This window comes from Mesorhizobium sp. M8A.F.Ca.ET.202.01.1.1 (genome assembly GCF_004791595.1).
Lineage (GTDB): Bacteria > Pseudomonadota > Alphaproteobacteria > Rhizobiales > Rhizobiaceae > Mesorhizobium.
The window spans coordinates 222,912-278,878 of sequence record NZ_SRUN01000011.1; the positions used below are offsets into that span (position 1 = coordinate 222,912).

General features: G+C 64.0%; 40 protein-coding genes, 1 tRNA gene and 1 pseudogene (1 of these 42 only partly in view). 16 read left to right on the plus strand and 26 right to left on the minus strand.

Annotated elements, in window-relative coordinates; translation table 11 throughout:
• Window positions 1-1,873: the 3' portion of an error-prone DNA polymerase gene (locus EN845_RS23640; RefSeq protein WP_127872756.1), read on the plus strand. It extends 1,478 nt beyond the left edge of the window; the window shows 1,873 of its 3,351 coding nt (coding positions 1,479-3,351); the start codon falls outside the window, past its left edge; its stop codon occupies window positions 1,871-1,873.
• 235 nt (window positions 1,874-2,108) lie between these two features.
• Here EN845_RS23640 and EN845_RS23645 read toward each other — a convergent pair whose 3' ends face one another.
• The 4 genes from EN845_RS23645 to EN845_RS23660 all read right to left on the minus strand — a co-directional run bounded on the left by EN845_RS23645 (window position 2,109) and on the right by EN845_RS23660 (window position 4,886).
• Window positions 2,109-2,351 carry a Trm112 family protein gene (locus EN845_RS23645; protein WP_127872755.1) on the minus strand — a complete coding sequence of 81 codons (243 nt, stop codon included), beginning with the start codon at window positions 2,349-2,351 and terminating at the stop codon, window positions 2,109-2,111.
• A 168-nt stretch (window positions 2,352-2,519) separates the two neighbouring features.
• Window positions 2,520-3,191: an LON peptidase substrate-binding domain-containing protein gene (locus EN845_RS23650; RefSeq protein WP_127281055.1), complete on the minus strand. Its 672-nt coding sequence runs from the start codon at window positions 3,189-3,191 to the stop codon at window positions 2,520-2,522.
• Window positions 3,192-3,298: 107 nt separating this feature from the next.
• Window positions 3,299-4,306 carry a thioredoxin gene (trxA, locus tag EN845_RS23655; protein WP_127872905.1) on the minus strand — a complete coding sequence of 336 codons (1,008 nt, stop codon included), beginning with the start codon at window positions 4,304-4,306 and terminating at the stop codon, window positions 3,299-3,301.
• An 82-nt stretch (window positions 4,307-4,388) separates the two neighbouring features.
• The gene (locus EN845_RS23660) at window positions 4,389-4,886 is read right to left on the minus strand and encodes a prolyl-tRNA synthetase associated domain-containing protein (RefSeq protein WP_127872754.1); all 498 of its coding nucleotides are present in this window, start codon (window positions 4,884-4,886) and stop codon (window positions 4,389-4,391) included.
• A 317-nt stretch (window positions 4,887-5,203) separates the two neighbouring features.
• Here EN845_RS23660 and EN845_RS23665 point away from each other — a divergent pair.
• Window positions 5,204-5,278, plus strand: a tRNA-Gly gene (locus tag EN845_RS23665).
• Between the two features lie 482 nt (window positions 5,279-5,760).
• On the opposite strand, the gene EN845_RS23670 is transcribed toward EN845_RS23665, so the two are convergent.
• Complete coding sequence (locus EN845_RS23670; RefSeq protein WP_245511788.1) at window positions 5,761-7,173, minus strand: lytic transglycosylase F; 1,413 nt, start codon at window positions 7,171-7,173, stop codon at window positions 5,761-5,763.
• A 1,018-nt stretch (window positions 7,174-8,191) separates the two neighbouring features.
• Between EN845_RS23670 and EN845_RS23680 the strand changes: the two genes are divergently transcribed.
• From EN845_RS23680 to EN845_RS23695, 4 genes are all read left to right on the plus strand, one after another.
• Window positions 8,192-10,069: an adenylate/guanylate cyclase domain-containing protein gene (locus EN845_RS23680; protein WP_127872904.1), complete on the plus strand. Its 1,878-nt coding sequence runs from the start codon at window positions 8,192-8,194 to the stop codon at window positions 10,067-10,069.
• Between the two features lie 138 nt (window positions 10,070-10,207).
• On the plus strand, window positions 10,208-11,539 hold the full coding sequence (locus EN845_RS23685) for a hypothetical protein (RefSeq protein ID WP_127872903.1): 1,332 nt from the start codon (window positions 10,208-10,210) through the stop codon (window positions 11,537-11,539).
• Window positions 11,540-11,565: 26 nt separating this feature from the next.
• Window positions 11,566-12,162, plus strand: coding sequence for a hypothetical protein (locus tag EN845_RS23690; protein WP_127872751.1), 597 nt, complete (start codon window positions 11,566-11,568; stop codon window positions 12,160-12,162).
• 42 nt (window positions 12,163-12,204) lie between these two features.
• Entirely contained in the window at window positions 12,205-12,540 is a 336-nt protein-coding gene (locus EN845_RS23695) for a hypothetical protein (protein ID WP_127872750.1), read from the plus strand.
• A gap of 261 nt (window positions 12,541-12,801) precedes the next feature.
• Here the strand turns inward: EN845_RS23695 and EN845_RS23700 are convergent, their stop codons facing one another.
• Window positions 12,802-13,608 carry a SapC family protein gene (locus tag EN845_RS23700; protein WP_127872749.1) on the minus strand — a complete coding sequence of 269 codons (807 nt, stop codon included), beginning with the start codon at window positions 13,606-13,608 and terminating at the stop codon, window positions 12,802-12,804.
• Window positions 13,609-13,928: 320 nt separating this feature from the next.
• Between EN845_RS23700 and EN845_RS23705 the strand changes: the two genes are divergently transcribed.
• On the plus strand, window positions 13,929-14,204 hold the full coding sequence (locus tag EN845_RS23705; protein ID WP_127872748.1) for a hypothetical protein: 276 nt from the start codon (window positions 13,929-13,931) through the stop codon (window positions 14,202-14,204).
• A 225-nt stretch (window positions 14,205-14,429) separates the two neighbouring features.
• Here EN845_RS23705 and EN845_RS23715 read toward each other — a convergent pair whose 3' ends face one another.
• From EN845_RS23715 to EN845_RS23740, 6 genes are all read right to left on the minus strand, one after another.
• A complete protein-coding gene (locus tag EN845_RS23715; protein WP_245511789.1) occupies window positions 14,430-14,948 on the minus strand; it encodes a GNAT family N-acetyltransferase in 519 nt (172 codons plus the stop codon).
• A gap of 17 nt (window positions 14,949-14,965) precedes the next feature.
• Entirely contained in the window at window positions 14,966-16,204 is a 1,239-nt protein-coding gene (locus EN845_RS23720) for a hypothetical protein (protein WP_167531443.1), read from the minus strand.
• 30 nt (window positions 16,205-16,234) lie between these two features.
• Window positions 16,235-16,768: a tail fiber protein gene (locus EN845_RS23725; protein WP_127872745.1), complete on the minus strand. Its 534-nt coding sequence runs from the start codon at window positions 16,766-16,768 to the stop codon at window positions 16,235-16,237.
• Between the two features lie 10 nt (window positions 16,769-16,778).
• Window positions 16,779-17,288 carry a tail fiber protein gene (locus EN845_RS23730; RefSeq protein WP_127872744.1) on the minus strand — a complete coding sequence of 170 codons (510 nt, stop codon included), beginning with the start codon at window positions 17,286-17,288 and terminating at the stop codon, window positions 16,779-16,781.
• 12 nt (window positions 17,289-17,300) lie between these two features.
• Window positions 17,301-17,798 carry a tail fiber protein gene (locus EN845_RS23735; protein WP_127872743.1) on the minus strand — a complete coding sequence of 166 codons (498 nt, stop codon included), beginning with the start codon at window positions 17,796-17,798 and terminating at the stop codon, window positions 17,301-17,303.
• Between the two features lie 200 nt (window positions 17,799-17,998).
• Complete coding sequence (locus EN845_RS23740) at window positions 17,999-30,232, minus strand: hypothetical protein (protein ID WP_189522897.1); 12,234 nt, start codon at window positions 30,230-30,232, stop codon at window positions 17,999-18,001.
• 334 nt (window positions 30,233-30,566) lie between these two features.
• On the opposite strand from EN845_RS23740, the gene EN845_RS23745 reads away from it, so the two are divergent.
• Window positions 30,567-31,097: an invasion associated locus B family protein gene (locus EN845_RS23745; protein WP_245511790.1), complete on the plus strand. Its 531-nt coding sequence runs from the start codon at window positions 30,567-30,569 to the stop codon at window positions 31,095-31,097.
• Between the two features lie 70 nt (window positions 31,098-31,167).
• Window positions 31,168-32,412: a Xaa-Pro peptidase family protein gene (locus tag EN845_RS23750; RefSeq protein WP_135907122.1), complete on the plus strand. Its 1,245-nt coding sequence runs from the start codon at window positions 31,168-31,170 to the stop codon at window positions 32,410-32,412.
• Between the two features lie 226 nt (window positions 32,413-32,638).
• On the opposite strand, the gene EN845_RS23760 is transcribed toward EN845_RS23750, so the two are convergent.
• The 5 genes from EN845_RS23760 to EN845_RS23790 all read right to left on the minus strand — a co-directional run bounded on the left by EN845_RS23760 (window position 32,639) and on the right by EN845_RS23790 (window position 38,632).
• A complete protein-coding gene (locus EN845_RS23760) occupies window positions 32,639-34,075 on the minus strand; it encodes an amidase (RefSeq protein ID WP_127872739.1) in 1,437 nt (478 codons plus the stop codon).
• 312 nt (window positions 34,076-34,387) lie between these two features.
• Window positions 34,388-35,476 (minus strand): Gfo/Idh/MocA family oxidoreductase, encoded by a 1,089-nt coding sequence (locus tag EN845_RS23770; protein WP_127872738.1) that lies wholly within the window; start codon window positions 35,474-35,476, stop codon window positions 34,388-34,390.
• A 259-nt stretch (window positions 35,477-35,735) separates the two neighbouring features.
• The gene (locus EN845_RS23780) at window positions 35,736-36,899 is read right to left on the minus strand and encodes an ABC transporter substrate-binding protein (protein ID WP_127872737.1); all 1,164 of its coding nucleotides are present in this window, start codon (window positions 36,897-36,899) and stop codon (window positions 35,736-35,738) included.
• A gap of 66 nt (window positions 36,900-36,965) precedes the next feature.
• Window positions 36,966-37,808 carry an ABC transporter permease gene (locus tag EN845_RS23785; protein ID WP_127872736.1) on the minus strand — a complete coding sequence of 281 codons (843 nt, stop codon included), beginning with the start codon at window positions 37,806-37,808 and terminating at the stop codon, window positions 36,966-36,968.
• Window positions 37,805-38,632, minus strand: coding sequence for an ABC transporter ATP-binding protein (locus tag EN845_RS23790; protein WP_127872735.1), 828 nt, complete (start codon window positions 38,630-38,632; stop codon window positions 37,805-37,807). Before EN845_RS23790 ends, EN845_RS23785 begins: the two co-directional genes overlap by 4 nt.
• Window positions 38,633-38,946: 314 nt before the next feature.
• Here EN845_RS23790 and EN845_RS23795 point away from each other — a divergent pair, with 314 nt between their 5' ends.
• The gene (locus EN845_RS23795; RefSeq protein ID WP_127872734.1) at window positions 38,947-39,885 is read left to right on the plus strand and encodes a MurR/RpiR family transcriptional regulator; all 939 of its coding nucleotides are present in this window, start codon (window positions 38,947-38,949) and stop codon (window positions 39,883-39,885) included.
• Between the two features lie 173 nt (window positions 39,886-40,058).
• Complete coding sequence (locus tag EN845_RS23800) at window positions 40,059-41,849, plus strand: NAD(P)/FAD-dependent oxidoreductase (protein ID WP_127873601.1); 1,791 nt, start codon at window positions 40,059-40,061, stop codon at window positions 41,847-41,849.
• A gap of 194 nt (window positions 41,850-42,043) precedes the next feature.
• Here EN845_RS23800 and EN845_RS23805 read toward each other — a convergent pair whose 3' ends face one another.
• Both EN845_RS23805 and EN845_RS23810 read right to left on the minus strand, forming a co-directional pair.
• On the minus strand, window positions 42,044-43,279 hold the full coding sequence (locus EN845_RS23805) for an amidohydrolase/deacetylase family metallohydrolase (RefSeq protein ID WP_127873602.1): 1,236 nt from the start codon (window positions 43,277-43,279) through the stop codon (window positions 42,044-42,046).
• Window positions 43,280-43,309: 30 nt separating this feature from the next.
• Window positions 43,310-43,675, minus strand: a complete 366-nt coding sequence (locus EN845_RS23810) for a RidA family protein (RefSeq protein ID WP_127873603.1) — start codon at window positions 43,673-43,675, stop codon at window positions 43,310-43,312.
• 218 nt (window positions 43,676-43,893) lie between these two features.
• Here EN845_RS23810 and EN845_RS23815 point away from each other — a divergent pair, with 218 nt between their 5' ends.
• Window positions 43,894-44,379 (plus strand): hypothetical protein, encoded by a 486-nt coding sequence (locus EN845_RS23815; protein WP_127873604.1) that lies wholly within the window; start codon window positions 43,894-43,896, stop codon window positions 44,377-44,379.
• Window positions 44,380-44,383: 4 nt separating this feature from the next.
• Here EN845_RS23815 and EN845_RS23820 read toward each other — a convergent pair whose 3' ends face one another.
• Window positions 44,384-45,019 carry an isoprenylcysteine carboxylmethyltransferase family protein gene (locus EN845_RS23820; RefSeq protein ID WP_127278164.1) on the minus strand — a complete coding sequence of 212 codons (636 nt, stop codon included), beginning with the start codon at window positions 45,017-45,019 and terminating at the stop codon, window positions 44,384-44,386.
• A 233-nt stretch (window positions 45,020-45,252) separates the two neighbouring features.
• On the opposite strand from EN845_RS23820, the gene EN845_RS23825 reads away from it, so the two are divergent.
• The 3 genes from EN845_RS23825 to EN845_RS23835 all read left to right on the plus strand — a co-directional run bounded on the left by EN845_RS23825 (window position 45,253) and on the right by EN845_RS23835 (window position 48,196).
• On the plus strand, window positions 45,253-46,038 hold the full coding sequence (locus tag EN845_RS23825; protein ID WP_127873605.1) for a hypothetical protein: 786 nt from the start codon (window positions 45,253-45,255) through the stop codon (window positions 46,036-46,038).
• 107 nt (window positions 46,039-46,145) lie between these two features.
• Window positions 46,146-46,829, plus strand: coding sequence for a winged helix-turn-helix domain-containing protein (locus tag EN845_RS23830; RefSeq protein ID WP_127873606.1), 684 nt, complete (start codon window positions 46,146-46,148; stop codon window positions 46,827-46,829).
• Window positions 46,826-48,196, plus strand: a complete 1,371-nt coding sequence (locus EN845_RS23835) for an ATP-binding protein (RefSeq protein ID WP_127873607.1) — start codon at window positions 46,826-46,828, stop codon at window positions 48,194-48,196. The genes EN845_RS23830 and EN845_RS23835 overlap by 4 nt, the downstream gene beginning before the upstream one ends.
• Before the next feature lie 411 nt (window positions 48,197-48,607).
• On the opposite strand, the gene EN845_RS23840 is transcribed toward EN845_RS23835, so the two are convergent.
• Window positions 48,608-49,036, minus strand: coding sequence for an Lrp/AsnC family transcriptional regulator (locus EN845_RS23840; protein ID WP_127278168.1), 429 nt, complete (start codon window positions 49,034-49,036; stop codon window positions 48,608-48,610).
• 121 nt (window positions 49,037-49,157) lie between these two features.
• Between EN845_RS23840 and EN845_RS23845 the strand changes: the two genes are divergently transcribed.
• A complete protein-coding gene (locus EN845_RS23845; protein WP_127873608.1) occupies window positions 49,158-50,261 on the plus strand; it encodes a saccharopine dehydrogenase family protein in 1,104 nt (367 codons plus the stop codon).
• A 58-nt stretch (window positions 50,262-50,319) separates the two neighbouring features.
• Here the strand turns inward: EN845_RS23845 and lpdA are convergent, their stop codons facing one another.
• The 5 genes and pseudogenes from lpdA to EN845_RS36145 all read right to left on the minus strand — a co-directional run.
• Entirely contained in the window at window positions 50,320-51,714 is a 1,395-nt protein-coding gene (gene lpdA / locus EN845_RS23850) for a dihydrolipoyl dehydrogenase (RefSeq protein ID WP_127873609.1), read from the minus strand.
• Window positions 51,715-51,953: 239 nt separating this feature from the next.
• Window positions 51,954-53,276 (minus strand): dihydrolipoamide acetyltransferase family protein, encoded by a 1,323-nt coding sequence (locus tag EN845_RS23860; RefSeq protein ID WP_127873610.1) that lies wholly within the window; start codon window positions 53,274-53,276, stop codon window positions 51,954-51,956.
• A gap of 11 nt (window positions 53,277-53,287) precedes the next feature.
• Complete coding sequence (locus tag EN845_RS23865) at window positions 53,288-54,301, minus strand: alpha-ketoacid dehydrogenase subunit beta (protein ID WP_127873611.1); 1,014 nt, start codon at window positions 54,299-54,301, stop codon at window positions 53,288-53,290.
• A gap of 3 nt (window positions 54,302-54,304) precedes the next feature.
• A complete protein-coding gene (locus tag EN845_RS23870) occupies window positions 54,305-55,537 on the minus strand; it encodes a 3-methyl-2-oxobutanoate dehydrogenase (2-methylpropanoyl-transferring) subunit alpha (protein WP_127873612.1) in 1,233 nt (410 codons plus the stop codon).
• 322 nt (window positions 55,538-55,859) lie between these two features.
• A pseudogene (locus EN845_RS36145) lies at window positions 55,860-55,967 on the minus strand (IS110 family transposase); the annotation flags it as partial.

The following is a 55,967-nucleotide window of genomic DNA, read 5'->3' on the forward strand; positions in this document are numbered from 1 at the left end:
CTTCGTCATCACCAGGGACCGGCTCGACGAAATCGTCCCCATCGTCAAGACGGCGATGGACGAGCGCAAGATGGTCGAATGGGACAAGGACGATCTCGACGCGGTGAAGATCCTCAAGGTGGATATACTGGCGCTCGGCATGCTGACCTGCCTCCAGCGCGCTTTCACCTTGCTCGAAACCCAATACGGCGTCAGAGACGACTATGGCAGGCCATTGACCCTGGATACGATCGCCAAGGAGGATCCCCGCGTCTACGACATGATCTGCCGCGCCGATACGCTCGGCGTCTTCCAGATCGAATCGCGCGCCCAGATGTCGATGCTGCCACGGCTGAAGCCGCGCGAATTCTACGATCTTGTCATCGAGGTGGCGATCGTGCGGCCAGGCCCGATCCAGGGCGATATGGTGCATCCCTATCTGCGCCGCCGCCAAGGCAAGGAAAAAGCCGAATATCCCAAGCCGGAGCTGGAAAAAATACTCGGCAAGACGCTGGGCGTGCCGCTGTTCCAGGAGCAGGCGATGAAGATCGCCATCGTCGCCGGCGGCTTCAGGCCGGGCGAGGCCGATGAACTGCGCCGCGCCATGGCCACCTTCAAGCGCACCGGCACCATCGGCAATTACCGCCAGCGCATGATCGACGGCATGACAGGCCGAGGCTACGAAAAGGACTTCGCCGAGCGCTGCTTCAAGCAGATCGAGGGTTTTGGCGAATATGGCTTTCCCGAGAGCCACGCCGCCTCCTTCGCGCTGCTCGTCTATGCCTCCTGCTGGTTCAAGACCTTCTATCCCGACGTGTTCTGCGCCGCGATCCTGAACTCGCAGCCGATGGGCTTCTACCAGCCGGCGCAGCTGGTGCGCGACGCCCGCGACCATGGCGTCGACATCCGCGAGGTCGACGCCAATTTCTCCGTCTGGGACTGCACTTTGGAAAAGGCGCCTTTCGACCCGGCCCGCATCCTGCCGCGTCACGCCGGGATGCGCGGCGTCATCGAGACAAGCCATGCGCTGCGGCTCGGCTTCAGGCAAATCAAGGGACTTTCCAAGGAACGCATGGAGGCTTTCGTCGCCCGGCGCGGCGCCGGCTACTCGACCGTCCGGGATGTCTGGCTGCGCTCCGGCCTCAATGTCGACGAGATCGAGAAGCTGGCGCAGGCCGACGCCTTTCGGTCCATCGGCCTCGACCGCCGCGCGGCACTGTGGGAGGTCCGCGCGCTCGACGGCAAGAGCGCCGCCGAGAAGCTGCCGCTGTTCGACCAGCCGGCGCTCAGCCTGCGCGAGCTGGAGCCCGAGACGAGACTGCCGAAAATGCCGCTCGGCGAGCATGTCATCCACGATTACCGCTCGCTCGGCCTGTCGCTGAAGGCGCATCCGGTCGCCTTCCTGCGCGAGCGGCTCGACCGCGCCGGCGTCACCCCCAATGCCAACCTGCCTTCCGTGCGCGACGGCAGGCGGGTCTCCGTTGCCGGCCTGGTGCTGGTGCGCCAGCGCCCCGGCAAGGGCAACGCGATCTTTCTCACGCTGGAAGACGACAAGGCCGTCGCCAATGTCATCTTCTGGGAAAGGACCTTCACCCGCTTCCGGCCCATCGTCATGGGCGCCCGGTTTGTGAAGGTCACCGGGAAGCTGCAGTCGGAATCAGGTGTCGTCCATATCGTCGCCGAGAAGATCGAGGATCTGACGCCCTGGCTGACCGTGCTGCTGGAGAAAGTGAGCGGGGCCGGGGCGCCGGGTGCCTCCTCTGCGGCCGCGAAGGCAGAGGCTCCTGATCGAGATAGCAGACCCGCGCCACGCAATGCGCCGGCCGGACAGGATCTCGCAACGCTGTCGGAAGAGGCGGAACGCGTCATGCCCAAGGGACGGAATTTTCAGTAAGCACGTGGGAACAAGCCGCGTGGACGCTCTACGGCGCCCCCCTCTGCCCTGCCGGGCATCTCCCCCACATGGGGGGAGATTAGCAGCGTCGCCGCCCCGCCTCCTCTGACAAAGTTGAAGGTTGGCGAAAGCCGAGGTAACAGCCAATCTCCCTCCTTGTGGGGGAGATGCCCGGCAGGGCAGAGGGGGGCGCTGGCCCGCCAGCCTCTCGCAACTCTACTATCAGCTAAGAACTCTAACTCGGCCCACCCAGCCTCGGCGGCGCCAGCACATCCTCGGCCGAGATGGTTCGCGCCTCGGAGGGCAGCATGATCGGTATGCCGTCGCGTACCGGATAGGCAAGCTTGGCGACCCGCGAGATCAGTTCGCCCCGCTCCGGATCCCAGGCTAGCGGCCCCTTGGTCAGCGGGCAGGCCAGGAGTTCCAGCAACTTGGGGTCGACATTGAAATTCTTTCCGTCACGCCCATCCGCCGCCATCGTGTCGCCTCCTGACCAACTATCGGAAGATGTGTTGAGATTCAGGTCAGGCCAAGTCGAAAATGGCGGCTTCCGAGAACCGGAGCGGAGCGTACTTTTCGCACGTGAGCCCCGGAAGCGCAGAAAGCCGCCATTTGCAGGCCCGCATCACCTGAATATCGGCACATCCTACTGCAGGCTCGAGCCAAAATCCTCATTCTCGCGCGCCAGCGTCATCTCGGTGATGGCGATCAGCGTCTCGGCACGCGTCTTCAGGTCCGCGGCTTCCAGCAACGCCTGCTTCTCGGCCGGTCCATAGGGCGCCATCATCGACAGCGCGTTGACCAGCATGGCGTTTTCGGCCCGGCTGACGCTTTCCCAGTCGGCTTCCAGATCGTTGGCCTGCAGATAGGCGCGAAAGGCCCGCAGCAACGCCGGCCGGTCGATTTCATCAGCCGCCTGCTCCTCGTCGAGATCGGCCAGGAAGGGTGCCGGTTTGCACTGGCGGAACGGCGTCTTGACCGTCAGCTCGTGGGCGATGCGGAACCGGCACACGCCCTGCAGCGAAATCAGGTAGCGGCCGTCGCCGGTCTCTGAAAAGGCGATGATGCGACCTATGCAGCCGACATTGCAAAGCTCCGGCTCGCCATCCTCGCGCAATGCGCCATTGAGACCGGGCTGGATGATGCCGATGAGACGCGAGCCGGCGACCGCCTCGTCCACCATCTGCAGGTAGCGCGGCTCGAAGATGTTGAGCGGCATGCGGCCGCCCGGCAAAAGGAGCGCGCCCTCGAGCGGAAAGATCGGGATCGTCAACGGCAAATCCTTGGCGAGCCGGTAATGCGCGTTTCCCGCTTGCACCTCATTCCTCCGATCGCTTCGATGGCGAAGCGTCAACCCTGCCCTGTCCTATCTGGCGCTCAGGCCCGACGCCGCAAGCCTGTGCGACAAAACAACCGATAACCGGCTCAGGAAAACAGCAACGCCGACAATTTGCGGCGCGCGGCAAGCGTCGCCTCGTCGGTCATGCCCCAAGCCTCGAACAGTTGCAGCAACTGGGTCCTGGCGCCGTCCTCGTTCCAGGCGCGGTCGGCCTTGATGATGGCCAGCAGATTGTCGGCCGCCGCGGTGCGATCGCCCCTGGCGTTCTGGATCATGGCCAGATCGAAACGAGCCTGATGGTCCTTGGGATTTTCTGCAAGCCGGCGTTCGAATTCGGCCGGGTTGCCGAGTTCGGCCGCCTGCGCGGCAAGCGCCATCTTGGCGCGCAGGGCGGCGAGCGCCGGCGCGTCCTTCTTGGCCTCGGGCGCCGTTGCCAGCAACGCCTCGGCGCCTTCCGTGTCGCCGGCTTCGAACAGCAGCTCGCCCAGCCCGCCAATCGCCTCGACCGTCTCCGGCGCCTGCGCCAGGATGGCGTCATAAATGTCGGCGGCGGCCTGCATGTCGCCGGCGTCGCGCGCTTCCACGGCCGCCGCCAGGGCCTCGGCCACCGGCGGCGCGCCATTGCCCTTGCCGCCGACCTTGGTGATGAATTCGTTGATCTGGCTATCGGGAATGGCGCCCATGAAGCCGTCGACCGGTTGGCCGTCCTTGAAGGCGATGACCGCCGGAATCGACTGGATGCCGAGCTGGCCGGCGATCGAGGGATGGTCGTCTATGTTCATCTTGACCAGCTTGACCTTGCCGCCGGCGGCCTTGACCGCCTTTTCCAGCTGCGGCGTGAGCTGCTTGCAAGGGCCGCACCACGGCGCCCAGAAATCGACCAGCACCGGCTGGCGGCGCGATTCCTGGATGACGTCGGCGGCGAAGGCGGCGGTCGTCGTGTCCTTGATGACATCGCCGGCGGGGGCGCCCGCGGGCGCATCGCCAACCGCTGCCTTCGCCGGCGCCGTGGCCGTTCCGCCATACTGCACCGTGGTGGCATACTGGCCGCCATTGTTTCCGAATGATCCGCCAAACGGATTGTTGTCGCTCATCTCGTCACCCTTTCGGTCGCTGCCGGCCCGCGGCTCGGCGCCATGTCTCAATTGGAAATCGGCTTCGCCATCCATGTGGCGATCATGCCGAGACTTTCAAGATAGCAGCATCGTGCCCGGTTGCCTCGACGAATCTGATGAGATCGGCCGCCGCGATCGACGTCGTCGCTTCGTTGGTCAGCGGATGCGCGTTGATGACGGCATGCGCCATCAAATCCTTGTCGAGCACCAGCTTGACCCTGTTTTCCCTGTCATTGATGACGCCGAAGACGGTGACGGCGCCCGGCGTGACGCCCAAAAGCTCCATCAGCATTTCCGGCTTGCCGAAGGAAACCCGGCTGGCGGCGCCGATCGACTGATGGATCTGCTTGAGATCGACGACCGCGTCCTCGCCGACGGTGACCAGGAAGAAATTGTCCTTCTTGTCCTTCAGGAACAGGTTCTTGGTGTGTCCGCCGGCGATTTCGCCGCGCAGCGCCTGCGAATCGGCCACAGTATAGAGCGGCGGGTGGCGTTTCGTCGAAACGGCGATGCCCAGTTCGGCGAGAAAGGCGAAAAGCTCGGCTTCGATCTTCGGCATTGGATTTCTTCTTCGGCTGGTTTGCGGCCATGCCGTTTATCGCATCGGCCACGGAATCGGAATCATTTTTGCGCAAGCCTGGTGCGCGCCGCCGCGAAAGCCGGTTATTCCCATGCACGCGGCGATGGTGCGCGCCCCGACGAGGCGGCAATGGTCGGACCGCCGCCCAACACGGCCCCCAGATCCGGCGAGAAGCCTTGTCACGGGCGGCTTGCCTGCATCATGGCGCCGGGCAGCAAAAAGCCTGTTATTTCCCTGTTGCAATCGCCGCGCTCTTCAGCCATATAGGCCCGGCTTGCGGCCAAGACGCCGTGTGAGCGGGTGTAGCTCAGGGGTAGAGCACAACCTTGCCAAGGTTGGGGTCGAGCGTTCGAATCGCTTCACCCGCTCCAATTTCCTTCAGGGGATCAAGCATCGAAAAGCCGCGGTTCGCCGCGGCTTTTTCGTTTTCTGTGGCGGTTGAAGCCCAGCCACCTCAAGCCTGCGAAGGGCGGTGGCGCCGGCAAATCGGATGGGCCTGGGCTTCCGCCGGCATGAGCCGATGCAGCGGCAGCGCGTCCATGTCACGGAGGCCCATCCAGCATCAGGAGCCTGCCGTCCCGGGAGGCCGGGTCATGGTCGAGCTGATCAACGTGGCGGCCAGACGAGCTCACGCGGCAATGGATCGCGTTGGTATTGGCTATCGCTGCCGTGAGCGTCGCTCTCTTCAAAAATGACCGACCGGTGACAGGCCGTCAAACTATTCATCGGTGGCGGCGCAAGTCGCGGCCTCGTCGCCCCAGTCAGTTCATGGCCTGCAGATGTCGGTAGGAACGGTCGGTCAGCTCTTGCATATCCATATCATTGAGCCAGCCATGCCGAAATACGAGCTGATTTACTCTGACTGCGCCTTGTTCACGCCACGCCGCGCTTTCTGCTCCTCGAGCAGCGTATAAGCCACAAAATATTTGTAGATATTTCCGACATACTGAACCGTTTCGCGCCCAACCACCTTCGCGGCGCCGTTCTCCACATTGCCGAACCATAGATCGGGGTTGAGGCCCATCGTCTTCGCGGCACTGCGAAATTTGCGCAAGTTGCCGGGCCCGGCATTGTAGGCGGCAAGCGTCAACAGCGCCCTGTTGACTGGGTCGAGTTCGGCATCGTTCACATAGGTTGCCGACAAATAACGCATGTATTTTGCGCCCGCTTCTATATTGCGATCCGAGCTTTCCGCTATGCCGCTGATGCCTATCGCCTTATCGGCAGCAGTCGACGGCAACATTTGCATGATGCCGACGGCGCCCCGAGAGCTGCGTTCGCTCTGGTCGAGACGCGATTCCTGGTATCCCTGCGCGGCCAGCAGCAACGCATTGAGTTTGTAGGCAGCGCTATATTTCTCGAAGGCGTCGCGCAGAGCCTGGAATTTATCGACCTCGGACTGCTCGTAGGCGGAACGCACCATCTTGTCATCCTGGTAGTAGCGCTTCTTCAAAATGTTGCCGAAGGTCGTCCCGACCTTGTATTGCTTGACGAAAGCGTTGAGCCTTTTCATCAGTTCCGGGCTGTTCTTGCGGACCGCCCAGGCGATTTCCCCGTCCTGCGCTATCGCAATGTCATCGTGCAGTTCGATGTTATCGAAGACCCTGGACCAGATCCGCGCCTTGTGGCCGTCGACCACGCACCAGGGCAGCAGGCCGGCATTGACCATCTCCAGAAGATCCTCATCCTCGAGATTTTCGTCGATCGGCGCGATGCCGATCTCGGCTTGGCCCGCCGCGCGCCGGTCGCTGTTGAGCTTTTGCAGATGCTCGAAATAGCTGCTGCTCGCGCGAACGCGGATTTCCTTGCCGCCGAGATCGTCGATGGCGGCGATTTTCGGCGCGGCCGGGCCGGTGACCAGGATTTCTTTCACGCCGCTCGCCAGGGGATCCGTGAAGTCGACGATCTGCTGCCGTGATGGGGTAATCGTCAGATTTGCCGCGACAATGTCTCCGCGCCCTTCGATGAGCGCGGGAAGCAGCCGGTCCCGGGCCACCGGCACGAAGGCCACACGAATTTTTTCGACTTCCTTTTTCTTGTTCTTGTTGATCTGCCGCTCAAGCGCCTGGCCAAACTCGACCGCCGTGCCAAGTTGCTCACCACGGTCGATGAAGTAGATCGTCTTGCTGTAAGGGACCAGGATTCGGATAAGACGTCTCTTTTCCATTCCGCCGTAGTCGCCGGTCCAGGCGTCAAATCCGGGGCGCAAAGCGGCCTCTTTGGACTGTGAGAGATTGGGGAAAAGCAGCGAGGCCAGGGCAAGCACGATGAGGGCCGGCACGATGCGCGCTACGGCCCTCCGGAAGATCAAAGCCGCGCCACGGCTGTTTCGCCTTGTCACCAGAAGGAAGAACTGAAAAGTATCGAGTATCAAGTCGGCCATTATCATCCCGGTTCACCCCTCTGCTTCGCCGAGCCATCAGATCATGGATCGAACGTCATCCTGAGCCAACTGTTGCTGGAGTATGGTATTCGAGTTTTCTTGTGCACGACAAAAGCCCGCATCTTGGCCAAGTCGAGCCAGGTGGCGGAAACTCGGCCAGGAGCATGTGTTCTCCATTGAGGCATGCTCATTGGAAGCGATCGGCCATTTGCCACGGAACAAAGAAACGCCAGCGCGCCAACCGGCGCGATCCACGCGCAATGAAGTTGACATTGCCCCCAGCCTCCACGACCCTTGCACCGGCGTACCCACCGATGCCACCCGCTCCTTCATTGCGATCCGCATGGCGGTGCCTGGTCGCCAGCTTGCGGTTCGCTGCCCTAAATAGCAGTTTTGGCGTTGCAGCGCCACGCCCAAGGGCGGCCCGCAAGACCGTCGCGGCGATGGAACTGCTTTCGGACAAGATCATGCTGCAGCAAGAACTGGATCACGACGACGTTTCGACAGTCACACTGACCTGAAGGCATGAAAGCCGCCGCATGTAGGGGGAATTGCGACGAGAACAACCAGTTGATGCATGTCGCCCGGAAGTGTCCTCGTTCCGGAACCACGACATGGACAAATCAGAACCTTGAGGCAAGATGGCGATGGAGCAGGCCGAGCGCGCCGGTTTTGCGCAGGTCGAGGAACGATGTTCTGGGTCACCCCCGTTCGTTGCTATTCCCGTGAACGACGTCGACCGTACGGCCGGACCGCTTGGATTGCGACTGGCGCCGCGCCACCCGGTCGGCAACCGTATTGGGACCGGCGCGAGCGACCGTTCGGCGACGTTGGCGCCGAGGAGGTAAATCAGTTAAAACTAATTCAGACGGAACTATTGTCTGCGATTTCAGGAGACGACATGTCCGAGGAGCATGTTGAGCGTCGGCTGGCGGCGATCCTGGCGGCTGATGTGGTCGGCTATAGCCGTCTTATGGAGGCCGACGAGGAGCACACGCTCAATCTCCTTCGGCAGCATCGACGGGAGTTCTTCGATCCGACCGTCACCAAGCACGGTGGACGCATCTTTAAAGTGATGGGCGACGGCTTCCTGGTGGAGTTCGGCAGCGTAATCAATGCGGCGCGCTGCGCGGTCGAGATCCAACGCGGCATGTCCGAGCGGAATGCCGGCATCCCCGAGGCCCGGCATTTCAAGTTCCGCATTGGCATCAACCTTGGCGACATCATCGTCGACGGTGATGATTTCCATGGCGACGGCGTCAATCTTGCGGTGCGGCTGCAGGGGCTCGCAATACCCGGCGGCATCGCCTGCTCGGAAGTGGTGCGCCATGAGGTCGGCAACAAGCTGGGCGTCGACTTCGCCGATCAGGGCGCCAGGACCGTCAAGAACATTGCTCAGCCGGTGCACGTCTATTTCGCCAACTGGGACCAGGGCGTCTCGCAAGTCGAGACGCATATTGCGGCCGAGAGCGTCCAGACACTGGTGCGGTCCGACAAGCCGTCGGTGGCGATCCTTCCCTTCGCCAATCTGAGCAACGATCCCGACCAGCAGTATTTCAGCGACGGCATCACTGAAGATATCATAACCGACCTCTCGAACGTCTCCGGCCTGTTCGTGCTCAGCCGCAATACCGTGTTCGCCTTCAAGGGCAGGACCGACAAGATGGAACGCATCGTCAGGGAACTTGGCGTCGGCTACATTGTCGAGGGCAGCGTCCGCAAGGCGGGAAACCGGGTCAGGATCAATGCCGAGCTGATCGAGGGCGCCACGGACGGACACGTCTGGGCTGCCCGCTTCGACCGCGACCTCACCGACATCTTCGCCGTGCAGGACGAAATCGCCAAGGCGGTCGTGGCGCAGCTCAGGGTCAGGCTCCTGCCCGAGGAGAAGAAGGCTATCGAGCTGGCGCCGACGGACAGTGTCGAAGCCTATACGCATTATCTTCGAGGCCGCGATTACAGCCACATCGCGACCAGAGCGAACCACCTGATGGCCAGACAAAGCTACATCAGGGCCATCGAGCTTGATCCGGGATATGCCCGCGCTTATGCAGGCTTGGCGGTCTGCGACGTACGCCTTCAGTCGATCTACGGCTCTTCGATCCAGGTGGACGACATTCTCGCGACCGCCGACAAGACCCTGGCTCTGGACCCGAATCTGGCCGAGGCGCATTCAGCCAGGGGCTTTGCCCTGTCCCTCGCCGACCGCCGCTCCGAGGCCGCGGCGGCGTTCGAACAGGCCCTCACGCTCGACCCCAACTGCCACGAGGCCAACCGCTACTATGCCGAGTTCTGCGTGACCGGCGGCCAGTTCGAGCTCGCCGCGACGTACTTCCTGCGCGCGATGGAGATTAAACCGACCGACTACGGCGCACCGGTCATGCTGGTGAACGTCTTCCGCACTCTCGGCCAACAGAACGACGCGGAGCTTTATGCGCGGATCGCATTGGAGAGAGCGGAAGAGGAACTCCGCCTGCATCCGGAGAACGCCAATTGTGCCTGCCTGGGAGCGATCGTGCTGGCCTTCCTCGGTGAACGCGACAGGGCCGCGAAGTGGCTTGGCCGGTCTCTGGAAATCGACCCTAGCGATATCAACGTCCAATACAACGCCGCTTGTACCTATGCGTTGCTGGGGGAATTCGAACGCTCGATCGACCTTTTGGAAGTCTGGCTACCGCAGGCTGGCGCCGAGATGAGACTCTGGTTCAAGAACGATTCCGATTTCGCCTCTGTTCGCAGTCATCCCCGCTACCAGAAGTTGCTCGAGCTCCTGCAGTAGCGATGCGCATTGTTCTTGAGGCAATTTTGTTGCCGACAATCAAGAACCGTCCTTCACGAAGAATTAACCCGACAAACCAACGCCCTCGCCACCTCACGGTTATTATGGTACGTTACTAATATAACCGAGAGGTGGGGAATGGGTACCCGGTTCAGGCTGTTTGTTCAGCCTCCGTTCGAAGACCCTACGTCAAGCCCTGAGATCATTGCGGTTTCTTCCCCGCGAGGCAGCGTCGGACCTGGCCCGTCCGACGATCGTATGTATGTCGTCGAGCCGGTCGGCAAGACGCGGCCCTATGGCGTCAACCACGGCCCGTTGGGCACGCCCGTTATCTCCCTGCCGCCCTGGACGCGAGCGATCCTCGATCCGGCCGTTCCCGATGAGGAAGGCAATTTCGATCATTATCAGCCCTCGACGCCCGGCTTCGAAGCAGCCCACGCGTTCGGGTGCGCGCGCTTCACCCTCGACGTTTGGGAGCGTTACATCGGCCAGCCGATCACCTGGCATTTCCACGATCACTACGACCGTCTGGAAATTTCGATCCTGCCGGGTTGGGACAACGCCCAATACGGCTATGGCTTCCTTGAGCTCGGCAGCCAATTCGTGAAGGACGGACGCACGCTCCCGTTCAGCCTCGACTTCGATATTATCGCGCACGAGGTTGGCCATGCATTCGTCTACAGCGTCCTTGGCATACCGGACCCGGGCGCTGAGTTCCCCGAATATCTAGGCTTTCAGGAGGCCTTTTCGGACTGCGTTTCGTTGATCGCGGCCATGCATTTTCCCTCCGTGATCGATAATGTCCTGACGGTGACGCATGGGAACCTCTACATCGCCAACCAACTCTCTCGATTCTCGGAATTCTCGCCGCACCGCCAGATACGCGAGGCCAACAACAAGCGGACGATGGCCGACTTTGCCAACGGCTGGACCGACGAGCATGCACTGTCACAACCTCTCACGGGCGCCGTCTTCGACATTCTGGTCGATGTCTTTCACGAGAGCTTGGTGGCTCGAGGACTGATCTCGCCGGAGGCCGAAAATCTTGCCGACCTCGCCGAGATCGATCCGGCCGCCGAGTTGCCATTGCAGGAAGTCTTTGACCGCGATTTCGCTCGCAACCCGGAAGGTTTCGTCGAAGCCCTGCTCGACGCGCGGGATATCGTGGGTACCTATCTCGCCGAGACGCTTTGGGCTCTCGCCCCGGATTTCCTGGACTACGGTGACGTGGCGAGAACGATGCTCGCGGTCGACGACAGCATGACCGGAGGAGAGCTATCGAGGATCATCTTCCGGGATTTCGACCGAAGAGGGATTTTTCGCTGCCGTGCCGGGCCTCGCCTGACGAAGCCAAACCGAAAAAGCCATGTTCATGAGGGCCGAATCGCCCGTCCACTAGACCAGGCGCGCCTGCCGGACATGAGCTATTTCGAGAAATATTGGATGTCCAGAAGTGGCGCCGATCTTTGATCGACATGCAGATGATGGGGTGATCCATGACGAGTGAAACCATTCTAAGTACCTCAACCATACATTTGTTCGGTAGAGTTCTTGAAGATTTGAGGCTCAAGAAGAGGGTCGATGGGGGACGGCCTCCAAGGCTTGGCAACAACAGATTCCTGCAGAACCAGATCGACGCTTCCGGTAGCCTGCTGGCAAGGATCTATGCGTTCACCTTTGAGGCGCAGTTCTACGAGCTGGCCCGACCGACCATACTTCTTGTCCACGGGCCTGGCACTGTCGTTGATTATCCGGCCCCAGAGGACACCGATCTCAAGGTCATGAGCCGCGGTCCAAGCGACCCTGCCTATACCGGACTGTCATCGCAGATAGGCTCGTTTGCGCGCGGAATGCAGGTCTGGGTCTACGACAAGAGTGACCTGACAATGCGGCTGGAACTCGACACCGGAACGCTCGAGGATGTCCTGTTGAGCGCAGAGCTGGACCCGGGTTCGTTTGGTCGATCGGGTGGAGCAATGGGCAGATCCGGCGGCGCGATGGGGCGATCTGGCGGCGCCATGGGCAGGTCTGGCGGCGCGATGGGACGGTCCGGTGGCGCCATGAACCGCGGCGGGCGCGGCGATTTGGACTAGCGTTTCCGATCTTTAATTGAGAAGGCCGAAGGGAGATGGGCCATGGCGAGAGTAGATATAGTATGTGTCGAGACACGTGAAGGGAATGCTGTAAGAGGCAAAGATCCGGTTACAGTCGATGTGACGGTAGCTCCAGAGTGGTTTAAGAAAGCTGAAGACTTGAAAATTAGATTTATTTACGCTGACACCTTGGAAAGCAGCGATTACGTATCAGTATACGATGATGGCTATATATCTGTCGGAAGCCCAACTGAAATACATTTCAAGGTTAAAGCAGAGTATGGTGCTTCTCCAGGAGAATACTATGTTCAGATCAAGAAAAAATCAGGTGAAACGATTGCAAGTGGCCCTGAGGATGGAACTATCACTGTATCGTAAAGTTGATCACTACCAAAAACATATGCTGTAACGAACCGTAACGTCACAAGTCGCATCGGCATCAGCGGCTCTGCCCTCACGCCGGCAAAATCTTGCCGGGGTTCATGATGTCTGCGGGCCAAGCATCTGCTTGATCATGCGGCTTCCGCGGCGGCCTCCTCCAAGTCTTTCAGCTCGCTCCTTGTTACGAACGAACCTCGGCTCTCGGAAGGCCGTTCGACTTTGGGCGTTCTTGAGAGCCCCAACCATGAGCGCCAGAAATCAGCCCTTCGCCCCCTCCGCCTTGCGGACCGACGCCTGGTGCACCAGCGAGGTCCAGCTGTTGGTCGAGGCGAGGTGGCAATAGAGCAGGCCGAGCGCACCTGACTTTCTGAGGTCGAGGAAAGCCTCGTCGCTCAATTTGTTGAAGGCTGCTTCGTCGATCACCTGGAAATCGGTGAGGTTGAGCACTTCGCCGCCTTCCAGCGTCACCTTGCTCTGGCGCGGCGAAAACAGGCCATGCGCGTCGATCTTGTCGACCATCTCGCGGGTGGCCCTGAAGTCGATCTGGAACTGGTTGCAGAAGGCGAGCGCCTGCTTGGTCGCCTCGGTCGGTTCGTTGCCGCTGAAGAACGGCAGCACCTTGTCGTCACGGAACGGTGCCACGAGCTGGTCGACGACGCGCTCGCTCGCGCAGTCGACGCACAGCGTCAGCCGGCCGGCCGACGTCGGGTCCTCGGCCAGGATGAAGGGATAGCGGCGGACATAGGCCGGGATGTAATGCGGCGCGTTCCACATGCCGTCGGCATCGACGAACAGGTTTTCGTCCTGGCGCACGCCGGTGATGATAACAGGCGCCTTGCCGGCGCCGATGAACACGATCGGATAGGAGCGCATCGCCGCCGGCATCTCCGACGCCACCACCGGAATGGCGTGCGCCGAGCGCGCGAAGGAAAAATCGCTGCGCGCGGTCAGCCCCAGCGAGCCGTGCCGGATCGGGTTGAGCGCCTCTGGCCTCGTATAGAACAACGGCATGGCGTCGCCCCCCTTTGCCGGCGCCGTCCCTGTTTTCGCACCACTCTCAGCCATCGTCCGTCCTTTTCTCCCGCAAGCCGGTCAAGCCGGCCAATCAGCGTCCGGCGTTGCTGCCGAAGCCCTGTCTTGTCGCGCCAGGCGCGTATCGAAACAAAGTACTACAGTGTCGCCGGCACGCGTAAAAGGACATGGGCTGCCGTAATTTGCGGTTTGCGGCGATGAATTGTCTTGGGTGCCGAGCGCTCCGCGCGATGGCGCACAATCCCAGGAAAGTGTTCGACGGTCTTCCGTCCTGGACTCCGGAAATAATGAGTTCTGGACAGCTCGAGGCGAAGCGGCGACAGTGCCGCGCAAACGGCTTTGAGGCGAGCGCAATGGCGGCGGCGGCGGATTTCGAACAGGCGATTGGGCAGGCGTTCATCATCGAGACCACAGGCGGGCGTATCTCGCTCGAACTGAGCGCCGTCAACCGTATCGCGGCCAGCCCGCGCCCGGGCGGCGGTTTTTCCCTGCTGTTCCGGGGACCGCGCGGGATCTCGCTGCCGCAGGCGACCTACAGCCTTGCCGGCACCAGCGGGGTCCACGACATCTTCATCGTGCCGGTTGCAGCCGACGCGACGGGGCGGCTCTACGAAGCGGTGTTCAATTAACGCCGGTTTTGAGCTGCAGGGCCGAAAAGCGACAATCTTAGCCGTCGCCGCCGCCGCTCACTGTCGCACATCTCTCCCCGTAAACGGGGCGAGAGTAGCTGGCGGCAATGCCCTCGCCCTTCTTGCGGCGGGCGACTGGCGAAATCATCAACGAGGCGTCCCTCTCCCCGTCCCTATACGGGGAGAGGATGCCGGCAGGCAGGTGAGGGGCAGCGCCAACCACGATCATGGATCCGCCGGCGAACACGCCATTAGATCATAGACGCCCTTATCCTCGACGACGACAAAGCCGAGATCGACATAGAGCCGCCTTGCTGGGTTGTTCTTCTCGACATGGATCGATATTAGTTTGCCGGCTAAGCATGCCTCGTCTATCAGGTCGCGCAACAAGGCGCCACCATAGCCCTTGCGGCGATGCACAGGCAAAAAAGCGATGTCGATGATGCGGTGTTGGCTTGGCCAGCGCTCGACATAGAGCCGGCCGATGTCTTGCCCGGCATGGCTCACCACGAGCCAGTCGGCCTGCGGATAGTGCTTGTGGTAGTGCGCGTGCTGCGCCTGGAACTGCATGTCGAGAAAGGCGGCCTTCTGCGCCTCGCTCCAGTCCGTCACGGCGAGCTCTTCCATGCGGGTCGAGGCATAGAGCCGCGACAGGAAGGCAATGTCCGCCTCCGCGGCGGCACGGAAAGCGAGTCCGGCCTGCCGTGACCGGGACCACGCCGGAGCGGGATAGACCAAAGCCACGCCGCTTGGGGTCAACGTCAGACCGGCGGCGTCAGGTCGCGCACCACCGCGATCTGCTTGAGGTTGCCGGTGGCCAGCGCCGTCCAGCTCCACTCCCATTCGGAACTGTCCATGGCCATCTGGTTGATCGTCCACAGACCATTGGTCCCATCGTTCGTGATCATCATGCTGAACAAGGCAAGCCGACCATCGGCATTGTAGTCGAGCGACAGCCGTGTGTTGGCGCCGGAGGCGCTGAAATCACGCCATCCAGACCAGTTTTGGGTGGCCGCGTCGTATTGGGCGTTGAACGAGTGGACATGCTGCTGGTCGGAGGCGACCAGCATGATGTCACCGTCCCCCTGGATGCCGGCGCAGAGCGTGTATCTGGGAACCCTGCTGTAACCGGGCGTCGCCCAGTTCGTCCACGTGTCGGAGCCGGCAGGCAGTTGCTTGGTGTGCAGGACCTGGCCCGGCTGCGTCATGGCAAAAAGATTGGTGGCGCCCAGCGGGCCGACGATCGGCGCCATTTCCGTGAAAGGATAGCCGGCGTCGATCTGCACCCATGGCGTCCAGTCGGCCACCGTCAGCGCTTGGGCCTTGGCCTGCTGGCAGCGATAGAGATGAAGGGCTGAGTTGATGCCGAAGAGCGCAATGCGGCCGTCCGCCTGGCGCAGCGCCGTGACCGCCACGAGCTGGCCGGTCAGTTGTATCCAGGCGCTCCAGGGCTGTGCGGGCGGCCTGAGCTCGTCGACGGTGACGACGATCGGGGTGGATGTGCCGGGCGGCGTGATGGTTTTCTGCACCTGAACGATCACGTCCGGGTTCTGGTAGATCCACCAGATGCGGCCCTGATTGTCGGTGAGGAAGATTTCGACGCGGCCGTCAGCGTCGCGCGCCATCGAGAGTTTCTGGTAGCTTGTTGCGCCGGGCGGGGCGCCAATGCCAACCGGCGGATTCCATTTTTCGACCGGGCCGACCTGGTTGGCGTCCTCCGTGATGAAAGACAGGTTGGTGGTGCCGGTCGGTTGGGCCACCACGGCGACGCGCCCGTCCTTGGTGAGACCCGCGGTCATGATCACCCAGGCGCCGGCGGCGATGGGAGACCATGCGGCAGGCCACGCCCCGTTGGGCGCGACTTGAGCCTTCTGGATCAGCCGTCCCGCCGCGGAATCGATGCCGACGACCATCAGCCGCGACAGTTCGAAGAACGACACGCCTGGCACGTGCCCGGTTGGCGCCGCATGGGAGGGTAAGTGAGCGTCTTCGTTAGCCATGGTAACGGCCCCGCCTTGTTGGCTCGAAAATCAGGTTCTCGGTGGGAACACGCCCTGCAGGGCGATGCAGAAATTGCAGGTGAGATAAGGCTGCAGATTGTTGTGCGGCTGGTCACCGCCGGCAGGCGCGAGCATGTTGTCGTTCATTGGCGTCAGCGCGGGTATCGGCGTCCCTGGAACATAGGCGAAAGCGCCACCGGACTTGCCGAGAATTCTCGACGGGCTGGGTACCTGGACGTCGGCGACGTCCTGGGTTCCGACCATAACGCTGTGCGCATGGATCGGTATTTCGGTTTGGAGCAGCGTCACCGTCTCCGAGCCGCTACTCTCTCCGAGATCGTGCAGTGACAGGCCAGGTCCCTGACCGGGGTGCATTGGCGCGCTGCCCTGGAGATTGGGCAGCGCGAAGTTCGACTTGCCGTCGCCGCCATAAGTCGTGCCGAGCAACGAGAACAACGCCGTGTTCTGCGACAGCGGCAAAATCTGCCCGTCGCACAGCGCCCAGCCCTTGGGCGCGAAATTGAACGGGAAAATGCGGATTTCCGCAACGAACGGATCGGCCATGACGGTCCTCTCAGGTCTGCGACGGGAAAATGCCGAACAGCGAGATGATGAAGTTGATGCATAGATACGGCTGGAAATTGCTATGCGGCTGGCTGCCGCCGACGGGTGACACCATGGTCGCGGCCATCGGGCCATCGGGCGCCTGGCCATCGATGTACATGAAGATCGTCCCCGTCGTCTGGTCGAGGACATTCCCGCCCGGATTGGCCCCGGTGCCGGTTTGGCCCGATGCCAGCATGGGATGCGAGTGAGCCGGGATCTGCTGGATCGACAGCGTGATTTCCTCCGCGCCGCCGGTCTCGGCCAGGGTGAAGCCGTTGCCCTGGTGGAGCGGTAGCCGGCCACGCAGGTCGGGCAGCGCGAAAGTGCTTTCGCCGTCGCCGCCATAGGTGGTGCCGATCAGTTGGAACAGCGTCTCGTTTTCCGAGATAGGCAGCAGTTGTCCTTCGCAGAACATCCACCCGGCCGGCGCGAAATTGCCGGCAAACATGCGAACTTCGCCAACATAGGGTTGTGCCATGATCGCGTTTCCTCAGGTCTGCGACGGGAAAATGCCCTGCAGGGCGATGCAGAAGTTCAATGTCAGGAAAGGCTGCATATTGAGGTGCGCCTGCGAACCGCCAACATTGGCGATGCTGGCGGGGTGCAACGAGGTCAGGTTCGTAGCCTGCGCATAGCCATTGTTGAAAGCCCCCAGGAAATTCCCGGAGTTCAGGGGCACCGTGCCGTTGGCGTTCGTCGCTCTCGCCTGGTGAACATGGGTCGGCAATTCCGCAATCGACAGCGTGTGGGATTGCTCGCCGCCCCGCCCGCCGAGGTCATGCCCGTTGCCGACATGGATCGGGACCCTGCCCCGGAAATCCGGCAAGCCGAAATTTACCCGGCCGTCGCCGCCAAAGGTCGTGCCGAGCAGTGAAAACAGAGCCTGGTTCTGATTTATGGGAAGCAGTTGGCCGTCGCAGAACGCCCACCCCTTGGGCGGGAAACCGAAGGACATGATGCGGATTTCGGACAGAAACGGCTCTGACATGCGATACCCTCCCACTGCCGCTTCGGACTATACACGTCACGAATTATAAGTCTACTGGTAATACTTATTCCGGATAAATTTTCATAAATATCCACCGGATCGCTTACTGGCAACTTCAAGTATATTGTTAACTATATACTTTACAAGCCTCGATTGAGGCGTATGTAAGAATCGCCTGGCGAGTTCGTCGCCCGTTCAGACTATGGCGTCGAATAGAAGCCCGCCGTACCACCGGTGCCGATCGTGACACTGACAGTGCCGCTGTTGATGGCTTGCACATAGCTCATGACAGCCGCGGCATCGGTTGCCGCGCCCGCGTAAGCCGCGGCGCCGCCATGCAAGCCAACATGGACATCGAACCGCGTGCGGAGACGGATGTCTGTGCCACCATTGGCACCCGAACCTGTGAAATTGTTGGCCAGGCCGCCAGCACCGCCGAGGGTCAGCGAGACCGTCTGGGCGTCTCCAGCAACCGTGCCGGCGTTCAGTTCGAAACCGTGGTTGCCGAATGTGCCTGGATTGCTGGCGGTGTTGCCTTGTACCACGGCCGTCAGCTTGTGGTTGCCGCCGTCGACCGCATCACCCGTCTGCAGCAGAATGCCATCATTGTTGTACTGATAGAGCAGGTTGTTGGTGATCGTCACGCTGGAATCGGCGCCGCCCAACGTGACGAAGCCGATATCGCTGCCCTGGGCCGATCCGCTGTTCGCCACGCCGGCGACGCCGATCGTGTTCGAATCGATCGTGCCGTTGAACGAGCTGGCGCCGGAGCCGGTGCTGATGCCCAGAGCCGTGCCCAGCGCATCGCGCATCGTATTGTGGGCGATGTTGAAGGTCAGGTTCGCCACGTCGCCGGCGCCGCCCGAACTGATCGTGATGCCGCCGCCGCCCGAGACGATGTTCTGGTTGTTGTTCGACAGCGTGTTGCCGAGCGCTCCAGTGGCGCCGCCGAACACCAGATCCGACTGGACGTTGCCGTGCAGATCAAGCTGGAACAGGTCGCCGCGCGCGGAGGTGAATGTCGAGCTCTGGACGGTCGCGTTGAAGACGCCGTTCGTCGCCTGGAACACCAGCGCGTCGCCTGACGAGTTTCCTGCGGCGGCGTTGGTCGCGAAGGTCGAACCGGTGATGGTGATCCGGTTGAGAGTCTCGCCATTGTTGTTAAAGACGTGGAATGCGTCCAGCGCCGCGCCGGTGAAGGTGGAATTCGAAACCGTAGCGGTGCCCTTGAGGCCGGTGAAATAGGCATTGCCTTCGCCGACGCCGGCAACGCTGGTGCCATTGCTGCCGTTGATGATCGTATGGTCCAGCGTGAAGCCGGTGACGTTGTTGCCCAGAATGCCGTAATTCTGGAAGTCGTTCATCTGCAGGCCGTTGAGCTGCACATCCGTCGTGCCGTTCAGGTAGATGCCGACGCCTTGCGCGGTGCTGCCATCCGCGCCTGTCTTGCTGGAGATGACGCCGCCGCCCGAGGCGCCGACCGTTGCACCATTGCCGGTCACATGCAGGCCACCCAGGGCACCCGTGGTGTCGAGGATAATGCCGGTGGCACTGCCGCCGCTGGAACTGATGCGCTGGAACGTCAGATCGCTCGCACCGATCGTCGTGTTGGCGACGTTGAGTGCTGTGGCCGTGCCCGAGCTGATCACGCTGCCAGTGCCGGTCGCACTCACGGTGCCGCCGCCCGTCGCGCTGAAGCCGGCGACGTTCGAGCCGGTCAGCGTCAGCGTGTTGGTGAAATTGATCGTCGATCCGCCGTTGCTGGAAAGCGCTATACCGGCGCTGGAGCCGGTTGCCGACACCGTGCCGCTGAAGGTGGCCGTGCCGCCGGTGCGGCCTGCGATGCTGATGACGTTGCCGACGGCGCTCGTCTTGGCGATCGACCCGCCATAGGTGATGGCCGCGGTGCCGCCGCTGACGTCGAACGCGGTGCCCGAGGCGCCGCTCAGCGCACCGGTGCCCAGGTTCACCGTGCCCGTGACGTTGGTCAGGGCGACATTGTTGACGCCGCCGCCCGAAGTGGTCGAGGTGAAATTGATGCCGGCCGCGATGCCGTTGAGGTTGATCGCTTGGGCGGCACTCGCGCTGATCGAGCCGGTGGTGACATTGACCGTCCCGCCATTGGTCGCGGTGAAGGCCGTGTTGGAGCCGCCCGTTGTGACCACGAGGTTGGCGAAGCTGACGGTCGAGGCCTGGCCGCCATTGTTGATCGAGACGGCGGCGCCGGTGGCATTATTGTGGGTGACGGCGCCGGTGAAGCTGACTGTGTTGGCTGCCGTCGCGCCGGAGATGACGACGCCGCTGGCGCCGATGTTCGACGTCACCGCGCCGGCAAAGCCGAAGCTGCCGCCGGTGCGGTTGGTGATGCTGACCGCGGTGCCGATAACGCTGGTGACCGAGCTCGTGCTGTCGAAGCCGAACGCCGCATTGCCGCCGATCACGGACAGGCCGCTGCCGCCCGTGGTATCGACATTGGTGGCGGTGACCGTTCCGGAGGCCGCGCCGAATTTGATGCCGGTCGCGGCCGAGGCCGCGATGAGGGAGACATTGGTCAGCGTCGTCGTGCCGGTTGCGCCGGCGCCGAAGTCGATGTCGGCGGCCGTGACGTTCCTGATCGTCATGTTGCTGATCGTGGCATTCGCCGTCGCGCCGCTGATGCCGATCGCGGCATTCACGCCCGCGCCGTCGTCGCCGTTGATGGTAAAGCCGTCGATGATGTTGCCGCTGGCCGAAAGCGTGATGACGCTGCTGCCATCGGCGCTTGTCAGCGTGGTGGTGCCGCCCGGCGTCTGATCGGCGATGGAGATGGTGTTGCTGGCCAGCTGGATCGTCGACGGCACCGTCAGCGCCAGGTTGATGTTGCCATTGTCGAAGCCGCGCACCTGCTGGCCGGTCAGCAGGTTCAGCGTGTCGTTGCCATTGGTGCCCTGTGCGGTGATGGTGCCGCCATCGTTGACGAGGACGATGATGTCCGTTGCGGCCGCGTTGAATTCGGCGTCGGCCAGCGTCGCCAGATTATTCTGGTCGCGGCCGCTGCCGTCGCCGGTCGACGCCGCGCCGACGAAATAAACCTTGCCGACACCGAAGCCGAGGCCAGGCGTGGCCTGGAAGTTCACATCCTTGAAATTGTAGGTGCCCGCGGCCGGCGCGACGGAAGCGTCGATGCCGACACTGGCACTGATGGTCGACAACTGGTCGGCGGTATCGCCGTCGCCAAAGGTGAAGGCGACGTTCGTCGTGCCGTTCAGGAACACGCCGGTGTTGACGCCCGCGATGCTCGAACTGTTGCCGGCGAGGTTCGCATCGCCGAGCCGCACCGTCTGGCCGCCGGTGGCGCCTCGCAGGTCGACGCCGATCGAGGTGCCGGCGGCGGCGGCATTGGTGACGTCGAAATCGTTGGCCGTGATCGCCGCGTTGATCGTCGAACCGTTGAGGTCGAAAGCCACGGCCGCGTTATCGTTCAGGCCGATGTCGAGACCGTTGAAGGAAAGCGCCGCACCCTGCGTGCCGGTGACGTCGACGCCGCGAGAGGTGATGCCCTGCAGACTGACCGTGCCGAGCGCTATGGCGCCGCCGCCCGAGGAGGCGACATTGGCCAGCGAAATGCCGGTCGTGGCGCTGGTGGTGGATACCGAGGAGAAGTTGAGCCCCGCCGCGCCGATCGTGATGCCGCTGAGGTTCAGTGCGGTGCCGCCGCTGGTGGTGGCGATCGTGTTGCCGCTTCCGCCGGCGGTAACAGTGCCGGCGCCCGTGGCGCTGAACCCCGTGCCCGCCGCCGTGGTGATCGCCAGCCCACCGCCGCCGAAATTGATCGCCACAGGGGCGCTGTTGCCGCTGATCGCGACGCCCGCGCCGGTCGAGCTCATAGCGATGGTATAGCTTGCGCCGTTGATGTTGAAGGTGCCGCCGGTGTTGTTGACTATCGTAACGCCGGAACCCGCACCGGTGAAATTGTTGGATGCCCCCGAGGCGGTCACTGTACCCCCGGTATTGTTGTTCAGGTAGATACCGTTGCCATTGGACGTCAGGTTGCCGCTCAGCGAGACGAGCCCGGCCCCGGCCAATCGGTTCTGGACTTCAAGGGCTGTGCCGGCGGCGGCCGACATGGTGGCGCTGCCCGAATAGCTGACTGCCGCCGTGCCGCCGCTCACGATGAACGAGACAGCCGCGGCGCCGGTCAGCGCGCCCGAACCAAGGTTAACCGTGCCGCTGGTGTTGACAAGGTTCACATTGGTGCTGCCGCCGGCGGACGAGGTCGAATCCAGGGCGATGGTTGCAGAGACGTTGGACAAGGCGATCGCCGTGCCGCTGGTTGAATTCACGCTTTCGGTGCCGCCAGTGGCGGTGATGCCCATCGTGGCGCCACCCCCTCCGGAAATGCCGACGCCGGTCGTGGTATCGATCGTTACGCCGCCGGTGAAGCTGGTCGTGCCGCCGGTCTGCGTAAGGCCCGCGCCGCTCGTCGTGTCGATGTCGGCGAGGCCGGTGACGTTGAGCGTACCACTGGCCCAACCGATGCCGCCGCCGGTCGACAGTACGTTGTTCACCGTCACCGTGTTGAAGTTGAAGGTGCCGGCATTGGTGTTTATCGCGCTGATGCCGGCGTCCGCCATGCCGGAGATGTTGGTGGCGCCGGTGACGGTGAAGGTCCCGGCGACGCCGTCGAAGATGATGCCGCTCGCGCCGCCGGTCGCGGTGACGCTGCCGATCGTCATGCCAACCGTCAAGGGGTCGAGATCGATGGCCGTGCCGGCCGTGGTGTCGACCGAGCCGCCGCTGCTGTTGAGCGTGAAAGTGGTGGCTGGCGGACCCTTGGCATCGACCAGCAGGCCGGTGCCGTTGTTGTTGAAGACGGTGAACGTGCCGAGATCAAGCGTGCCGCTGGTGCCGGTCAGGCTGAGGCCGTTGCCCTGCACCCTCGCGGCTGTCGTGCCGATGTCGAGCGTACCCACCGAGACGGTGCCGCCGGCGCCGGTCGAATCGAAGGTGACATTGCTGAAGGCGAGGCCGCCGCCGGTACCGCCGGTGACCGTGTTGCCGGCAAAAGATCTGACAGCGATCGAATTCTGCGTCGCGTTGATGTTCTGGCCGACGAACGACGCTGCCAGCGCCGATCCCGTCGATTTCAGCGTGTTGCCGTCGATCGACAGCAGCAGCTTGTCGGCCGTTGCGCCGCCGCTGGTGATGAAATCGAGCGCCCTGCCGCCGGCGGCGATGTCGTTGTTCCTCAGGAAGAAACTGGAGGCGGCCGACGCGCTGCCGGAAATACCGGCGCCGGTGCCGGTGTTGCTGATTATGAGGTTCTGGACGCCACCGGTGATCAGGCCCGAGCCTGATGTCGCCAGGCTGACGACCGATCCGGCGTTGTTGCTCTGCAGGACAGGCCGCAGCGTATCGATGCCGGCGGGGGCCGAGACGACCGTCGAGTTCTGCACGGTGGTGAAATGGAACGACGCCCCGGCGCCGCCGCTGGCGTCGACGCCGAGCTGCGAGACATCGACGGCAGCGTCGCCGCTCTTGAAGGCGAGCAGCACCTGTCCGTCGTCGAGCTGGAACGACGTCCCGCTGAGATCGATGGTTTCCTGGCTGCCGTTGACGTTCTTGTCGATCAGCACCACGACGTTGGCAGTGGACGCCTGGGCGCTGATATAGCTACCCGGATTGGCAAGGCTGCCGTCGCCGGTGCCGCCTTCAACGACGTAGTAGACGCTGATCGTCGACAGGTTCGAAATGTCGCCGGTGAAATTGACGTCGTTGAAATTGTAGTTGCCATTGGTCGGCAGCGTGTCGGTGGCGTGGATGACCTGGCCGCCGGTGGTGGCGATCGACGATTCGGCCGGACCCTGGCCATCGCCGAAGACCAGCTTGGCGTTGGTGGTGCTGGAGAACTGCACGCCATAGCCGACATTGGCGATGGTCGAGGTCTGGCCACTCGGACCGGGGTTGTTGTTGACGAGGTCGCCGAGCTGGATCGTGCCGGTGCCGGTCGTGCCGGCCATGTCGATGCCGATCGTGCCGGCGAAGCTGCCGCCATCGACGTCGAGATCGCCAGCCGTGATGTTGCTGGCGCCGAGCGCGGCGCCGCTGAGGTCGAGGCCGATCGCGTTGGTGGCGCCGAGCCCGATGTTGAGGCTGGTGAAATCAAGCGTTGAGGCGAGCGTGCCGGAAATGTCGACGCCGCGCGACGTGATGCCTTGCAGGTCGACCACGCCGAGGCTCACGGCGCCGCCGCTGACATTGTTCAGCGCAATGCCGGTCGCCGCCCCGGCGACCGTGATGGAATCGAAGGTGACGCCGCCGGCGCCGACTGTCGCGTTGCCGAGGTCGAGCGCGGTGCCGGTCGTCGTGGTGATGGTGTTGCCGCTGCCGCTGACGCTGACCGTGTCGGCGGAGGCTACATGGAAGCCCGTTGCGGTCGTTGTCGTAATGGCAAGGCCACCATTGCTGAAGTCAATCGTGCCGTTCGGATTGCCAGTCAGGCTGACGCCGTCGGTCGCGCCCGAGCTGATCTGCTTGGTGGCGCCGGAGAAGGCAACGGTCGCCGCCGTGCCGTTGTCGATAGCGGCAACGATGATGTTGCCGCCGGCTGTCGCGTTGTTGTCGGTGAGGTTGCCCGACAGCGTCACCGAGCCGCCGGTCAGTTCCTGGATCGAAACCGCCGCGCCCGTGCCGTTGCTGGCGATGGTGCCGCCATAGGAGATAACGGCGTTGCCGCCGCTCTGATCGGTCGCCGAGCCGATATTGAAGGACGTGCCCGCGCCGGTGTTGGTCAGCGTGCCGGTGCCGAAAGCGGCTGTGCCGCTGAGAGCCTGCAGGTCGATGCCGTTGCCCGAGCCGAACGTGGCGTTGGTCGAGGCGAAGTTGATACCAGCGGTGATGCCGTCGAGCGCCGCCGCTTGGGCGCCCGTGGCACTGATCGTGCCCGTCGTGACATTGACCGTGCCGCCGCCAGTGGCGGTGAAAGCCGTCGCGCCATTGGTGGTGATGTCCACATCCGCGAAGGTAATGGTGGAGCCGGTGTTGCTGGTCAGCGAAACGCCGTTGCCGCCGATGGTCGCCTTGTCGGTAAAATTGACCAGGCCGCCGGTGCGGTTGGAGATCGTGACACCGCCGCCGGTCAGCGTGCCGGCCGGGCCGCTGTTGGGCAAATTGCCGCGCGTGAGCGTGATGTTGCCATTGCCGCTATCGGCGGCGAGCAGCGTGCCGGCGACGTTGATGTTGTTGTTGGTGATCGACACGTTGGTGGTGAGGCCGTCGACCTTGAAGGCGGTCTGGCCAACGGCGACATTGCTGACCGTGACGCCGTCAACGACGATGCCGCCGGCATTGCCGAAGCCGACCGCGCTCTCGTCGATGAGGAAGACCGAGCCGCTGCCGCCGCTGAAGTCGAAAGCGGTGTTCTTCACCTGATTGCTGCCGAGCAGGTGCAGGGTATCGCTGCCCGTGCTCTTGACCACGCCCTCGTCGCCGGTGACGTTGCCGCCGGTTGCCCCGAGATTGCCCTGGACGTTGATCGGCTGGACCGTGCCGGAGGTGAGGATCGAGTTGCCGTTGCCGAAGCCGGTGATCGACTGGCCCGAATCGAGCGTGAACGGCGTGCCGCTGAGATCGACCGTGCCGACAAAGGCGAAGACCACACCGCTGCCGCTCATGGCGTCGGCGGCGGTCACCGAAATGGTGCTCACATCCGCGCTCAGCCCATCCGTGCCGGCGGCGATGACGCCGCCGTTCTGCGAGACCATGATGGTCCCACCAACCGCGCTGGCCAGATGCGCGCTGCCGGTGAAGGCGACGTCGTCGAAATCATAATTGCCGAGCGTCGGATCGAGCCCGATCGTGTTGACGGTGTAGCCGCCAGCCGCCGCGCTGATCGAGGATTGCCGCCCGTCGGCGGAAGTGCCGTCGCCGAAGGTGAAGTTGGCGTTGGCCGATGTCGCGGTGGTGCCGCCCGACGACAGTTCGACGCCGACGCCGACATTGCTGATGCTGGAGCCGCGCTGGAAGACGATAGTCAGGTCGCCCGTGGTCGACGACAGATCGATGCCACGCGAGGTCAGGTCGCCGGTGCCGGTGATGGTGGTCACGCCGAAATCGGTCGATGTGGATGAGCCACTGAAGTCGATACCGGTCTGGTTGGCGCCGACATTGCCGATGGTCGTGGTGCCAAAGGTCACACCGCCATTGGTGCCGCTGAAATTGACGCCAGCGGTGTTGGCGCCAGAACCGAGCGTCACATTCGTTGTGCCGAAAGTCACTAGGCCGGGATTGCCGCCGATGTCGATGCCATTGCCTCCAGCACCCGATACCGTCACCGCGCCGAAGTGGGCTTCAGCGTTTACGTTCGAGACGGAGACGCCATTGCCGGTCGCGTTGGTGACCGTCAATGGCGCCGTCGCGTTGAAGGACGAATCGATGCCAAGGCCGGCGATCACCGCGCCGCCGCCACCGCTGGCCGTCAACGCCGAGCCGGTGAAGCTGATCGCGCCCACCGTCGGAGCCGTGGTCGAGCCGATTGCGAAAAGGTTGCCGGTAGAGGTCGAGGTGACCGCGCCGGTGAAGGCAACCGAACCACCGGTGATGCCGTCGATCTTGACTGCCGTGCCGGGCGTGCCAGCCGAGCTGTTGATGGTCGCGCCGATGGTGATCGCGGCGGTGCCGCCGGAGACGACGACGCCATCGCCCGTGCCGCTGTTGGTGATGGTGCCGCCGATGCCGATCGTGCCGGTGTTGTTGGTCAGGCTGACATCGGCGCCGGCGATATTCGTGGTGACGAGATTGCTGACGCTGACGGTCGCGGCGCTGTTTTGAACCAGCAAGCCGGGGCCTCCGCCGACCACGGTGTCGATCTTCGTCGTGCCGTTGAAGCTGTAGACGCCGCTGGCGACATTGTTGAGGCTGATGGCGACGCCGCTGATACGGTACAGGTCGACGCCACCGAAGGTGACGTTGCCGCCGCTGGTGTTGCTGATGGCGATACCGGTCGAAACGCCGCCGCCGGAACCATCCACGGTGACGCTGGAGAAGTTCACCCCGGCAGTCCCGATCGTCATGCCGGCGATCTGGATGCCCTTCTCGTCCGGTCCGAGACCGGTCGCTACCGTGTTGCCGGAGCCAGTTACCGTCAGCGTACCGCCATTGACGGCGCTGAAGGCGAAGCCGCCATCCGCGGTCAGGTCGAGCCCGCCGGTGAAGTTGATCGTGCCGCCGGTGTTGCCGGTCAGGTCGATCGCATTGGCCGCGCCGGTGCTGGCGGTGATCGTGCCGGCGAAAGTGGCGCTGCCGCCGGTCATGTTGGAGATTGTCACCGCGCTTGCGGCAGCGGTCTGATTGATGGTGCCGTTGAAGGTGACGTTGGGCGTGGCGCTGCTGATCGAGAAGGCGTTGCTGCTCGTGCCGGTGATGGAACTGCCGGCCCCGAAAGTCAGGGTTCCACTCGAGTCGTTGACGATAGAGACGCCTATGCCGCCGCCGGTAATATCGAGGTCGTCGAAAGTGGCCGTGCCATCGAAATTCTTGGCGGACAGCCCGACATTGGTGGCATTGCCGATCGTCGTGTTGCCGGTGAAATTGACGGTCGCGCTCGAGGCGACAAGCTCGATGCCGGTTTGGCTCGCATTCTGGACATTGAGATCGTTGACCGAAACCGTGCCGGTCACGCTGCCGAGGAAAAGACCTGTGTCGACATTGCTGAGGGTCACGCCCTGGATCGTCAGGCCGTTGATCAAGGTTGCGTTGATGCCCGCGTCGCTGCCGCCCGAAATGTTGAAGTCGAGCAGCGAATTGCCGTTGGCCACTGTCACGACACCGCCGGAGCCGGAATTGGTCAGCGTCGCCGCGCCGCCGCCCGGATCCGAAACGACCTGGTCGTGCTGGACATTGTTGCCGGTGATGTTGACCGGAATGCCGCCGAGCGAGAAGGAGCGGCCATTGCCGAACGAGGCCAGCGTCTGGCCGTCGCTGAGCGAGAAACCTCCGGCCGCATCGATGGGAAATCCTTCGTTGACCAGCACGAAGATCGCATTGTTCTGGGTGTTGGCGTCGGCCAGGTTGATCGCGAGCAGGCTCGATGTCGAAGAACCGTCACCCGACGAGCCGACGCCGCCGACGAAGATCACATTCTGCTGGTCGAACAGCTGCGGGCCGCTGAAGGTGGTCGAGCCGAACGCGTAGTGGCCGAGCGTCTGGTTGAGGCCGCGCGCGTCGAGCGAAGCGGTGCTGCCGGCAATCGAACCGCCGCCGAAGCTGAATTCGGCATTGGCCGAATGGGCCAGCGAGCCCGCTATGCCGAAGCGCACACCGGTGTCGACACCCGAAATGGAACCGCCATTGGTGATGATGATCGAGGCGCCGCCGGTGGTGTCGGCGAGGTCGATGCCGATGGTGCCGGCGGCGCCCGGGCCGGTGATGTTGAGCGACTGCGCGGTGAAATTGGTCTGGCTGCCGGAGAAGTCGAGACCAGAGCCGACGCCCAGCCCGGAAATGACGATGTTGCCGGCCACTACGGCGGCGTTGACGCCGCTGAACGACATGCCGCCGGCGCCGGGATTGGTGATTTTGATGTCGCCGAAGCGGATTGTCGCCGGCGAATCCGTGATCTGGATCGCCGCTCCGGTCGTGTTGGAAATCGTCGTCGAACCGTTGACAGTGAAGCTGCCCGAGACGTGGTCGAGCACCACGCCCGACGTGCCGCCGGTCTGGCTGATCGAATCCAGCACCACATGCGCGGTGATCGGGTCGATGTAGACGCCGACGCCGCCATTGCCGGAGATAGTGCCGCCGGTGGTGGTGAAGCTGCCGCCGCTCGACGTGCCCTGCACGGTGATGCCGCGGTCGGTATTATCAAGCGCATTGACCGTCGCGAAGGTGTAGGTGCCCTGGCCGGTGATATCGAGGCCGTCGTCGAGATTGCCCGACAGCAGCGTCGTGCCGGTAAAATTGTAGGTGCCGTTGTCCTCGATGTGCAGGCCGTCGAGACCGTTATTCGTGGACGTGAAATCGGACGCCTTGACGTTGGTCGAATTGCCGGTGAACTCGGCGCCGTTGCCGCCGGCGCCCGTCACCGTGACCTTGGTCAGCGTCGTGCCGGTGACGTTGTTGCCGAAGATGCCGTCGGCGCCGCCGGTGATGGTGATGCCGTTCAGCGTGTTGCCGGTGCCGAGCGTGATGACGTTGTTGGCGACGTTGGTGCCCTGGATCGTGCCGTCGCTGCCGCCCAGATTGAAGGTGGCGGTGCCGCCGCCGGACAGTTTCGCGGTGACGCTTTGGCCACCGCCGATCACGGTCTGGCCAGTGGCAAGTGTCACGCCGGCAGTCGTCAGATTGCCACTGCCACCCAGGGCAACGACAAAACCGCCATTGCCGGCCTTGGTGACCGCGTCGTTCAGTGTCGTCGGGTCGGCCTGCGTGCCGGCGCCGGCCAAACCGCCATCGGCGAAATAGAACTTGCCGAACGCGGCATTGGTGGCGGCGTTGATGGCGACGCGCGTCGTCGAGCCGCCGATCTTGTCCTGCGACTGGACCCTGACGCCGATATCGCCGCGCACCCGCTCGTTGACGCGCTTGCGCAGGCCTTCGCTGACCGGATAGACCGGGTCCGTGCCGATGGCCCCGGTAGTGTCCGAGCCATGGCCGGGGTTGAACGGGATGTTCAGCCGCACGCTGCCGGCGAACTGGGTGTCGTCACGATTGTCGTTGCGCACCTCACCGGTGAAGGTCAGCGACGTTCCGGTGCCGAAGACATCACCGATCTCATATTCGATGCCGGCCTTGGCGCCGGTGACGCTGCCGTCATCGCCGTGCGGATCCTCGAAATGATAACCGCCAATATCCAGCCGCAGCGAATGCTTGTCGGGCAGGTTGACCGGAACCTGGGCGCCGATCTCGCCTTCGATGCCCCAGGCCGCGTAATCGCGATGGTCGAGCACCGAGACCTGCTCGATCAGCTGGTTGGAGACCATCGACAGGGTTGAGCTGGTCGAGTGGTCGGTCGAGTCGCCCTTGATCGGCACGAAGACGTTCACATGCGCGTCGAAATTCGGCGTGATCGCCTCGACGCCCAGCGTGCCGCCGGTGAACTGGGTGCCGCCGTAGCTCTCGGCATTGAAATAGGCGTAGCCGCCGAGCATAAGGTCGGGGTTGACGATGCGGCGGATGCCGAGGCCGATATCCTGGCCGAAGGCGTCCTTGAAATCGTGCTTGGCCCGGACATCCAGGAACAGCACCGATTCGGCGGTCTGCTTGATCGGGATGAAGCCTTCGAGCGCAGCGTTGCCGCCATTGTTGTCGGCGCCGATAATGGCCCGGATCTGCGGCTGCCAGAGACCGGCATCGTCGCCATAGGCAGCCGCGCCCGAGAGCGCCAGTGCCAGCGACGTAAGCGCCGTCGTCTTCCAGAGATGCCTGGCAATGCTCGAACGGCGATAGCCGGCGCGCACGTGGAAACCCTCCCCACGCGCCGCCATCCCACCAACTTGCCGAGACTTCTCGGTAGTTCCCATCCCCTGGCGAGCCCTTCTGGGACTACACGTCCCGCGTGCCGATATTTACTGGAATTCTATTGTATAGCGAGTCCCTAAAGATCCGGCTGCTGTGGTCGTCCGCCAAAGTTCTTCCCTGTGGCAATATGGACACAGTAAATTTGCCGGCTTGCTTGGCTGGACTCGCGGCTTCCAGGCCGGGTTGGAGTGTTGTATCAAGCCGTACTGCGGGAATACCAGCCGGGGCACAAGGAATATGACAGTTGCTTTAGCGAGAGCTAATATTTCAGGCTTGGCCGTAGGTATTGTCACTCTGTGGCTCATCCTGTCGGTCGCTGGACCCGCACTTGCCGAGGACGCGGCCAAGCCGGCCCAGCCCCAATCGGCCCCGCCCAAGCCGGCCGACGCCAATCCCTGGGCGGTGAACTGCTCCAGCGGCTCGGCGAACGCCGAGCTTCAATGCCAGCTGTCGCAGAACCTGACCGAAGCCAAGACAGGACAGCGCGTGCTCACCGTGACGGTGCGCCGCGACAATGCCAATGGCAGCCTTGCCATGCTGCTCGCTTTGCCGCACGGCCTGTTCCTGCCGTCCGGCGCCAGCTATCAGGTCGACCAGGGCCAGAAGACGACCATCGCCATCCAGACCAGCGACCAGAACGGCGCCTATGCCGCCACGCCGCTGCCGCCGGATCTGGTCAAGGCGATGAAATCGGGAACCAATCTGAACATCGGCATGGAATCCGTCACCCGCAAGCCGGTCACCATCCCGGTATCGCTGGCAGGCTTCACCGCCGCGCTTACCAAGCTGGAATCGATCAAGTAGCCCTTGTCGGCCGCTTGATTGTCCGCACCCTTAATGCTCCGTTGCCGGTTCGGGCATATGGAGAAATTTCATGACGGGCTTTGTCGACCGCCAGCGCGCCACGCATTTGATGGAACGCGCCGGCATCGCGGCGCTGGTGCTCTGCGCGCCCGAGGCCTTCCATTATGCGACCGGCGCGTCGATCGGCCCGGCCGGCCTGTTCCGGCGCGCCGGCGCCGGCTTCGTCGTCATCCCGGCCAGACAGGACCTGCCGATCGGCGTCGTGGTGGCGGACTTCAACGCCGCGCAGCTGCGGACCTCGGCGCCCGAAATGTTTGTGCGTTCGCACCCGATCTGGATCGAATCCGCGCCGGTCGAGACAGGGCCTGCCGGGCTTCCCCTGGCGGCGCGTATCGAGGCCGGCCTGGCTTCGCTCGATCGCTCGCCGGATTTCTCGCGGCCCGCCACCTTCGACCTCGCCGGCGCGGTGCGCCAGCTGCAAGCCATTCTCCTCGATTTCGGGCTGGAGCGCGCCACGCTCGGCCTCGACCTCGACTTCATTGCCGCCGCCGATTTTGCCGCCATCCAGGCACTGCTGCCGGATTGTCCCGTCGTCGACGGCTCACCCGTGCTGGACCGGCTGCGCGCCCTCAAGTCGCAGCGCGAGATCGACCTCCTGCGGCAAGGCATCCTCCTGTCCGAGGCCGGCCTGGAGCGGCTGCAGGTCGATGCCATGGCCGGCATGCGCCAGGGCGACCTCGTCGCGCTCTACCGGCAGGGCGTCGTCACGGCGGCGGCCGGGCTTTCGCATCCGGTCGCCACGGCCGAATATATGACGCTGGGTGCCCGGGCCAAGGGCGCCGAAGCCAGGGCCGTGGCTGGCGATCCGCTGAAATGCGACATGGTCTGCACGGTCGGCGGCTACGCCTCCGACATGTCGCGCAACTTCACCTTCGGCCCGCCCTCGGCGGACCAGGCGGAGCTGCACGCCATTGCCGAGCGCGCCTTCGAGAATGGCCTGGCCGAGCTGGTCCCCGGAAACACGCTAGCCCATATGCATCGCGTCGCCACCGACAGCCTGGCGCGGCAAGGCCTGCGCTCCTACCGCCGCGGCCATTTCGGCCACGGCGTCGGCCAATCGGTTTTTTCCGAACAATGGCCGTTCATCGCGGCCGGCAGCGATGTCGTGATCGAGCCAGGCATGGTGCTGGCCTTCGAGATCCCGCTCTACATCGACGGCCTCGCCAGTTTCAACCTGGAGGACCAGTTCCTGATCACGCCGGATGGACCGGTCGCCATGAACCGGCTGCCGAGGCGGCTGGAGAGAATTGGGTAGCGGTCCCTATCACCGTTGGCACTCTACGGCGCCCCCCTCTGCCCTGCCGGGCATCTCCCCCACGAGGGGGGAGATCGACTGTCGTAGCCGCCGTCGCCAATCTTCAACATGGCAAGAACAGGAGCCGGCGCCGAAGCCGCCAATCTCCCCACCCGTGGGGGAGATGGCCGGCAGGCCAGGGGGGGGCGCCGTAAAGCGCGAACGCCGATGCTTAGGCCCTTGGCTGCTAAGCACTCACCGGCGGCCGCCTGTCCTTCCAGGGCATCGCTTGCTCGAGCTGCACCGACGCCGCCAGCACTGTCGCCTCGTCGCCGTAGCGGCCGACGAGCTGCACACCGATCGGTACGCCGCCTTTCGACCAGCCGAGCGGCAGCGAGATCGCCGGCTGGCCTGAAATGTTGAACGGGAAGGCAAACACCGCGTCCGCCCATTTGGCGTTGTAGCGGTCGATGTCCGTCTCCGACATGTCGTAATAGCCGAACGGACGCGGCAATTGCGTCAAGGTGGGCGTGACGAAGAGATCGTAAGCATTGAGGTCACCGACAATGTCGCGGCCGACCTGCCTGAGCTGCTCGACATCGCAGATGTGCCTGATGCCGCTGGTGGCGCGGCCGCGCTGGATGATCGCCCAGGTCACCGCCTCGACATCGCCAGGCGTTGCCGGCCGGCCGATCACCGTTTCGAGATAGTCGAAGGTCGCCGCCGTCTGCACGCAGGTCATGTTGGTGTAGGTCGTCCACACGCCGTTGGCATCGAGCGGCATGTCGTGCTCCTCGACATCATGGCCAAGCCGCTCCAACGTCGCCACGGTCGCCAGCACCGCAGCCTTCACCTCCGGATCCATGGCCGTGCCGTTGGGCGGCGTGACGGTGAAGCCGATGCGCAATCTCTTCGGCGCGCTCGCCGACAGGCTGAGCCAGGACGCATCCGGCACCGGCGGCGTATAGGGCTCGCCGGGCAACGCGCCGGCGACGGCGTCGAGATAGGCCGCCGTGTCGCGCACCGTGCGCGAGCAGCAGAGAAAATAGGCGCCGCCATACCAATAGTCGCCGAATGGCGCGAGGCTGACGCGGCCACGCGACGGCTTCAGGCCCACAATGCCACAACAGGAGGCGGGAATGCGGATCGAGCCGGCGCCGTCGCTTGCTTCCGCGATCGGCACCATGCGCGAGGCGATGGCCGCCGCCGCGCCGCCGCTCGATCCACCGGGCGTGATGCCTTCCTTCCACGGGTTCTTCGTCGTGCCGTAGAGTTTTGGCTCCGTCGTGATCGACCAGCCGTTTTCGGGCGCGTTCGACTTGCCGACCAGCACCAGTCCCGCCGCCTTCATGCGGCGAACGACTTCGGTGTCGAAGTCGGCGACGACGTCTTTCAGATAGAGGCAGGAATTGGTGTTCGGCGCGCCTGTCCAGGAGGAGGCCAGTTCCTTGAGCAGGAATGGTACGCCGGCAAAGGGAGCCGATCTGTCGACTGTGCGCGCCTGCGCGCGCGCCATGTCGTAGAGGCGGTGGATGACCGCGTTGAGCGACGGATTCAACCGCTCGACCAGCGTGATCGCCGCCTCGACCAGCTCCGCCGGCGAAACCTGGCCGCCACGCACCAGCGCGGCCAGGTCAAGCGCGTCTGAGTCAGCGTAGGTTTTCAACAGACTGTCGGTGATCATGTCTCTCTCCCAATTCTCGACGCCAATTGCCGACGTTGACACTGCCCCTCATCCGCCTGCCGGCCCCTTCTCCCCGTATAGTGACGGGGAGAAGGGGCTGTCGCGATCGTCGGCACTCCTTCTGCAACGCTGGTGATTGGCGAAATCATCAGCGACCGCGTCTTTCTCCCCGTCACTATACGGGGAGAAATGCCCGGCAGGGCAATGAGGGGCTACGCGAACCTGAAACGATTGTCCTGTGGAGGCTCCAATCTTTGCCCTGGAAGTTCAGGCCGCGCCGGCGCCTCCTCCAGCGCCAGCGGCCGGATTGCATCAGCCCAGTTCTACCGTCCGCCCCAGCTCGATGCTCTGTTCGGCCGCGAGCACGATGCGCAGGCTGTTGACCGCCGCGTCCATCTGCTCGGTCAGATCGAGGTCCTCGCGGATAGCGCGCAGGAAGAAGGCCTGCTCGCGGTCGCACAATTCCTGATGGCCGGGCTCGTCTTCCATGCTGACGATCTCGTCCGGTTTCTTGAAATTCTTGTCGCCGTCGACCGCGGCATAGTGGATCTTCAGCGCATCGGTCTTGGTGTGGCGATCGATGTCGGCGGAGTTCGACACTTCAGCCTCGGAGGCGGTGCTGGCGGCTTGCCCGGCGACGATCGACACCGCACCCTTCGGCCCGACGACGTCCTTCACGAAATAGGCCGTCTCGCTCATCATCGGACCCCAGCCGGCCTCGTACCATCCGACCGAGCCGTCATCGAAGGTGACGTGGAGGTGGCCATAATTCTGCTTGTCGGCCTCTGCCCACAATTTGGCGCCGATGCCGTGCACGCGGACCGGCTTCGCGCCGGTCAGCTGGCACATGACGTCGACATAGTGCACGCCGCAATCGACGATCGGGATCAGCGAATCGATGAGGTTCTTGTGCCAGTGCCAGGCGCTGCCGCTGCTCTGCTGGTTGAGGTTGAGGCGCATCACCAGCGGCTTGCCCAGCGTCTTGCCGACCTCGATGAATTTGATCCACGAGGGATGGACGCGTAGGATATAGCCGAGCACCAGCTTGCGGTTTTTCGCCCGCGCGGCGGCCACCACCTTCTCGGCATCCTCGATATTGGTGGCGAGCGGCTTTTCCATGAACACATGGCAATTGGCCGCGATCGCCTTCAGCGCGTATTCGGCATGCGTGTTGGGCCAGCTGTTGATCGAGACGGCGTCCGGCTTCGTCTCCTTCAGCGCCAGGTCGAAATCCTCGTAGAGCGGATAGCCGGCAAGTTCGGCCGGGATTTTGGCGTTGCTCTTGATCGAGCGGCTCATGATGCCGACGATCTGAAAACCCTCGGAGCGGTGATAGGCGCTGGCGTGCGACGCGCCCATATTGCCCAGACCCACCACCAGCACTTTTACCTTGTCGGCCACATCAGCCTCCCAGTTCCTGATTGAATCGTGCGCGGCGCGCTGCCGCCCTTGTTGCTTCGTCCAGAGCAAATCACGCCAGGTTGGCGCCGCCCCTCATTGCCCTGCCGGGCATTTCTCCCCGTATAGTGACGGGGAGAAAGTAGCTGGCCGCAACGTTAGCGATTGGCGAAATCATCGACGCGAGCGCCCCTCTCCCCGTAACGGGGAGAGGATGCCGGCAGGCAGGTGAGGGGCGGCGCCGACTTCGGCAATGCCGGTGCTACTTGACCGCCGAATCGAACAGATGCGCTTTGATCTTCTCGACATCGAGCGCGGCGAAGCCTTCCGACAGTTTGACGCCGTCGGCATCGGCCTTGACCTTGGCCTTGTCGAAGCTGTTGGCCGCGGGAATGAGATCGTTGGTGCAGACATCCTCGGCCTTCACCGGGTTGGTGATCTGGCCGATCTTGTGGATCTCGTCGAAGAAGCCCTGCCAGCTCGCCATGTCGTGCGAACCCCAGCCGCCGCGCTTGTCCATGTCGCCGCGGAAGACGTTGATCTGCTGCAGGATCGACGTGGTGCCAAGTTCCGGCCCTAGATTCTTGGCCAGCGTCGGGAACTGCTCGAACACCGCCTCGACCGCCGCGCGCGGATTTTGATACCCGAACTCCAGGCCCATCGCCCAGCCGCGCAGGTATTTTTCCAGGAACGCCTTCTTGTCCGGATCGGCAAGATCGGCGGCGCGCACGACGAAGGTGTTCGCCGGCAGCTTGGAGTTCTTCACGCCGAGCCAGTATTCGAAGTCGAGGCCCTTGGCGATCCATTCGGCGCGCAAGCCTTCCCATGACAGCGCCGCGTCGCCCTGGCCGCCGGCCAGCGCGGTTCCCCAGGTCGGCCAGCCGGCCTCGACATATTTGACCTTCTTGATGTCGACGCCTTGCGCGGCCAGCAGCGGATCGGTGATCGACTGCCAGGCGGCGGAACCGAGCAGGATAGTCTTGCCTTCGAGCTTCTTCAGGTCATTCGAGCCCTCGCCCTTGCGGAAGGCGATGGAGAACGTGTCGCGCGCGCCCATGTGGAACACCGACTTCAGCTTCATGCCGTTCTGGATGGCGAAGGAGAACACGCCGGGCGAGGGAAAGCCCATGTCGGCCTGGCCGACATCGACGAACTTCACGGTTGCCGTGCCGTCGGACGGTCCCGGCTGCATGTCGGTGTCGAGCCCGTCGAAATAGCCGGCCTTCTTGGCCGCCCAGTAGGGATAATCGTCGAGCACTTCGAGCGTGCCGCGCGGCGAGATCCAGGTGAATTTTCCATAGGCCTCGGCTTTGGCCTTGAGGCCCGACGCGCCGAGCGCGGTTGCCGTCACCAACCCAGCGCCGGTGACCTGCAGGAACGTACGGCGGCTCATTCCCGCCTGGTGGATGAAATTGTCGTTGGTCATGGCATTCCCCTTTTTGTTTGATGTTGGTCAGTCGCCCGCCTCCGGGGCGCGGTCATTGCCCTCTGCTCAAGCCTCCCAGCTCGCCCATTTCTTGCCGATGAGGAAGAACAGCACGTAGATCAGGATGCCGAGCATCGACAGGATCAGCACCACGGCGAAGAATTGTGGCATCTGGATCATCGACGAATAGGTGGTGAGCCGGTTGCCGAGGCCGAAGCCGCCGCCCACCATCTCGGCGCCGACCGCGGTGAGCAGGCCGAAGATGGCGCCGATCATCAGCCCGACCAGGATCATCGGCAGCGCCATCGGCGCACGGATCTTCCAGAAGATCTGCAAGGTGCTGGCGCCGTAGGACCGTGCCAGCGCGATCTTGGCGCTGTCGACGCGGCGAAAGCCGGTGGCGGCGTTGATCATCACCATCGGCCCGGCGGCCAGCGCCACCGCGATGATGCGCGGCGTGTAGCCAAAGCCGAAGCGCAAGATGAGCAGCGGCACCAGCGCCAGCATCGGCGTGGTGACCAGCAGCAATATGTAGGGCGCGACGATCTTTTCCGCGAAGGGGAACTGGGTGATGACGGCGGCCAGCACCAGCCCGATCACCGCGCCGATGGCAAAGCCGGACACCAGCTCGACCAGCGTGTAGCCGAGATGCGGCGCGATCAGCGGAAACTCGTCGAACAGCGCATAGGCGATCGAACTCGGCGGCGGCATGATGTAGAGCGGCACATGAAACAGCCGCAGCGCCAGTTCGATGCCGCCGATGATGAAGACGGCGACGGCGACGATAGCCGCCACCTCTTTCCCGGACTTGATGCCGGGGCCGCTGGCGAAGGCCGAGAGGTTGGTCAGGCTGACGTCCTGTCCATCACCCGACTTGGCCTTGGAGAATTCCGGGATGGCGTCGCTCACGGCCTGATCCTCACGATCTCGGCGCTCGGGCGTTCCGGCGCCTTCGGCCTGGTGCGCTCACCGACAATGTCCATCTTGATCCGGTTGGTGAGGTCGAAAACCTCCTTCGTCGCCATGATCTCCAGCGAACGCGGCCGCGCGAACGGCACGCGATATTCCTTGGCGACTTTGCCCGGCCGCGCGCTCAGCACGACCACGCGGTCGGAGAGAAAAATCGCTTCCTCGATCGAGTGGGTGATGAAGACGATGGTGGTCTTGGTGTCGAGCCAGATCTCCTCGACCAGCCGGTTCATCTCCTCGCGGGTAAAACTGTCGAGCGCGCCGAACGGCTCATCCATCAGCAGCACCGAAGGCTTCAGTGCCAGCGCCCGCACGATTGCCGCGCGCTGCTGCATGCCGCCCGAAAGCTCGCGCGGGAACTTGCCGCCGAAACCATCGAGGCCGACGCGGTTCAGGAGGTGCGCGATCCAGGCGCGGTCGGGTTTTTCGCCCTTGATCTCGAAGGGAAAGCGGATGTTGGCGTCGAGATTGCGCCACGGCAGAAGGTTGGCTTCCTGGAAGACGATGCCGATATCGGGATGTGGCCCGGTGATCGCCTTGCCATCGAGCCGGATCTCGCCGCTGGTCAGCCTGTGCAGGCCCGACATCGACCACAGAAGGGTGGTCTTGCCGCAACCCGACGGGCCGACGATCGAGACGATTTCATTGGCCCTGACGTCGAGACTGCAGCGGTCCAGCGCCAGGAGGTCGCCGGACGCCGTGTGATAGATCTTGGTCGCTGCCTGCACGCCAAGCTTCGGCGTTGTTGCTTCGCCCGCGTTCATCCGCCCCTCGGAGATTGCGTGATGATCCAATAGGTCATCAGACTGCCAGAAATCAGTGTGTAACTATCCTACTTTGCTGTCAAGCACCGGTGGTGGTAAGCGTATCATCAAAATCGTAGATGTAAGTTATCCGATTGTTTTTGCGAAGTTTTCTTTGCCTTGAAATCCTTGTTGCTTTCCTACATAGTTAGAGAGGCGCACGCGGTGCCGTCCTTGCGGCACGCATTGGCTGCAACAGTGCCGGGCGCATGGAACGACGGCGTGCAAACATGATAAGAGGTCAGGTCGAAAACGGGCTAGGGAAGACCGCCTTCATGACCGAAGCTGCCAGCCATCCGATCGTGGACGAAGAAGGAGCCGGGGGCGAGCCCGTCCGGCGCATTCCCGACATCATCTCGCTCGTCAAGGATTCCTACGCGGAATTGCGCCCGGCCGAACGCCGCGTCGCCGATGTCGTGCTCGAAAATGTCAAATACGCGGTCGACGCCTCCAACGCGGCGCTGGCCCAGCGCGCCGGCGTCAGCGAGCCGACGGTGACACGTTTCTGCCGCGCCATCGGCTGCGAGGGCGTGCGCGACTTCAAGCTGAAGCTGGCACAGAGCCTCGTCGTCGGCGCGCTCTATCTGGACACCTCGCCGGCCAGGGAGGGCGACACCGGCATGCCGTTCTGGAACGCCGTGTTCGGCGAAGCGCGGCGGGCACTGCAGGAGGCCGAGCGGCAGCTCGATCCGGGTGAGCTGGAAAAGGCGGCCGAGCTGATCGCCCGGGCCCGCCAGGTCACCGTGTTCGGGCTCGGCGGCAGCTCTTCGGCGCTGGCGCAGGAGACGCAGTACCGGCTGTTTCGCTATGGCATCTCGATCAGCGCCCAATGCGACCCCTACCTGATGCGCATGACCGCCTCGACGCTGAAGCCCAGCGACCTGGTGATCGCCATCTCCGCGACCGGGCGAACCCGCGAAGTGATCGAGGCCGTCGAACTGGCCAAACACTACCGTGCCAACGCGATCGCCGTGACTGCGCCCGACACCGAGCTCGCCCGCGCCTGCGACGTCAGGCTGACGGTCGCCGTGCCCGAATATCCCGACACGCTGAAGCCGACCGCCTCGCGCTATGCCTTCCTGGCAATGATCGACCTTTTGGCGGTGGCCTCGGCCTACAAGCTCGACGGCTCCGCCCGCGAAACGGTCCGCCGCATCAAGTACAACGCCCAGATCCACCGCACGGGCAAGGAAATGGAGCCGCTCGGAGATTGATGAGGCGTTCTTCCTTCTCCCCTTGTGGGAGAAGGTGTCGCCGAAGGAGACGGATGAGGGGTGTTCCAGCTTGGCACCGACGGCACCCCGTGGCGCACCCCTCATCCGTCTCGGCGCTGCGCGCCGATCCACCTTCTCCCACAAGGGGAGAAGGAAGAAGAAAGAGGGAAGACATGCTCGAAATGGCACCGACGAAACAGGCAGCCGCATGGCTCGCATCCCTGGCGCAGGCGCTCGAATCCGGCGATGCGCTCGCCGCAAGCAACCTGTTCGTCGACGATTGCTACTGGCGCGACCTTCTGACCTTCACCTGGAACGTCACGACGATGGAAGGGCGCCAGGCCATCGCCGGCATGCTGAAGTCGACTTTGGCGACGACCCGGCCGACCGCGTGGCGGATTACCGGCGAAGCGGCCTCGGATGAAGGCACCATCGAAGCCTGGTTCACCTTCGAAACGGCTGTGGCCACGGGACAAGGCATCATGCGGCTAAGCGACGGCCGCTGCCGCACCCTGTTCACGGCGATGACCGACCTCAGGGGGTTCGAGGAGCGCAAGGGACCGGCGCGGCCGCTCGGCGTACGCCACAAGGCCGACCCCCAGCGCGAGACTTGGTCGGAGGCGCGGGCACGCGAGACGCGCGAGCTCGGCGTCTCGGAGCAGCCCTATTGCCTGGTCATCGGCGGCGGCCAGGGCGGCATCATGCTCGGCGCACGGCTGCGTCAGCTCGGCGTGCCCACCATTATTATCGAGAAGAATGCAAGGCCGGGCGATTCCTGGCGCAACCGCTACCGGACGCTCGTGCTGCACGACCCGGTCTGGTACGACCATCTGCCCTACATCCCGTTCCCCGACAACTGGCCCGTCTTCACGCCCAAGGACAAGATGGGCGACTGGCTGGAGATGTACACGCGCGTCATGGAGCTGAATTACTGGGTCGCCACCAGGTGCCTCAGCGCCAGTTACGACGAGGCGGAGAAAGAATGGACCGTGGTGGTCGATCGTGTCGGTCGTCAGATTACGCTGAAGCCGAAGCACATCGTCTTTGCCACCGGCGCCTACGGTCCGCCGCGCAAGATCGAGCTGCCCGGCGCGGACCAATTCAAGGGCGAGTTGCTGCATTCCAGCCAGTATGCCAGCGGCGAGAAATTCCGCGGCAAAAAGGTCGCCGTCATCGGAGCGGCCAGCTCCGGGCACGACGTCTGCGTCGATCTCTGGGAGAGCGGCGCCGACGTCACCATGATCCAGCGCTCGCCGACCACCGTGGTCAAGTCGGACACGCTGATGCAGGTCGGCTTCGAGATCTTTTCGGAGGACGCGCTGGCGCGCGGCATCACCACGGAAAAGGCCGACATGATCGTCGCCTCGACGCCATTCGCGCTGGTGCCCAAGGGCCAGCGCGCGCTCTACGACGTCATCCGCGCGCGCGACGCGGCCTTCTATGAGCGTCTCGCCGCCTCCGGCTTCGCGCTGGATTTCGGCGACGACGAAACCGGCCTGCTGATGAAGGCCTACCGCACCGGCTCGGGCTATTACATCGATGTCGGCGCCTCGGACCTGATCATCGACGGCAAGGTCGGCATCCGCAGCGGCGTCGCCATCAAATCACTGACGCCGAAAGGCATCCTGTTCGAGGACGGCAGCGAGCTCGAGGCCGACGCCATCGTCGCCTGCACCGGCTACCAGTCGATGAACGAGAATGTGGCGGCGCTTGTCTCGCGCGAAGTCGCCGACAAGGTCGGCCCGTGCTGGGGGCTCGGCTCCGGCGTCAAGGGCGACCCCGGCCCCTGGCAAGGCGAATTGCGCAACATGTGGAAACCGACCGCACAGGAAGCCCTATGGTTCCACGGCGGCAATCTGGCCCTGTCACGGTTTTATTCGAAATATGTCGCGCTGCAGATCAAAGCGAGGATGGAGGGGATCGATACGCCGGTTTATGGCAAGCCTAGTAACGCTGGGCAGTGAAGCTGCTGATCTCCCCCTCGTGGGGGAGATGGCCGGCAGGCCAGAGGGGGGCGCTGTCCCGCCGGCCTCTCAGCCGATTGCAATTGCGCTTGGCACAGGTTCTTTGCAGGTCGCAGGATGGCCAGGGTTTGCGTTCCTTCGCGCCCCCCTCTGCCCTGCCGGGCATCTCCCCCACGAGGGGGGAGATTGGCTGATCATTCATGCCGGTGCCCGAAATGCCGGGCCGCCACCTCGACATGCGTATGTCGCGCATGCGCCGCGAAACGCTCGGTTTCGCCGACATCGTTGACCGCTTCGTTCGGCCACCAGGTGCCGCCGATGACGATGCCTTCCGATACCAGCCGCTGATCGGCGGTGAGCGAGGCGCCAACCGCATCGACGAAGGTGAAGCGGCCTGGGCGTTGCCGCAGCACGGCGACGTCGCCGACGGTACCGACCGCCAGCGTGCCGAGGTCCGGCCGGGCGATCGCCCGCGCCGGCGCTTGCGTCGCCGCGCGCAAGACCTCGGCCACCGGCATGCCGAGCGCCATCAGCTTCGACATGCAGACCAGAATGTCGAAGGCCGGCCCGTCGACGCAGTAGAGATGCACGTCGCTCGAAATGACGTCGGGCGCCAGCCCTTCGGCCAGCATCGCGCGCGCGACGTCGAAGTCGAACGAGCCCATACCGTGGCCGAGATCGAAGATGACGCCGCGCTCGCGCGCCAGCCGCATGTCGGGCCGCACCATGCCGGAAGCGAAGACCGGCGCGTTGGGAAACGGCCGGAAGCAATGGGTGAGGATGTCGCCCCGGCGCAGGCGCGGCAGCACTTCGGAGCGGCCGGGTGGCGGCTCATCTATATGCGCCATCAGCGGCAGTCCGGCTTTGTCGGCGGCCTCCAGCGCCAGATCCACCGGCGCGATGCCGCTGGTGCCGCCTGCATGCTTGCCGGAGCGGACCTTGACGCCGACCACGACGTCGGCGTGCTCGCGCGCCGCGGCCACCACCTCGCGCGGCTCGCAAAGCCGGAGATCGCTGCATTCGCCGACCGACACCGTCTGCGAGAAGCCGAAAATGCCGGCAAAGGAAATGTTGACATAGGCCAGGATGCGCACCTTCGAGCGCTCCATGACATGGCGGCGGAAGCCGAGAAAATTGCCCGCACCGGCGCTGCCGGCATCGATGAAGGTGGTGGTTCCGCTTTTCGCTGCGAGCCGGTCGGCATCGACGCCGAGCGAGGTGCCGCCCCAATAGACGTGGCTGTGCAGGTCGACGAGGCCGGGCGCGACGATGCAACCGGTCGCATCGACCACCTGCGCGGCGCTGGTCACGGGGATGTCGGCGTCGACCGCGGCGACACGGCCATTGGCGATAGCGACATCGCGCGGCGCGTCGATGCCGGACGCCGGATCGATCAGCCGTCCGCCCTTCAGCAGGAGGTCGAATTGCATGGAGATGCCTCCGCCTTGTTGCTTCGTCTTTCAGGCCGGCCTGTACGCGACGGCCTCGACCTCGATCTTGATGTCGATCATCAGCCGCGATTCGACCGTCGTGCGCGCCGGCGGATTTTTGGGAAAATGCCTGGCATAGACCGCGTTGAAGGCGCCGAAGTCGCGCGCGTCTTCCAGCCAGACAGTGGTCTTGACCACGTCGTCCATCGTGCAGCCGGCCAGCGCCAGCGCGGCCTTGACGTTGGCGAGCACCTGCTCGGTCTGTTCCGTGATGCCACCCTTGACCACGATGCCGTCGCCGCCGACCGGAACCTGGCCCGAGATAAAGACGAAATCGCCGGCCCGCACGGCGGGCGACAGCGGCACGTGGGACGTTCCAAAAGTCTGCTTGGGCACGGGATGGCTCCTCCGATGACGCGGCGAGGCACCGAGGCGGCACCCGCTTTGGGGGAGATTTACCGCGATCGGGGCGATCCCGATAGGGGCCTTGTTGGAAAGCAACATTCTTCGAAATCCGTGTTGCTTTATTACAGAAGCGCTTGCATCGTACGCGCTTGCCGGACGGGCTCGACGCCACGACGGACAGACGCCCTTGCGAGACGGAGACCCCGACAATGACCTTCGACAAGAACCCGTTTCCTTCAGGCGACGCCGACCGCCACGCGCTGTGGGAGATGCTGGTGCGGCGCGACATCGACGCCTTCATCGGCCAGGACTGGTCCATGGTCGAGAACGACTTCGTCGCCGAAAGCTTCTTTGGCATGCACGCGCATTTCCTGGCCAACGCCGATGCCTGGCGGCTGCAATTCCCCAGGCTGGAAATCTATCGCGACGAGTGGCTGCGCCAGGCCAAGGAGACGGCGGCGACCAAATTCGCCGAGCCGCTGCGCGAGGCGCTGTTTCGCGTCACCAATCTGCGCGACATCGATGTCGACGGCGACCGCGCCGTGCTGCACAAGAAGTTCGACGGCAGCGTCGCCAAGGCGGATGGCAGCGTCGACCGGCTGAAATGGCAGACGCTGTATTTCTGTCGGAAGGTCGGGGCGAACTGGAAGATATCAGGCTTCGTCGGCTACATGCCCTATCCGCTGGGCGGCTAGCCGATCAGTAAAGCGTGACGAAGGCCGGGAACATCACGCCGGTCTCCCGCAAATACTCGATAAGCTCGATGGCCGGGAAGATGGCGAGGAAATAGAGTCCGTCAAAGAAGGTGCGCCGCAGCGCGCGCGTCGAGAACTGCAGCTCGTCATTGTCGCGGTAGAGCAGCGGGTTCGGCCAGAACCGGGGCGTCGCCTTGATATAGGCTGTATAGGCCGCGCCGAACTTGCCCAGGAGATATTCGGCTTCCTTGCGCGCCGTGACGCGGAAGATGAGGAAGCTGGCAACGCCAAGGGCGGCGGCGGCCACCAGCGAGCCGTAGAGCAGGCCGATGCCGACCGCGCCGACCGTCGAGAAGAAGTAGAGCGGGTTCTGGCTCATCGAGAACGGTCCCGTCGAAACCAGCTCCTCATTCTTCTTGCCGCCGACATAGAGGATGCTCCACAGCCGGCCGACGACGCAGATCAGCACCAGGCAGAAGCCGACCAGTTCGAGCGTTTCGTGCCCATCCGAGCCTTCGCTGAGCGCCGGTTTGGTCAGGAACAGGAGCAGCACCGCCAGCGCCGCCGCGATGCGGATGAAAATCAGCCGCTTGCGCTGATCGAAAGCCTTCGAAACCGGCTTGAGGGAGGCGTAGGTCATTCGTGTTTCCTGGGGCGCTCCGTGCGAGCCCGGCCACTGGGGCACGCCATTGATGGCGGATACAAGGCGCTCGCCCTCTATCAGCGCACCGCGAGGCTTTCGTAAAGGCCTTTTGCGTCAACGACAGCGATCCTTACGAATTTGTATGCCAGCGGACAGGCTGGGGTGAAGCCGCTTGCCTATTGTCCGGATGCCGGATCGCCACCGCAACCATCGACATCGGGATATCTGCCATGCTCGCGCTTCCCACCGCACCAAACCAAAACAGGGTTCCCGACGTCACTGTCGATTTCTGGCTGATCAAGCTGATGGCCGTCACCATGGGCGAGACGGCGGCCGACTATCTCGCCGTCAATCTCGGGCTCGGACTGACCGTCACCTCGCTGATCATGACCGGCGTCCTCGTCATCGCCCTTGTCGCCCAGTTCGCGCAGAAGCGCTACGTGCCCTGGGCCTACTGGCTGGCGGTGGTGCTGATCAGCGTCGTCGGCACGCTGATCACCGACAATCTCGTCGACACGTTCGGCGTGCGCCTGCAGACCACCACGATTGCCTTTTCCGTGGTGCTCGCGGCGACGTTCGCGGTCTGGTACGCAGCCGAACGGACGCTGTCGATCCACACCATCTTCACGACCCGGCGCGAGATCTTCTACTGGCTGGCGATCCTCTTCACCTTCTCGCTCGGCACCGCCGCCGGCGATCTGGTCGCCGAGAGCTTCGACATGGGCTATCTGACCACGGGCCTGCTGTTCGGCGGCGTCATCGCGCTCATCGCTCTCGCCTACTATCTGCTCCGTCTGGACGGCATCCTGGCCTTCTGGCTCGCCTACATCCTGACGCGGCCGCTTGGCGCGTCCTTCGGCGATTGGCTGTCGCAGCCCGTCGAATATGGCGGCCTCGGCTTCGGCACCACCTTCACCAGCCTGGTCTTCCTCGGCTGCATCGTCGCCCTGGTTCTCTACATGACGCTGAGAAAGAATGCCGACGAGCTCGACGAGATGTTGCTGGACTCGGATTGAACCCAGGCGGCGAGCGCCGCGGGATCGGCCAGCATCACCGCGGTCCTAGGAACCAACCCGTGCCGGTGATAGCCTGCCCCCGACATCGGCAATCAACCGGAACAGCGATGCGACTTCTTCTTGTCGAGGACGACCAAAGGACGGCCGATTACGTCGTCAGGGGGCTGACCGAGGCCGGCCATGTCTGCGACCTCCTGCGCGACGGTCATGACGCGCTTTTCGCGGCGACCAGCGGCGGCTACGACGTGATCATCGCCGACCGGATGATCCCCGGTCTCGATGGCCTGTCGATGGTCAAGGCGGTTCGCGCCGCGGGCGTGCGCACGCCGGCGATCTTCCTCACCTCCGTCGGCGGCATCGACGACCGCGTCGAGGGCCTCGAGGCCGGCGGCGACGACTATCTGGTCAAGCCCTTCGCCTTTTCCGAGCTGCTCGCCCGCATCAATGCGCTCGGCCGGCGGCCGGCGGCGCAGGAGCAGAAGACGGTGTTGAAGGTTGCCGACCTGGAGATGGACCTCATCATGCGGCGCGTCGTCAGGCAGGGCCAGCCGATCGACCTGCAGCCGAGGGAGTTCAGCCTGCTGGAGGTGCTGATGCGCGGCGAGGGCCGCGTCATCACCCGCACCATGCTTCTGGAGCGCGTCTGGGATTTTCATTTCGATCCCAAGACCAGTGTCGTCGAAACCCATATCAGCCGGTTGCGGGCCAAGGTCGACAAGCCGTTCGAAACCCAGCTCATCCATACCATCCGCAACACCGGCTACAGTCTGCACGCGCCGCTTTCCGCATGACGGAGGCATGGACCCGCCTGCTGCGCAGCACGCCGTTCCGGCTCGCCCTGACGTTCGCCTTCCTGTTCATGCTGGCCTTCGTGCTGGCGGGCGCGATCGTCTACCAGATGATGAGCGCCGATCTCGCCGAGCAGCTTGACGACACCATCAAGGAAACCTACGCCGTCATCGCCTCAGCCTATTCCGACAGCGATCCCAAGGAGCTGGTCGAGACCGTGGAGAGCCACGCCACGCTCAGCCCGAAGAAGGAGCAGCTGTTTTCGCTGACCGACGCGGCCGGTAACCGCCTGGCCGGCAACTTCACCGCGGCCGGGCTTCCCGACGGCTTCTCGATGTTCGGCGCCGAGATGCCTGGCCTGCCCGCTGGGACCGAATATCGCGCCTACTCCGGTTCGGTCGGCGCCAACACCTTGACCGTCGCCTTCAGCCTCTCCGAGACGGAGGAGCTGGAAACGATCATGCTGATGAGCTTCGGCTGGGCGACCCTGATCATCACCGGCCTGGCCGTCACCGGCGGCGCCCTGCTCGCCTCGCGCGTCCAGCGCCGTCTCGACGGCATTGCCGCCACCATGGTTGACGTCTCGCATGGCCGGCTGGATACCCGCATACCGCTGACCGGCAAGGACGACGACATCGACATCGTCTCCAGCCAGGTCAATGCCGCGCTCGATCGCCTGTCGGCGCTGGTCGAAGGCATGAAGCAGGTCAGCGCCGACATCGCGCACGATTTGAAGACGCCGCTCAACCGGTTGCAGATGATCCTGGAGAGCGCCGCCGACAAGGCCGCGCGGCGCCAGGACGTCTCCGACGATCTCGCCGACGCGCGTTCCGAAGGCCACCAGATCAACGAGACCTTCGATGCGCTGCTGCGGATCGCCCAGATCGAGGCCGGCGCGCGCAAGGCGCGCTTCACCGATGTCGATCTCGGCGAGATCCTGCGGACCATTGCCGAGATCTACACCGATGTGGCCGAGGATGACGGGAAGGTGCTGTCGCCCACGCAGCTGAACGAAATGGTGGACCGGGTCCATGGCGATCGCGAACTGCTGACGCAGATGGTCGCCAATCTGGTGGAGAACACGCTGCGCCATTGCCCGGCCGGCACCTCGATCGAACTGGCGGTGACGCGTCGGGGTGACCGCGTCCTTGCCAGCGTTGCCGACAACGGCCCCGGCATTCCCGCCGGCGAGCGCGAAAAAGTGTTTCAGCGGCTCTACCGGCTGGACCACAGCCGATCGACGCCAGGCAGCGGCCTTGGCCTCAGCCTCGTCCGGGCCATCGCCGATCTGCACGGCGCGACCATCGCGCTTGAGGACCGTAAGCCTGGCCTTGCCGTGGTGGTGAGTTTTCCCGTAGCTACGGCTTAGCCGACAAATTGCCGGTGCTGGCCAGGCCAGCTTGGGTTCCTCGCCCCCGCTTTGGCTACGCTATGAACACATCTTCTGTGACTGACGTGATCGGCCCGAGGCTTGATTGCCACGTGGTTCCCCCAATCCGTCGCTGCTTCGCAGCGCCACCTTTCCCCCCTCCGGAGGGAAAGGAAGGGAGCGTTGCTGGACGCGCGTTGACGGCTAAAAAGGCCTGGCGCCTTTCCTCTCCCCCGTCGATCGGGGGAGAGGTGGCTCGGCGAAGCCGAGACGGAGTGGGGGTCGACCAGCGCGGCACAAGACAATTCACGCGCTAAGCCGTCATGCCACGCGATCGCCGCTACCAGCCGCCCGGAAATGCGCGCATGCTTAGCGCCTCTGGCGGGAGCGAGGAGCCCGAGTCCTGAGTACTCACCTGTCGATCCGCGTCGACAGGATGATCGACGACGACGTCCGTTCGACCCCCTCCATGGCGCCGATCTGGTCGAGGAGCGTGTCGAGGTCGCGGATCGACGGCGCGTCGACGATGACGATCATGTCGAAATTGCCGCTGACGGAGTGCAGTGTCCTGACCGGCGGCAGCGCCTGCAGGGCGCGCACCACTTTGTCGGCGAGCTTGGGCGTGACGGTGAGCAGCACATGTGCCCTGACTAGCCCCTGCTCATAGTCCGGCGACAGCCTGACGCCATAGCCCGTGATGATGCCGCGCTGCTCCAGCCGCTCGATCCGGCTTTGCACCGTCGTGCGCGACACGCCGAGCTGGCGCGCCAGTTCGGCCGTCGAGGCGCGCGCGTTGGCGCGCAGCAGCGAAAGCAGGGCCTGTTCGGCATCACTGAGCATTTCGACGAATCCTTTCGGCAATTCGACAAAAGATAGGGTTCACATTGCAGGATTCCACGCTTCCTTTCGACAGGCAAGCTGCGATGATTCCGGCAAACGCGGATCGCAGGGGAATTTGACCATGAACAAAATCGTTATCGTCGGGGCCGGCAAGATCGGCTCGACCATCGCCGAAATGCTTGCTGAAACGGGCGACTACCAGGTCACCCTCGTCGACCGCTCGGCGGCACAGCTCACTGCTGCCGAGGTGCCCGATAGCGTCGAGACGCTCGAACTCGACATCGCGGCGGTCGGTGCGCTCGAGGCGGCGCTCACCGGCAAGTTCGCGGTGCTGAGCGCCGCCCCCTTCCATCTCACCACGCGCATCGCCGAGGCGGCGGCCAGCGCCGGCGTGCATTATCTCGACCTCACCGAGGATGTCGTCTCGACCAGGCGCGTCAAGGAACTGGCCCGTTCCGCCAAGAGCGCCTTCATCCCGCAATGCGGGCTGGCGCCGGGCTTCATCTCGATCGTCGCCAACGACCTCGCCAGCCGCTTCGACACGCTGGAAAGCGTGCGCATGCGCGTCGGCGCGCTGCCGCAATACCCGTCCAACGCGCTGAACTACAATCTGACCTGGAGCACCGACGGCGTCATCAACGAATATTGCGAGCCTTGCGAGGCGATCGTCGAAGGCGAGCTGGTCGAAGTGCCGCCGCTGGAAGAGCGCGAGGAGTTCTCGCTCGACGGCGTCACCTACGAGGCGTTCAACACCTCCGGCGGGCTCGGCACCTTGGCCGAGACGCTGAAGGGCAAGGTGCGCACGCTGAACTACCGCACCATCCGCTATCCCGGCCATGCCGCGATCATGAAGGCGCTGCTCAACGATCTCGGCCTGCGCCATCGCCGCGACGTGTTGAAGGACATTTTCGAAAGTGCTTTGCCGGCGACGCTGCAGGACGTGGTCATCGTCTTCGTCACCGTCAGTGGCCGCAGACAAGGCCGTCTGCTGCAGGAGACCTACGCCAACAAGATCTACTCCAGGCGGGTCGGCCAGACGGTGCGCAGCGCCATCCAGATCACCACGGCTTCCGGAATCTGCGCCGTGCTCGACATGCTGGCTGACGGCTCGCTGCCGGGGACAGGCTTCGTCAAGCAGGAGGAGATCGCGCTCGACGCCTTCCTCGCCAACCGCTTCGGCCGCGCCTATGCCCAGCACGATATGGTAAGCCGGCTGGCGGGGTGAAGAGCGCCAGCCTTTCTTCCTTCTCCCACAAGGGGAGAAGGAAAGACCAACGCCGCGCTCAAATATGCAGCGCGTGCCCCAGCGCCTTCAGCGCCGCTTCCTGGAACCCCTCGCCCTGCGTCGGGTGGGCATGGATCGTTCCGGCGATGTCCTCCAGCCGCGCTCCCATTTCCAGCGCCAGCCCAAACGCCGCCGACAGTTCCGACACGCCCTGGCCGACCGCCTGGATGCCGAGCACCAGGTGATTGTCGGCGCGCGCCACGACGCGGACGAACCCGTCTTCGCCGAGCTTGGTCATCGCGCGGCCATTGGCGGCGAAGGGGAACATGCCGATCTTGACCTCGCCCTGGCCCTTGGCCTCTTCCGGCGACAGGCCCGCCGTCACCAGCTCGGGATCGGTGAAGCAGACGGCGGGGATCGAGCGCTTGTCCCAGTTGCGCTTGTGGCCGGCGACGATCTCGGCAACCATCTCGCCCTGCGCCATTGCCCGGTGCGCCAGCATCGGCTCGCCGGTGACGTCGCCGATGGCGAAGACGCCGCGCATCGAGGTGCGGCACTGGTCGTCGATCCTGATGAATTTTCCGGCCGTGTCGAGATCGATCTGCTCGAGCCCCCAGCCCTCGGTCACCGGCTTGCGGCCGACCGTCACCAGGATCTTGTCCGCGGCGACCTTGCCGCTCTTGCCGTCGGATGTCTCGACCAGCAGCGCGTCGCCCTTCGTCGACAGGCCCCTGGCCTTGGCGCCTGTCATCACCTCAATGCCGAGCGCGGCGAGCCGTTTGACCACGGGCCCGGTCAGTTCCGAATCATACTGCGCCAGCACGCGCGGCAGGGCTTCGACCACGGTCACCTCGGCGCCCATCTTGGCAAAGGCCATGCCGAGCTCCAGCCCGATATAGCCGCCACCGACGACCGCGAGTTTCTTGGGCACTTCGCTCAGCGCCAGGGCTTCCGTGGAGGAAATGACAGGCCCGCCAAACGGAAGGAAAGACAGTTCGACCGGCGCCGAGCCCGTCGCGATGACGATCGTCTCGGCCCGGATCACCTGGCTTCCCGTCTCGGTCTCGACCTCGACGGTCTTGCCGTCGCGAAAGGTCGCCCAGCCCTGCACGGTCTTCACCCCGGCTTTCTTGAGCAGGCCGGCAACGCCGCTGTTGAGCCGGCTGACGATCCCGTCCTTCCAGGCCACGGTCCTGGCGAGATCGAGCACCGGTGCCGTGACCGAAATGCCGAGCGGGCTCTTGCCGCCGGCCATGTGCGCGACCTTCTCGAACTCCTCCGCCGCGTGGATCAGGGCCTTTGAGGGGATGCAGCCGACATTGAGGCAGGTGCCGCCGGGCTTGCCGGCCTCGACGATCACCGTATCGACGCCGAGCTGACCGGCACGAATGGCGCAGACATAGCCGCCCGGACCGGCGCCGATGACGAGCAGCTTGCAGGAGATTTCTTTCATGATGTGACCCTTCGACCCGAGGGAATGCTCCGTCGAGATTCTTCACGCCCCCCTCTGTCCTGCCGGACATCTCCCCCACGAGGGGGGAGATTGGCAGCTTCGTCGCTTCGCTCATTCTTGCGATGATAGAGATTGGCGAAACCCGGCGTGACGTCCCATCTCCCCCCTTGTGGGGGAGATGCCTGGCAAGGCAGAGGGGGGCGCTGTCCCGCAGTCATCTCGGTCATTCCGCCGCCCCTCTAATCCACGAAAATCAGCGCCGGCGTTTCCAGCAGCGCCTTGATCCGCTGCACGAACACCGCCGCGTCCCAGCCGTCGATGACGCGGTGGTCGAAGCTCGACGACAGGTTCATCATCTTGCGCGGGATGAACTGTGTGCCGTCCCACACGGGCCGCACCATCATCTTGTTGACGCCGATGATCGCGACCTCCGGATGATTGATGACCGGCGTGGTCGCCACGCCGCCCATGGCGCCGAGCGAGGTGATGGTGATGGTCGACCCGGACAGGTCGTCACGGGTCGCAGTGCCCGACTTGGCCGCCTCGGCCAGCCTGGCGACCTCGGCGCCGCAATCCCAGATGTCGCGCGCCTCGGCATGCTTGACGACAGGCACCACCAGCCCCGACGGCGTCTGCGCGGCGATGCCGATATGGATGCCGCCATGCTGGTGGATGATGCCGGCCTCGTCGTCGAACAGCGAATTGAGTTGAGGCTGGTCCGCGATGGCCTTGACCATCGCCCGCATCAGGAACGGCAGCAGCGTCAGCTTGGGCCTCTCCGCGCCTCCCTTGGCCGGCCGCTTTTCCTTGTTGAGCGCGGCGCGCAATTCCTCCAACGGGGTGACGTCGATCTCCTCGACATAGGTGATGTGCGGGATGCGCGACTTGGACAGCGTCATCTTCTCGGCGATCTTTCGCCGCAGGCCGACCAGTTTGATGTCCTCGATCGCATCGTTGCTGGCGAGACCCGATGTCTTGGCCAGTTGCGGCCCGCGCGCCAGGAACGCCTCGATGTCTTCGTGGCCGATGCGGCCGGCGGGGCCGCTTCCGGTAACCTGCCTGAGATCGATGCCGGCCTCTTTCGCCCGCAAGCGGACGGCTGGCGACGCCAGCGGCTTCTCGCCTTCCGGGCGCGGCGCGCCGGCAGAGGCCCGTGCAGTGGTCTTCTCGGCAGGCGATGCGGGTTTCACCGGTGCCTCGGCGGGTTTTGCCACCTTGGGCGACGGTGCGGTTTCGGGTTTCGGGCTCGGCAGCTTGGCGGGCGCTTCGGCCTCTGCGGTTGGTTCCGCTTCTTTGCCGGCGGCCTTCACATTGCCCTCGCCCGCCACCTTCAGCCGCACGATTGGCGAACCGATCGCCACCGTGTCGCCGATCTCCGCGCCCAGCCACAGGATCTCGCCATCGACCGGCGACGGGATTTCGACCGTCGCCTTGTCGGTCATGACAGCGGCAAGCACCGTGTCCTCGCGCACGATGTCGCCGATCTTCACATGCCATTCGACGAGTTCCGCCTCGGCGACGCCCTCGCCGACATCGGGCAGCTTGATGATGTGTTCGCCCATCTCAGGCCTCCCTAAGCTTCCAATGTTTCGATGAGGGCACGGCCGACGCGCGCGGGCCCCGGAAAATACTCCCACTCCTGCGCGTGCGGATAGGGCGTGTCCCAGCCGGCGACGCGGGCCACCGGCGCCTCCAGTTGGTAGAAGCAGTTTTCCTGCACCAGCGCCGAGAGTTCGGCGCCGAAACCGGAGGTCAGCGTCGCCTCGTGCACGACGACGCAACGTCCGGTCTTCTTCACCGAGGCCACGATCGTGTCGAGGTCGAGCGGCAGCAGCGTCCTGAGATCGATGATCTCGGCGTCGATGCCGGTTTCCGCGGCCGCGGCCTGGGCGACATAGACCATGGTGCCGTAGGCGAGCACCGTGACAGCCGTACCCGCCCTGCGGATCGCCGCCTTGCCGAGCGGCACGGTATAATGGCCGTCGGCGACCTCGCCGAGCTCGTGCTTCGACCATGGCGTCACCGGCCGATCGTGATGGCCGTCGAACGGACCGTTGTAGAGCCGCTTCGGCTCGAGGAAGATCACCGGGTCGGGGTCCTCGATCGCCGCGATCAGCAGGCCCTTGGCGTCATGCGGATTGGACGGCACCACCGTCTTCAGGCCCGACACATGGGTGAACAGCGCTTCCGGGCTCTGGCTGTGCGTCTGGCCTCCGAAGATGCCGCCGCCCGTCGGCATGCGCACCACGATCGGGCAAGTGAAGTCGCCATTGGAGCGATAACGCAGCCGCGCCGCTTCCTGGGTCAGCTGGTCGTAGGCCGGATACATGTAGTCGGCAAACTGAATTTCGACGCACGGCTTCAGGCCATAGGCGGCCATGCCGATGGCCGAGCCGACAATGCCCGATTCGTTGATCGGCGCGTCGAAGCACCGGCTCTTGCCGTACTTTGCCTGCAGGCCTTGGGTGCAGCGGAAGACGCCGCCGAAGAAGCCGACATCCTCGCCGAACACGACGACTTTGCTGTCGCGCTCCATCGACACGTCCATGGCGTCGCGAATGGCCTCGATCATGGTCCGTCTTGGCATGGGTCAGACTCCCGCCTGCTGGCGTTGGTGTCTGAGATGGGGCGGCATCTCGGCGAACACGCCCTCGAACATCTCGCGCGTCGACGGCTTGCCGCCGGCATGCAGCGTGCCGTGGCTTTCCGCCTCCTTCTGCGCCGCGATGACCGTGTCGAGGATTTCGGCCTCGGCCTGCGCGTGCCGCTCGTCCGACCAGACGCCGAGCTTGATGAGATGGTTCTTCAGCCGCATGACTGGGTCGCCGAGCGGCCAGGCGTCGGACTCGGTCTTCGGCCGGTAGGCGGAGGGGTCGTCCGAACTGGAATGGGCGCCGGCGCGGTAGGTGACGTATTCGACCAGCGTCGGTCCGAGATTGCTGCGGGCCCGCTCGGCTGCCCACTTGGCTACCGCGTGGACGGCGAGATAGTCGTTGCCGTCGACGCGCAGCGACGGGATGCCGAAGCCGAGCCCGCGCGCCGCGAAGGTGCCCGAGCCACCGCGCGCAATGCCCTGGAAGGTCGAGATCGCCCACTGGTTGTTGACGACGTTGAGCACCACCGGCGCCTTGTAGGTGGAAGCGAACACCAGCGCCGAATGGAAATCCGATTCCGCCGTCGAGCCGTCGCCGATCCAGGCCGCGGCGATGCGCGAATCGTTCGAGATCGCCGAGGCCATCGCCCAGCCGACCGCCTGGATATACTGCGTCGCCAGATTGCCGGAGATGGAGAAGAAGCCGTGCTCCTTCGACGAATACATGATCGGCAGCTGCCGGCCCTTCAGCGGGTCGGCCTCGTTGGAATAGATCTGGTTCATCATCGTGACCATCGGATAGCCGTCGGCGATCAGCAGTCCGGCCTGCCGATAGGTCGGAAAATTCATGTCGCCGGGCGCCAGCGCCTTGCGGAAGGCGCAGCTCACCGCTTCTTCACCGAGATGCTGCATGTAGAAGGACGTCTTGCCTTGCCTCTGCGCCATCTGCATGCGCGCATCGAAGGTCCGCAGCGTCATCATGTTGCGCAGGCCTTCCAGCAATTCCTCGCTGGAAAGCAGCCCGGCCCACGGCCCGACCGCCTCGCCATCGCGGTTGAGCACGCGGATGATCGAGAAGGCCATGTCGCGGATGGTGCGTGGATCGACATCGATGTCGGGGCGCGGCACCGAGCCGGCCCCGGCGATGGTCACGTTGGAGAAATCAGGCGTGCCGCCCGGCCGCACTTCCGGCTCCGGAACGTGGAACCGCAACATCCCAGCATCGGCCATGACCTCAGATCCTCCAATGTTGCCTGGGTGCGGATATTTGCACATCCGTGCCTCCAGGCCAGTGCGAATTCGCCCGGCAAGCCCTTCGGCATCGGTTCCGGCCACGCCGGCCGATCCGGCCTCCCGCGCTCAAGATGAAGATATGTCCGCGAAATTTCTTGTCGATGTTGAGCGGCGGCACGCAATTTGGCGAATGGTTGCGGGCAGGTTGCCGCAAGAGGAGGTATTTTTAGAAGGCGGGGCCAGAAGCGACCTTCCTTCTCCCCTTGTGGGAGAAGGTGGATCGGCGCGTCAGCGCCGAGACGGATGAGCAACTGTGTTTTCAGGCTTTGTCTGGATACCAGGGTTGGTTGTGTCGAAGCATGGCGCTGAGGATGGTCATAATCTTTCGGGCCACGGCGACGATGGCGACCTTTGGTTGCTTACCGTT

Excerpts from the sequence above, each read along its gene's own strand:
- EN845_RS23830 (WP_127873606.1), top strand. The coding sequence starts at position 46,146 with ATGCGACTTCTTCTTGTCGAGGACGACCAAAGGACGGCCGATTACGTC.
- EN845_RS23660 (WP_127872754.1), bottom strand. The coding sequence starts at position 4,886 with ATGCCGAAGATCGAAGCCGAGCTTTTCGCCTTTCTCGCCGAACTGGGC.
- EN845_RS23700 (WP_127872749.1), bottom strand. The coding sequence starts at position 13,608 with ATGGCTGAGAGTGGTGCGAAAACAGGGACGGCGCCGGCAAAGGGGGGC.
- lpdA (WP_127873609.1), bottom strand. The coding sequence starts at position 51,714 with ATGAAAGAAATCTCCTGCAAGCTGCTCGTCATCGGCGCCGGTCCGGGC.
- EN845_RS23795 (WP_127872734.1), top strand. The coding sequence starts at position 38,947 with ATGACCGAAGCTGCCAGCCATCCGATCGTGGACGAAGAAGGAGCCGGG.
- EN845_RS23870 (WP_127873612.1), bottom strand. The coding sequence starts at position 55,537 with ATGGCCGATGCTGGGATGTTGCGGTTCCACGTTCCGGAGCCGGAAGTG.
- EN845_RS23815 (WP_127873604.1), top strand. The coding sequence starts at position 43,894 with ATGACCTTCGACAAGAACCCGTTTCCTTCAGGCGACGCCGACCGCCAC.
- EN845_RS23705 (WP_127872748.1), top strand. The coding sequence starts at position 13,929 with ATGGCGGCGGCGGCGGATTTCGAACAGGCGATTGGGCAGGCGTTCATC.
- EN845_RS23690 (WP_127872751.1), top strand. The coding sequence starts at position 11,566 with ATGACGAGTGAAACCATTCTAAGTACCTCAACCATACATTTGTTCGGT.
- EN845_RS23750 (WP_135907122.1), top strand. The coding sequence starts at position 31,168 with ATGACGGGCTTTGTCGACCGCCAGCGCGCCACGCATTTGATGGAACGC.
- EN845_RS23730 (WP_127872744.1), bottom strand. The coding sequence starts at position 17,288 with ATGGCACAACCCTATGTTGGCGAAGTTCGCATGTTTGCCGGCAATTTC.
- EN845_RS23840 (WP_127278168.1), bottom strand. The coding sequence starts at position 49,036 with ATGCTCAGTGATGCCGAACAGGCCCTGCTTTCGCTGCTGCGCGCCAAC.
- EN845_RS23735 (WP_127872743.1), bottom strand. The coding sequence starts at position 17,798 with ATGTCAGAGCCGTTTCTGTCCGAAATCCGCATCATGTCCTTCGGTTTC.
- EN845_RS23725 (WP_127872745.1), bottom strand. The coding sequence starts at position 16,768 with ATGGCCGATCCGTTCGTTGCGGAAATCCGCATTTTCCCGTTCAATTTC.
- trxA (WP_127872905.1), bottom strand. The coding sequence starts at position 4,306 with ATGAGCGACAACAATCCGTTTGGCGGATCATTCGGAAACAATGGCGGC.
- EN845_RS23760 (WP_127872739.1), bottom strand. The coding sequence starts at position 34,075 with ATGATCACCGACAGTCTGTTGAAAACCTACGCTGACTCAGACGCGCTT.
- EN845_RS23720 (WP_167531443.1), bottom strand. The coding sequence starts at position 16,204 with ATGGCTAACGAAGACGCTCACTTACCCTCCCATGCGGCGCCAACCGGG.
- EN845_RS23845 (WP_127873608.1), top strand. The coding sequence starts at position 49,158 with ATGAACAAAATCGTTATCGTCGGGGCCGGCAAGATCGGCTCGACCATC.
- EN845_RS23780 (WP_127872737.1), bottom strand. The coding sequence starts at position 36,899 with ATGACCAACGACAATTTCATCCACCAGGCGGGAATGAGCCGCCGTACG.
- EN845_RS23685 (WP_127872903.1), top strand. The coding sequence starts at position 10,208 with ATGGGTACCCGGTTCAGGCTGTTTGTTCAGCCTCCGTTCGAAGACCCT.
- EN845_RS23825 (WP_127873605.1), top strand. The coding sequence starts at position 45,253 with ATGCTCGCGCTTCCCACCGCACCAAACCAAAACAGGGTTCCCGACGTC.
- EN845_RS23835 (WP_127873607.1), top strand. The coding sequence starts at position 46,826 with ATGACGGAGGCATGGACCCGCCTGCTGCGCAGCACGCCGTTCCGGCTC.
- EN845_RS23820 (WP_127278164.1), bottom strand. The coding sequence starts at position 45,019 with ATGACCTACGCCTCCCTCAAGCCGGTTTCGAAGGCTTTCGATCAGCGC.
- EN845_RS23695 (WP_127872750.1), top strand. The coding sequence starts at position 12,205 with ATGGCGAGAGTAGATATAGTATGTGTCGAGACACGTGAAGGGAATGCT.
- EN845_RS23860 (WP_127873610.1), bottom strand. The coding sequence starts at position 53,276 with ATGGGCGAACACATCATCAAGCTGCCCGATGTCGGCGAGGGCGTCGCC.
- EN845_RS23645 (WP_127872755.1), bottom strand. The coding sequence starts at position 2,351 with ATGGCGGCGGATGGGCGTGACGGAAAGAATTTCAATGTCGACCCCAAG.
- EN845_RS23865 (WP_127873611.1), bottom strand. The coding sequence starts at position 54,301 with ATGCCAAGACGGACCATGATCGAGGCCATTCGCGACGCCATGGACGTG.
- EN845_RS23800 (WP_127873601.1), top strand. The coding sequence starts at position 40,059 with ATGCTCGAAATGGCACCGACGAAACAGGCAGCCGCATGGCTCGCATCC.
- EN845_RS23680 (WP_127872904.1), top strand. The coding sequence starts at position 8,192 with ATGTCCGAGGAGCATGTTGAGCGTCGGCTGGCGGCGATCCTGGCGGCT.
- EN845_RS23790 (WP_127872735.1), bottom strand. The coding sequence starts at position 38,632 with ATGAACGCGGGCGAAGCAACAACGCCGAAGCTTGGCGTGCAGGCAGCG.
- EN845_RS23805 (WP_127873602.1), bottom strand. The coding sequence starts at position 43,279 with ATGCAATTCGACCTCCTGCTGAAGGGCGGACGGCTGATCGATCCGGCG.